48 protein-coding genes, 1 tRNA gene and 1 pseudogene (1 of these 50 running past the window's edge) are annotated in these 57,671 nt (G+C 56.3%); 27 read left to right on the top strand and 23 right to left on the bottom strand.

Going from position 1 to position 57,671, the window contains the following annotated elements; genetic code table 11:
- Window positions 1–35: 35 nt before the first annotated feature.
- On the bottom strand, window positions 36–569 hold the full coding sequence (locus OHL20_RS05400) for a Cif family virulence factor (RefSeq protein WP_263382181.1): 534 nt from the start codon (window positions 567–569) through the stop codon (window positions 36–38).
- Between the two features lie 156 nt (window positions 570–725).
- Entirely contained in the window at window positions 726–1,853 is a 1,128-nt protein-coding gene (locus tag OHL20_RS05405) for a DUF1080 domain-containing protein (RefSeq protein ID WP_263382182.1), read from the bottom strand.
- A gap of 303 nt (window positions 1,854–2,156) precedes the next feature.
- Between OHL20_RS05405 and OHL20_RS05410 the strand changes: the two genes are divergently transcribed.
- The 5 genes from OHL20_RS05410 (at window position 2,157) to OHL20_RS05430 (ending at window position 10,436) form a co-directional block, all read left to right on the top strand.
- The gene (locus OHL20_RS05410) at window positions 2,157–3,263 is read left to right on the top strand and encodes a sensor histidine kinase (protein ID WP_263382183.1); all 1,107 of its coding nucleotides are present in this window, start codon (window positions 2,157–2,159) and stop codon (window positions 3,261–3,263) included.
- The gene (locus tag OHL20_RS05415) at window positions 3,244–4,029 is read left to right on the top strand and encodes a LytR/AlgR family response regulator transcription factor (protein WP_263382184.1); all 786 of its coding nucleotides are present in this window, start codon (window positions 3,244–3,246) and stop codon (window positions 4,027–4,029) included. The genes OHL20_RS05410 and OHL20_RS05415 overlap by 20 nt, the downstream gene beginning before the upstream one ends.
- A gap of 356 nt (window positions 4,030–4,385) precedes the next feature.
- Entirely contained in the window at window positions 4,386–5,141 is a 756-nt protein-coding gene (locus OHL20_RS05420) for a carbohydrate-binding family 9-like protein (protein ID WP_263382185.1), read from the top strand.
- Between the two features lie 1,689 nt (window positions 5,142–6,830).
- The gene (locus tag OHL20_RS05425) at window positions 6,831–9,047 is read left to right on the top strand and encodes a DUF1800 domain-containing protein (RefSeq protein WP_263382186.1); all 2,217 of its coding nucleotides are present in this window, start codon (window positions 6,831–6,833) and stop codon (window positions 9,045–9,047) included.
- A 96-nt stretch (window positions 9,048–9,143) separates the two neighbouring features.
- On the top strand, window positions 9,144–10,436 hold the full coding sequence (locus tag OHL20_RS05430; RefSeq protein WP_263382187.1) for a DUF1501 domain-containing protein: 1,293 nt from the start codon (window positions 9,144–9,146) through the stop codon (window positions 10,434–10,436).
- A gap of 689 nt (window positions 10,437–11,125) precedes the next feature.
- Here OHL20_RS05430 and OHL20_RS05435 read toward each other — a convergent pair.
- From OHL20_RS05435 to OHL20_RS05455, 4 genes and pseudogenes are all read right to left on the bottom strand, one after another.
- The gene (locus OHL20_RS05435) at window positions 11,126–11,359 is read right to left on the bottom strand and encodes a hypothetical protein (RefSeq protein WP_263382188.1); all 234 of its coding nucleotides are present in this window, start codon (window positions 11,357–11,359) and stop codon (window positions 11,126–11,128) included.
- A gap of 406 nt (window positions 11,360–11,765) precedes the next feature.
- Window positions 11,766–12,275, bottom strand: coding sequence for a hypothetical protein (locus OHL20_RS05440; protein WP_263382189.1), 510 nt, complete (start codon window positions 12,273–12,275; stop codon window positions 11,766–11,768).
- A 204-nt stretch (window positions 12,276–12,479) separates the two neighbouring features.
- Window positions 12,480–16,126, bottom strand: a pseudogene (locus tag OHL20_RS25430) (TonB-dependent receptor domain-containing protein).
- Window positions 16,127–17,854: 1,728 nt separating this feature from the next.
- On the bottom strand, window positions 17,855–18,295 hold the full coding sequence (locus tag OHL20_RS05455) for a hypothetical protein (protein WP_263382191.1): 441 nt from the start codon (window positions 18,293–18,295) through the stop codon (window positions 17,855–17,857).
- A gap of 560 nt (window positions 18,296–18,855) precedes the next feature.
- Here OHL20_RS05455 and OHL20_RS25170 point away from each other — a divergent pair.
- Window positions 18,856–19,335, top strand: a complete 480-nt coding sequence (locus OHL20_RS25170; protein ID WP_396271671.1) for a hypothetical protein — start codon at window positions 18,856–18,858, stop codon at window positions 19,333–19,335.
- A 136-nt stretch (window positions 19,336–19,471) separates the two neighbouring features.
- On the opposite strand, the gene OHL20_RS05460 is transcribed toward OHL20_RS25170, so the two are convergent.
- Window positions 19,472–20,443: a GlxA family transcriptional regulator gene (locus OHL20_RS05460; RefSeq protein WP_263382192.1), complete on the bottom strand. Its 972-nt coding sequence runs from the start codon at window positions 20,441–20,443 to the stop codon at window positions 19,472–19,474.
- A 132-nt stretch (window positions 20,444–20,575) separates the two neighbouring features.
- Between OHL20_RS05460 and OHL20_RS05465 the strand changes: the two genes are divergently transcribed.
- Entirely contained in the window at window positions 20,576–21,136 is a 561-nt protein-coding gene (locus tag OHL20_RS05465) for a carbonic anhydrase (RefSeq protein ID WP_263382193.1), read from the top strand.
- Window positions 21,137–21,389: 253 nt separating this feature from the next.
- On the opposite strand, the gene OHL20_RS05470 is transcribed toward OHL20_RS05465, so the two are convergent.
- A complete protein-coding gene (locus tag OHL20_RS05470; RefSeq protein ID WP_263382194.1) occupies window positions 21,390–22,007 on the bottom strand; it encodes a TetR/AcrR family transcriptional regulator in 618 nt (205 codons plus the stop codon).
- 261 nt (window positions 22,008–22,268) lie between these two features.
- On the opposite strand from OHL20_RS05470, the gene OHL20_RS05475 reads away from it, so the two are divergent.
- The 6 genes from OHL20_RS05475 to OHL20_RS25175 all read left to right on the top strand — a co-directional run bounded on the left by OHL20_RS05475 (window position 22,269) and on the right by OHL20_RS25175 (window position 34,157).
- A complete protein-coding gene (locus OHL20_RS05475; protein ID WP_263382195.1) occupies window positions 22,269–23,234 on the top strand; it encodes a hypothetical protein in 966 nt (321 codons plus the stop codon).
- 58 nt (window positions 23,235–23,292) lie between these two features.
- Entirely contained in the window at window positions 23,293–24,576 is a 1,284-nt protein-coding gene (locus tag OHL20_RS05480; protein ID WP_263382196.1) for an efflux RND transporter periplasmic adaptor subunit, read from the top strand.
- Window positions 24,573–28,022: an efflux RND transporter permease subunit gene (locus tag OHL20_RS05485; protein ID WP_263382197.1), complete on the top strand. Its 3,450-nt coding sequence runs from the start codon at window positions 24,573–24,575 to the stop codon at window positions 28,020–28,022. Before OHL20_RS05480 ends, OHL20_RS05485 begins: the two co-directional genes overlap by 4 nt.
- Window positions 28,019–31,147, top strand: a complete 3,129-nt coding sequence (locus OHL20_RS05490) for an efflux RND transporter permease subunit (protein WP_263382198.1) — start codon at window positions 28,019–28,021, stop codon at window positions 31,145–31,147. The genes OHL20_RS05485 and OHL20_RS05490 overlap by 4 nt, the downstream gene beginning before the upstream one ends.
- 9 nt (window positions 31,148–31,156) lie before the next feature.
- Entirely contained in the window at window positions 31,157–32,662 is a 1,506-nt protein-coding gene (locus tag OHL20_RS05495) for an efflux transporter outer membrane subunit (RefSeq protein ID WP_263382199.1), read from the top strand.
- Window positions 32,663–33,716: 1,054 nt separating this feature from the next.
- Entirely contained in the window at window positions 33,717–34,157 is a 441-nt protein-coding gene (locus OHL20_RS25175) for an MOSC domain-containing protein (protein ID WP_396271675.1), read from the top strand.
- Here OHL20_RS25175 and OHL20_RS05500 read toward each other — a convergent pair.
- Window positions 34,149–34,286, bottom strand: coding sequence for a hypothetical protein (locus OHL20_RS05500; RefSeq protein ID WP_263382200.1), 138 nt, complete (start codon window positions 34,284–34,286; stop codon window positions 34,149–34,151). The genes OHL20_RS25175 and OHL20_RS05500 overlap by 9 nt on opposite strands.
- Before the next feature lie 326 nt (window positions 34,287–34,612).
- On the opposite strand from OHL20_RS05500, the gene OHL20_RS05505 reads away from it, so the two are divergent.
- Window positions 34,613–34,978, top strand: a complete 366-nt coding sequence (locus OHL20_RS05505; RefSeq protein ID WP_263382201.1) for a P-loop NTPase fold protein — start codon at window positions 34,613–34,615, stop codon at window positions 34,976–34,978.
- Window positions 34,979–35,015: 37 nt separating this feature from the next.
- On the opposite strand, the gene OHL20_RS05510 is transcribed toward OHL20_RS05505, so the two are convergent.
- Entirely contained in the window at window positions 35,016–35,972 is a 957-nt protein-coding gene (locus tag OHL20_RS05510) for a DUF4007 family protein (protein WP_263382202.1), read from the bottom strand.
- 1 nt (window position 35,973) lies between these two features.
- A complete protein-coding gene (locus tag OHL20_RS25180; RefSeq protein ID WP_396271678.1) occupies window positions 35,974–36,393 on the bottom strand; it encodes a ribbon-helix-helix domain-containing protein in 420 nt (139 codons plus the stop codon).
- Between OHL20_RS25180 and OHL20_RS05515 the strand changes: the two genes are divergently transcribed.
- A complete protein-coding gene (locus OHL20_RS05515; protein WP_263382203.1) occupies window positions 36,315–37,796 on the top strand; it encodes a DNA phosphorothioation-associated putative methyltransferase in 1,482 nt (493 codons plus the stop codon). The two genes, OHL20_RS25180 and OHL20_RS05515, sit on opposite strands and share 79 nt — an antisense overlap.
- Before the next feature lie 262 nt (window positions 37,797–38,058).
- Here OHL20_RS05515 and OHL20_RS05520 read toward each other — a convergent pair whose 3' ends face one another.
- From OHL20_RS05520 to OHL20_RS05540, 5 genes are all read right to left on the bottom strand, one after another.
- Window positions 38,059–38,499 (bottom strand): DUF4113 domain-containing protein, encoded by a 441-nt coding sequence (locus OHL20_RS05520; protein WP_263382204.1) that lies wholly within the window; start codon window positions 38,497–38,499, stop codon window positions 38,059–38,061.
- Between the two features lie 12 nt (window positions 38,500–38,511).
- Entirely contained in the window at window positions 38,512–38,841 is a 330-nt protein-coding gene (locus OHL20_RS05525; protein WP_263382205.1) for a hypothetical protein, read from the bottom strand.
- Between the two features lie 60 nt (window positions 38,842–38,901).
- A complete protein-coding gene (locus tag OHL20_RS05530) occupies window positions 38,902–39,918 on the bottom strand; it encodes a tyrosine-type recombinase/integrase (protein ID WP_263384953.1) in 1,017 nt (338 codons plus the stop codon).
- Between the two features lie 48 nt (window positions 39,919–39,966).
- Window positions 39,967–40,161 (bottom strand): Arm DNA-binding domain-containing protein, encoded by a 195-nt coding sequence (locus OHL20_RS05535; RefSeq protein WP_263382206.1) that lies wholly within the window; start codon window positions 40,159–40,161, stop codon window positions 39,967–39,969.
- Window positions 40,162–40,346: 185 nt separating this feature from the next.
- Window positions 40,347–40,439 (bottom strand) — tRNA-Ser (locus OHL20_RS05540).
- 167 nt (window positions 40,440–40,606) lie between these two features.
- On the opposite strand from OHL20_RS05540, the gene OHL20_RS05545 reads away from it, so the two are divergent.
- A complete protein-coding gene (locus OHL20_RS05545) occupies window positions 40,607–41,920 on the top strand; it encodes an APC family permease (protein WP_263382207.1) in 1,314 nt (437 codons plus the stop codon).
- A gap of 312 nt (window positions 41,921–42,232) precedes the next feature.
- Here the strand turns inward: OHL20_RS05545 and OHL20_RS05550 are convergent, their stop codons facing one another.
- Window positions 42,233–42,790 (bottom strand): inorganic diphosphatase, encoded by a 558-nt coding sequence (locus OHL20_RS05550; RefSeq protein ID WP_263382208.1) that lies wholly within the window; start codon window positions 42,788–42,790, stop codon window positions 42,233–42,235.
- Between the two features lie 162 nt (window positions 42,791–42,952).
- Between OHL20_RS05550 and purS the strand changes: the two genes are divergently transcribed.
- From purS to hemG, 5 genes are all read left to right on the top strand, one after another.
- Complete coding sequence (gene purS, locus OHL20_RS05555; RefSeq protein WP_263382209.1) at window positions 42,953–43,198, top strand: phosphoribosylformylglycinamidine synthase subunit PurS; 246 nt, start codon at window positions 42,953–42,955, stop codon at window positions 43,196–43,198.
- Window positions 43,199–43,361: 163 nt separating this feature from the next.
- Window positions 43,362–43,982, top strand: coding sequence for a hypothetical protein (locus tag OHL20_RS05560; RefSeq protein WP_263382210.1), 621 nt, complete (start codon window positions 43,362–43,364; stop codon window positions 43,980–43,982).
- Window positions 43,983–44,084: 102 nt separating this feature from the next.
- Window positions 44,085–45,173: a uroporphyrinogen decarboxylase gene (gene hemE, locus OHL20_RS05565; protein ID WP_263382211.1), complete on the top strand. Its 1,089-nt coding sequence runs from the start codon at window positions 44,085–44,087 to the stop codon at window positions 45,171–45,173.
- Window positions 45,170–46,243, top strand: coding sequence for a ferrochelatase (locus OHL20_RS05570; RefSeq protein WP_263382212.1), 1,074 nt, complete (start codon window positions 45,170–45,172; stop codon window positions 46,241–46,243). The genes hemE and OHL20_RS05570 overlap by 4 nt, the downstream gene beginning before the upstream one ends.
- Window positions 46,240–47,604 carry a protoporphyrinogen oxidase gene (hemG, locus tag OHL20_RS05575; RefSeq protein WP_263382213.1) on the top strand — a complete coding sequence of 455 codons (1,365 nt, stop codon included), beginning with the start codon at window positions 46,240–46,242 and terminating at the stop codon, window positions 47,602–47,604. Before OHL20_RS05570 ends, hemG begins: the two co-directional genes overlap by 4 nt.
- Before the next feature lie 4 nt (window positions 47,605–47,608).
- On the opposite strand, the gene OHL20_RS05580 is transcribed toward hemG, so the two are convergent.
- Window positions 47,609–48,097 carry a 2'-5' RNA ligase family protein gene (locus OHL20_RS05580; protein WP_263382214.1) on the bottom strand — a complete coding sequence of 163 codons (489 nt, stop codon included), beginning with the start codon at window positions 48,095–48,097 and terminating at the stop codon, window positions 47,609–47,611.
- A gap of 5 nt (window positions 48,098–48,102) precedes the next feature.
- Window positions 48,103–48,642 (bottom strand): hypothetical protein, encoded by a 540-nt coding sequence (locus OHL20_RS05585; protein WP_263382215.1) that lies wholly within the window; start codon window positions 48,640–48,642, stop codon window positions 48,103–48,105.
- A 119-nt stretch (window positions 48,643–48,761) separates the two neighbouring features.
- Here OHL20_RS05585 and OHL20_RS05590 point away from each other — a divergent pair, with 119 nt between their 5' ends.
- Window positions 48,762–49,166, top strand: coding sequence for a response regulator (locus OHL20_RS05590; RefSeq protein ID WP_263382216.1), 405 nt, complete (start codon window positions 48,762–48,764; stop codon window positions 49,164–49,166).
- 2 nt (window positions 49,167–49,168) lie between these two features.
- Here OHL20_RS05590 and OHL20_RS05595 read toward each other — a convergent pair whose 3' ends face one another.
- From OHL20_RS05595 to OHL20_RS05610, 4 genes are all read right to left on the bottom strand, one after another.
- Window positions 49,169–50,428 carry a DUF2264 domain-containing protein gene (locus tag OHL20_RS05595; protein ID WP_263382217.1) on the bottom strand — a complete coding sequence of 420 codons (1,260 nt, stop codon included), beginning with the start codon at window positions 50,426–50,428 and terminating at the stop codon, window positions 49,169–49,171.
- 77 nt (window positions 50,429–50,505) lie between these two features.
- Window positions 50,506–50,937: an organic hydroperoxide resistance protein gene (locus OHL20_RS05600; protein ID WP_263382218.1), complete on the bottom strand. Its 432-nt coding sequence runs from the start codon at window positions 50,935–50,937 to the stop codon at window positions 50,506–50,508.
- Between the two features lie 54 nt (window positions 50,938–50,991).
- Complete coding sequence (locus tag OHL20_RS05605; RefSeq protein ID WP_263382219.1) at window positions 50,992–51,519, bottom strand: DUF2059 domain-containing protein; 528 nt, start codon at window positions 51,517–51,519, stop codon at window positions 50,992–50,994.
- Window positions 51,520–51,548: 29 nt separating this feature from the next.
- On the bottom strand, window positions 51,549–53,957 hold the full coding sequence (locus OHL20_RS05610) for an OPT family oligopeptide transporter (RefSeq protein WP_263382220.1): 2,409 nt from the start codon (window positions 53,955–53,957) through the stop codon (window positions 51,549–51,551).
- A gap of 677 nt (window positions 53,958–54,634) precedes the next feature.
- Between OHL20_RS05610 and OHL20_RS05615 the strand changes: the two genes are divergently transcribed.
- The 5 genes from OHL20_RS05615 to OHL20_RS05635 all read left to right on the top strand — a co-directional run.
- Window positions 54,635–55,318 carry a ComF family protein gene (locus OHL20_RS05615; RefSeq protein WP_263382221.1) on the top strand — a complete coding sequence of 228 codons (684 nt, stop codon included), beginning with the start codon at window positions 54,635–54,637 and terminating at the stop codon, window positions 55,316–55,318.
- Window positions 55,319–55,427: 109 nt separating this feature from the next.
- The gene (locus OHL20_RS05620) at window positions 55,428–56,003 is read left to right on the top strand and encodes an HNH endonuclease (RefSeq protein WP_317890935.1); all 576 of its coding nucleotides are present in this window, start codon (window positions 55,428–55,430) and stop codon (window positions 56,001–56,003) included.
- 203 nt (window positions 56,004–56,206) lie between these two features.
- Window positions 56,207–57,205, top strand: coding sequence for a CsgG/HfaB family protein (locus tag OHL20_RS05625; protein ID WP_263382223.1), 999 nt, complete (start codon window positions 56,207–56,209; stop codon window positions 57,203–57,205).
- 80 nt (window positions 57,206–57,285) lie between these two features.
- On the top strand, window positions 57,286–57,552 hold the full coding sequence (locus OHL20_RS05630) for a hypothetical protein (protein ID WP_263382224.1): 267 nt from the start codon (window positions 57,286–57,288) through the stop codon (window positions 57,550–57,552).
- A 45-nt stretch (window positions 57,553–57,597) separates the two neighbouring features.
- Window positions 57,598–57,671, top strand: the 5' end (the start) of a protein-coding gene (locus tag OHL20_RS05635; RefSeq protein ID WP_263382225.1) for a DsbA family protein. The gene runs 565 nt beyond the window's last position; 74 of the gene's 639 nt are visible here — the first part of the coding sequence; the start codon lies at window positions 57,598–57,600; its stop codon lies off the right edge, out of view.

Here is a 57,671-nt window from a genome sequence, read left to right on the forward strand (position 1 = left end):
CAAGCCACCGGCGGCATATAGCTTTGGCAGAAAGGTCATGAGGTAGGCGGATTGGACGAGAACGTGATCGCCGCAATTCTCCACCCTTCGCTTCCTTTGACTAAAACCCAGGTCTCACTCCCGCGATTTGTGGGCTTTCCGTCTATCAGGAAGATGAAGTCAAAATACACAGACGCAATCGTCCCATCGCTGTTCTTCTGGAGATGCGTATGGGTAGGATTTAAGCTTGCCTTTGACGTCGACACCATCTTGGCGAATTCTGCGTAGCTTCCTACCCGAATTTTCTGCGCATCCGGTGATTTCGCCTTTGCTCGAGAGTAAGTGTCGTCGGAAAGCACATTGAGCCACATACTTCCTTGCGAAATGAAGAGACTGGATAAGCGGGATCCGTCATGACTCAGAACAGCTTCGTGGTACGCGTCGATCACGTGCTGAACGTCGACAGTATCCGACGCGATGCTGGCCGGCATTCCCTTGCTGCTCTCAGTAACTGTTTGGCACTGAGCGAAACGTAAGGCGGTGGTTAGGAGGACGCAAGCTAAAATCTTGCTCATGATAAAGCGATTCATTAGGTGTCTCCTTCACACATCTGCAACTCAGATGTGAATGTGAAACGAAAGTGTCTAATCTCAAACTACGCGCATTCAACAGGTAGCTCGAGAGTATGTGCTCAAGCGGTCCTTGTAGTTGGAGAGAGGTATAGGGCTCGCGCGAGTGGGAAAAGCCTAGGGAAGCTGCGAGATTCCGGCCGAGTCTTCCAGCTTTAGCTCCATGCCCCATCCGAAGTGCTGTACATTGCCTGGCAGGTTATCGTCGAGCGCAATTACAATTTCATTCTTTCCTTTCTTGAGAGGTAATCGGAAACTCCCGTTCCCTAAAGAGATCCGTTCGTCGGCGGCCTCCGCCGCTGGAAGGCCTTCGATGTTTCGATCTGAAAACGCCAGAGCGCCGTTCACGTACACCCAAATCTCACGCACCCAGCCGATCCGAACCGTCTTCAACTGAGCCTTATCGGAGACGAGTGTTGTTCTTGCCCATGCCAAAGAGATCACCGAGCCATCTTTTGCCGATCCAACTTCGTGCGAGAAGTTGACGAGGCCTTTCGTGTCAGCCGTCGCAGCCCTCCAGGCCTTGCCATCACGGGGCATGGAAGCATAAGGCGGCTGGACTCCCATCGGGGCATCCAGCTTTGGGTCGTGAATGGAGCGGAGCACGGACGACGATGAAATCTGCCAGCGTCGCAGGAATCCATCTCTCGGTTCGAGCGTGACTTGCGCCACGGTAGTTGATGGCTTTGTTGGCGTAATAACGAGATTTGCATACTTCGCCGGCCCACCGAAGGTCAGGCCGCCGGACAGCGATCCGCCCTCCATGCGATCCACGCTGAGTGTCGGGCTGCCGGAACGGTTTATATAAACACGCATCGTTCTGCCGAGCACCACGACTCGGAAGTGATTCCAACTTGAGACTTGAATAGGCGCTGAAGTTTGATACTCCGGAAATAAATCCCACTCGAAGGCACCATGCTCAAGGGGCATGTACTGCAGGCAATCAGAAGCACTTTCGCAATCCTTTTGTGGACGGAAGAAAAGAGCTTCGGCGTTCTCTCGATTCTGCGTGCGAAACCTCATTCCAAGTATTCCGTGGTCAGGCATGTACATATCGAATTCGATAGTCCCATCACGAAAATTCGAATCCTTCAGGTCGACTGATCCCTTACTGATCTCAAGCACGCCATCGGGCGCATGATCGCCAGATGTAAACGTGGCATTGCCATTAGAACGCCAATGATCAGCTTTCATGGGAACGGGAAGCGCTGGTTCAGCGAAGCTGCTGCGTAGAGCAAAGAGCATAAAGGCGACCAACAGTCGTCGCGAAAACAGGACTTGAAGGCGAGTGAACGAAAGAGAAGCTTGAGACCGCAGCATGCGAAGCACTCCGTTTGTACGGTTAGAAGAGAAGTCATTGACAACAGACGTCTTCAGCGCAACTTTACTTTCATTCGAGACGCAGCCGGGCATTATGTTCCCAAGCGGTCTCCAACAGTGCGGGCCGGTATGATGATCGCATGAGCAGGACGCGTGCCGATCGCACGAGATCAGAACTACAACGGGTTGCCCCTTCCTGAGCCGCGCAGTGTAAGGTGATCTGTCAGAATGGCTGGAAGAGCAATGATGAAAACTACTCTCAAGCTGTCGGCCATTTCGTTTGTTTTCTGGACCGCAGTAGCTGTGATTTTTGCTCTACCTCAGCTGGGGCAGAACCGTGCCCTGCATCATGTATTCACATCTGCGATGGCTCAGTGGTGGTCCTGGGGGATTCTGGTCCCCGGCGTCTTGGCTATCGATCGTGCTCTTCCCTTTTCGACGCAACGAATCCTACCTCGCCTCATCACGCTCTTCGCCTTGGGTCCCTTCGTATCAATCCTGTATGGCTATGTTCACGAAATTCTGAAGGCGGCGCTTGGGGCAGGCGCTTGGGGCAGGCTATCGGGAACCGAGATCGTCACCGAAGGTCTCCAGGAAATGTTCTGGAGCATGCTCGTGTACTGTCTCATCGTTGGTGTGTGGGAGGCATATCTTTACCACCAGCGATTCGTATCCGCTCAGCTGCAGATGGAGCGCTTGCAGAGGAACTTTTCAGAAGCTCGTCTCAATGCGTTGCGTACCCAGTTGGATCCTCACTTTCTCTTCAATGCGCTCAACACCGTCTCCTCCCAGGTAGAGCGTGAGCCTAAACTCGCAAGGAAGATGATCGAACATCTAGGCGATTTGCTACGACTTTCCCTGAACTCACAAGGAGTTCAGGAGATATCTCTCTCAGAAGAATTAGCTTTTCTTGACCACTATCTAGCCATTCAAAAGATCCGCTTCGGTGATGCCTTGAAGATCGAGATCAGGATCGCTCAAGACGTAAGAAATGCCTTGGTTCCCAGCCTCTTCATCCAACCTCTGGTAGAGAATGCCATACGCCACGGCATCTCCAAACGAGCTCGCGGCGGGTCAATCGTCTTGAGCGCGCAGCGCCTTAAGCAGAGGCTTATTGTCGAGGTTGTGGACGATGGCGTGGGATTGCCATCCGGCTGGTCGTTCGATACTCACAAGGGAGTAGGCCTGTCTGTGACCCGCGAGCGATTCGCCGGACTGTACCCCGGCAACACGAGTCATTTTGATATCCGGCGTAGGAGTCAAGGCGGGACAGAGGTTTCCGTCTCCTTTCCATTGCACACACGAAAGGAAAGTGATGAACACCCTAGCGCGTGATGGCATAAGAGTTCTGATCGTGGATGACGAAGCACCGGCCCGCCAGCGTATCTCCGATCTATTGCGCCGGGATTCCGAAGCCACTTCCATGATGGAAGCAGGCGATGGGAAGACCGCAGTGCAAATGATTCTCAGCGAAAGCCCAGACCTGGTGTTTCTGGACGTGCAAATGCCGGAGCTCAGCGGCTTGGGAGTAATTGACGCCGTTGGGGCTGAGAATATGCCCGCCACGGTGTTTGTAACAGCATACGATCAGCATGCGATACGAGCCTTTGAGGCGAATGCTTTGGATTACCTCCTCAAGCCCTTCAGCGATGAACGATTCGAAGCAATGATGGCCCGCGCGAAGAGACAAAGACAGGACCTCCATCTACGAGAATTCGGTCAAAAGCTTGCGCAGGTACTTAATTCGGAGGCGACGGAGACACGTCGACTGGACCGCCTGGCGATCAAAACGAATGGAGTCACCACGTTTGTGCGAGTGGAAAATATCGATTGGATCGAGGCGTCCGGAGTCTATGTCACCCTCTATGTGTCCGGGAAACCAACCCTGTATCGAGCATCATTGACCGACCTGGAGCAGAGTCTCGATCCGCGCCGCTTTATTCGCATACATCGCTCCGCAATCGTCAATATCGAAAGTATTGTCCAGATGGAGACTCTGTCACACGGGGAGTTCGAGGTCACCTTGAAAGACGGTTCTCACCCTCGCGTCAGCAGAACCTACCGCGACTCACTGGAGAAGCGATTTGGACAGAGGCTGTAGACCTCCCGTTGCACCAACACGTCCAATCAATCTCGCATACGGGCCAGCGCGAGCGGTTTTGATTGTGCGCAATGTTGCTATAGATTTTCACGATTCTTAGGCGGCACAACATCAATGCTGTTTCGACGCTCTTCTTCGCTGGTAAAGCCGTTGGCCTGTTGCCGCCGATGCGCTTTCGCTGCAGCATACGAAACTAGGCAAAATGTGACGGCCCATCCCCTCGATGAGTGACAAATCGCCAAGTCACACATCGAGAGAGTTGACCCCTTAGACGAGACTCTCCCGCCAAGTTGTGTTTTCGGCAACTTCGGTAGTGCAAAGGACCTGAAGATAAGATTATTGAACAGGCTCTACATATGCACGCCACCCTCGCCATCCTATTCATGCTCGCGACGACTCTCCATTCCCAAGCCTTCGTTGCGCCTACCTTGGAACCGCCCAAAACCTACGCCTGCCACCCCACCCGCCATCCTCCGACCATTGACGGAAAGCTCGACGACCCAGCCTGGCTTCTGGCCCCCTGGACTACAGACTTCGTCGACATCGAAGGCCCCGCCAAACCACTCCCCCGACTGCGGACCCGAGTCAAAATCCTCTACGACTCCACCAACCTTTACATCGCCGCCGAGCTCGAAGAGCCGGACGTCAAAGCCACCCTCACTCAACACGACTCCATCATCTTCCACGACAACGACTTCGAGCTGTTCCTCAAGCCTCCCCTCGCCGATCCCGGTTACTTCGAATTCGAGATCAACGCGCTCGACACCGGCTGGGATCTCTTCCTCAACAAGCCCTATCGGGAGCACGGCCACGCTGACAACTCCTGGGCCATACCCGGCCTTCAATCTGCCGTCAGCGTCCAGGGCACCCTCAATCAATCCACCGACACGGACCGCGGCTGGACGGTTGAGCTCGCCATCCCGTGGAAAGCGTTCACAACTCGCCTCCCTACCACCGGCCCGACACCAGGCTCCGACTGGCGCATCAACTTCAGCCGCGTTGAGTGGACACCAGGCAAACCCATGGAAGACAACTGGGTGTGGTCTCCGCAAGGTGTCGTCAACATGCACGTCCCCGACCGTTGGGGCCATCTTTATTTACTCCTCGACTAAACCATAGCCTCTGAGCATCGCTGTCGCTGTCGTCATGTAGTTGGTCATCTGTCGTCCGGGATCGCCGCAAACACCGTTTGTCGCAATACAGTCGAAGCCATAGCCGCAAGAGATAAACTGCCCCTATGCAAGGAGTGTTTACCTCTACCTCGGTCATACCCTTCTCACTCAAGGCTCGTTTGAGGACCTCGCACGCCTCGGCGTTGAGCCAGTCAACGGCCTGCGTCTTAACTTTTACGATCTTGATGCCGACGAGAGCAACCGACCTACTTACCTCTGTGCAGAAGGAACGATTCATCAGGGTGAAGATGGCCGTTGGCATGCCGCTGTGGACGAGAATAGCTTCCGGTCGGTCCTGGGTTCAGAAGTCAAAAGCTACTAACAAGTTGCCGCAAATGCCGTTTCGCGGGAGTCACGACTCAGCAGTTTGCCTAGTCGAAGCTGAATGGTCTTGGGATCTCTTTCTATCCAGCCCGCCACAGATCTTGATGTGATGTGCATTTTGCCACTTCTATGGACAGCATGCCAGAACCAAGACATGTGCGTTTAGTAGAAGAGTCCTGGCCATGCAAGGAGCACACCGAGCAACGTGAGTAAAGTAAAGGCCACAGGGACAAGGAAAGGAGAGCCGACCCGATACATACTCAGAGAGTTAATTCCTTCTGACGGCAGCACCAATAAGAGCACAAGCATGAGTGTCCGGCGCGGGTCTCGGATCTCCCATCGGCTTACAAGAAATGCCACTGTTGTACCGACTGCAAGCAAAGATCCGCCCAGTGCACGCAACAACTCTCGAACCAGCTTACAAGCTCTCTGATTTCCAGCGCATAGCGCGACCAGGTTCGATGGCAGTCTCGGGACAAAGACGTCGTAGAGGCCGCCCATGGCGATCAAGGCTCCAGCGCAATAAAGCATAATTCGCGCGATACCAAGCAATGGGGGCCTCCAATCGGGAGGATAACGGGAATCTGAACCGAAGCCAAGCAGGCCCGACTCGTGAGCATGCGCAGGCGATACACACCGTAGCTCCCGCGAAGTCATGGTTTTCGGCAACGTCGGTCGTTGTTGCCGAGAACGCCGTTTCGCAAGAAAAAACGTCTAAGACACCGTCCAAACGATCTTCGATCTGAACACGACCGCATCACGGTTGACTTGAGGAAGCTATGGGCAAAGGACACATCTCAGGAGGGAAGGCCTACGCAGCGAGGAAGCAAAGTACTTCCAGCGATTCCCTGCGCGGAAAGGGAAAGAATCCTTGAACTCTATAAAGAGACCGAGGAAGGTTCAAAGCGGTTGCGCGTTTTCGTCCAACTTGAGGCCCATGAAAGAAAAACATGGCTGCGGAAGACGTCTTGTGTCGAAAGACGTTTAGCAGCCCCAGCCCGAGTAATACCAGATAAATAGTGGAGCTCCCGCAAAGTCTGTGTTTTGAGCAACTTCGATTTTGTCATTGCCGAAAACACCGCTTTCTTGAACAACGGTTCTGAAGCTGCCGAAGAGACTCGAGTCTGGCGTAGGTAATTACGGGAGTGGGTGACGCTCTGATCAGTCAAAAGTTTCAGAAAATGTGTATAGTTCGCAACTAAACCGCAACCAGGCGGTTAGATAGGATAGCCGAGCACACATTTTGACAACTATTACTGACGGTGGCATATGAAGACTGGCAAGATTTCTCTCAGGCTAGAGCGCATGCACTTGAGCGTACGGCAACCAGGGTCCCTTCCGCTGCATTCTGCCTGGGCAAGCTGCCTGCTCCTGACTATAGGATGCTCCGGCGGAAGCTCGCCCAGTCCTGCTTTCCCTCAGCCGGTTAAACCAACGCCTGCAATCGCTGTGGCGGTCAGCGGTGGCAGCCAGGTGCGGATCGGATCGACTGTGCAGTTTGTAGCTGTGGTGACGAATACTTCGAATACGGCGGTCACGTGGCAGGTCAACGGTGTCGATGGCGGTGCTGCGACAATTGGCACCATCTCTGGCAGCGGGAGCTACACTCCGCCTGCCGTGCTCCCAAATCCAAATATCGTGACAATCACTGCGGTAAGTCAGGCTTTGACGAGCGCTATCGGGGCGCTGAGCGAGACAGTGCTAAACCCACTACCAGTAATAGGGTCAGTTGCAGTGATGACGACTGGAAGCAGCAGTGTGCTGGATGTACTTGGGACCGGCTTCGTTTCAGGGTCCAGTCTGCAGGTGATGGGTGTTGGGGTGCCAACAACCTTCATTTCAGGAACTGAGCTGAAAGCGACCGTGACGCTTCCGGTCGGAACGACGACTGTCGCGGTCGACGTCGTCAACCCCGATCCGGGTGGCTCTGCATCCGCGACGGCGCAGGTGCAGGCCTATCAAGCCACGGTGGCGACAGCGGCAAGGTTATTGGATCAGGCAACGTTTGGGCCGACGTTGAACGATATCCAGCATGTGCAGAACGTTGGAGTGAGTGGCTACCTTACAGAACAGTTCAACACGCCGGCTACGCTGCTCCCGACGATTGCCATACCAGCACCCACAATTTGCGTCAACACCACCACCCCCTGCGAAGAGTCAGAGTGGTGGCAGGCTGTGATCACCGGACCAGACCAGCTTCGCCAACGCGTTGCATTCGCGCTCAGTGAAATCTTTGTGGTGTCGACCGATTCAGTCAATGCGAGGGCGGTAACCACCTTTCAAAACACGCTTGCGAATGATGCATTTACCAACTACTACACCATCATGCAGGATGTTTCACTCTCCCCGGCGATGGGCGCATATCTAAATATGCTGAACAGCTACAAGCCGGGCACGGTGAACGGAGTGGTGCAGATCGCCAACGAGAACTACCCCCGAGAGCTGATGCAGTTATTTACGCTTGGCATCAATCAGCTTAATGCCGATGGAACCTTGCAGCTTGACGAAAGCAGTCAGCCGATACCGGTGTATACGGAGGCACAGGTGCAGGCCTTTGCGCGAGCCTACACCGGATGGACCTATGCAAATGTTTCAGGAATCGGTGCACCGGCAAAGTATCCCAATGTGGCGAACTACACGATGCCGATGGCCGCTCTCGAAAGTGCACATGACATATCAGCGAAGATCCTGCTGAACGGGACGACCTTGCCGTCGGGCCAGACCGCAGAGGCAGACCTTGCAGCAGCGTTGCAGAATATTTTCGCTCACCCAAATGTTGGACCTTTTGTGTGTCGCCAGCTTATTCAACACCTGGTGATGAGCAATCCCAGTCCTGCCTACGTGGGCCGAGTGGCGGCGGTTTTTGCGAATAACGGAAGCAGTGTGCGTGGTGATATGAAGGCCGTCATCACGGCGATTCTTACGGATTCTGAGGCACGCGCAGGCGACACCAATCCAATCGCCAATGCCTCTGCTGGCCATCTTCGCGAGGCGATGTTGTATATGACCAATTTGATCCGCGGATTGAACTTCACGAATAACGATGCACTTGCCGATAATGACGTCGTGGCTAATGCTTCGTATAACTCACTGGGTAATTACACGGGCGCACTCGGAGAGAAACCTTATACGTCTCCTAGCGTCTTCAACTTCTTTCCGCCGGAATATGTCATCCCTGCGACGAGCTCAAATGCCCCAGAGTTCGCGCTGGAAAATACTGCCTCTGCGGTGCTCCGGCTGAGTCTTGCCAATACCGTGGTTTACAACAAGATATCCGGATTCAATGTCGACCTGAGTGCCACGAGCGCGCTGGGATTGACTGCCTCAAAGACCGGCAACGCCGTGACGGATAGCGGCGCGCTGGTCGACTCCCTTGGCCTCATCTTCCAACATGGCCAGATGTCATCAGCCATGCGAACGGCGATCGTGAACCATGTTGCTGGTCTTACCGATATCGGGCAGCGGGTGCGGGTAGCAACGTACCTGGTGATTACGTCTTCGCAGTACAAGATTGCAAACTGATTCCGCGAAGCGGACATCAGGAAAGTGAGTTAACAGATGCGGGCAAATCGACGAAGTTTTATTCGCTGTGCATCACTGGCTGCAGCAGGAAGTGCAATGGGCCTGCGTCCGTTTGGCATGTTAAATGCCATGGCACAAGGAGCCAGCACCGACTACAAAGCACTGGTCTGCATCTTTCTTTATGGTGGTAATGATGCGAACAATATGCTGGTTCCATTTGACGCAACGGGCTACGCGAATTATGCGAAGATACGAGGCCCCCTGGCTTTACCGCAGACCGGCACCGGTTCCCTATTGCAGTTAGGAGCGCTGCCGAACTTTGCTTTGAATCCGAACCTGCCAGATATTGCCACATTGTTTAACAATAGGAATGCCGCGCTGGTAGCAAACGTAGGAACGCTAGTCGAGCCAACGACACGCGCTCAGTTTCTTGCTGGCCAAATGCTGCCATCAAATCTTTTCTCGCATCCAGATCAGCAACTGGAATGGCAAAATGCCGCTCCTACAGGCGGAACGGCAACCGGATGGGCAGGCCGCATCGCCGATACGCTGAACGCAAGCTATAACCCAAACGCCTCCATTCCGATGATCACCTCCGTCGCAGGCGATACGCTCTTCTGCAACGGAAGTAGCAGCACACCGGTGTCTGTTAGTCCGGGAAATATTAGCGGTGCTTCGTGCTCTGAAGGAACTACGGAGTGTGGTGCCCAGCTAGCCACGGCGCAGGCCCTGCTAACGTTTGACTCAGGATTAACGCTGGTGCAGGCCGATGATTCAATTACAACCAATGCATATCAGTATGCAAAAACGCTGACAGCAGCGACTCAATCAGTGAGTGCGCTCAAAACTGTTTTTCCTGCGAACAATGGCCTTGCGACTCAACTTAAACAGATTGCCCAAATTATTCAAGTGCGGGCTGCTCTCGGAGTGAATCGACAGATCTTCTTCGCAGGCATTGGTAACTTCGATACACATTCAGATCAGCTGACTCTTCAGAATGCCCTGCTGGCGCAGATCAGTCCGGCACTCGCCGCGTTCTATCAGGCGACACAGGAGCTAAGCGTCGCCAACAACGTGACGAGCTTCACAATGTCCGACTTTAGCCGAACATTTCAGCCGAATTCAAATACAGGAACTGACCACGCGTGGGGCTCTCACCATATTGTGATTGGTGGAGCGGTGAAGGGTGGCCAGATGTATGGAACCTTCCCTCAACTTGTCCTGAATGGTCCTGACGATTCAGGCACAAATGGCAGATGGGTGCCGACTACCGGCTCGATGCAGTATGCCGCCACACTTGCGCAGTGGTTTGGCGTAACGGCAGCTCAACTGCCCAATATCTTTCCAAATATTGGAAGCTTCAGTCAAGAGACTCTTGGATTCATATAAGGAGGAGTTCCATCTCCGTCTAAGAGTTCTATGATCGTTTCTTCAACCTTGGCTTCTCCTGCTCGTGCCGAGCCCAGTCAGGGCAAGGAAGACTCGATGTGACTGGCTCTGGCGGTAACAAATGGGGCCGACCTCACTGCACGACAGGACACTGAGCCCGTTAAGCATGTTGAGGCCGGGAGCGTGCTTGTCGGAAGTATTCAGTCCCTGTTGTCTGAGCGTGAGACCGGTTCCCATTATGTAAAGATGAGCCGAGCAGAAGATAAGGAGCGACGTTTCCTGCTTGCTTCTAAGCTCAAGGTATACAAGTCGCTGTTGGTTGGGACTGCTCGCGATAGGAAGTGGGCCTCACTAAGGCAGAAGAAGAGCGGTGAACCAAGAAACTGGACCCTGTCGACAGCGCGGAGGCCTGAGCTTGCCGCCTCCACGCGGGAGAGTGTAGTCGCGCTGTTTGGTAAGCTGTGACCTCGGATCTTGAGGATAGGAACCATCGATGCATCCGTAATTGGTTCTCGGCTAAGCTTATGCTCAGAATCGTAAGGTCTGTGTCATAGCTGCGGCGTCGGGGCACGCTCAGGATCATTCCGATCGTGCCTCGTCAAAAAAGCCTCTCACTTTCACTACTTGGCACGCTTAAAGCATCTGCGACTGAAGAAACTGGCATTCTGACCTCCATGTTCGACGCCGACTCACTTCGAATGCGGCGCAGATTCCAAGATCACTAAGATCGGTAAATCGGCCACGCTTTCTGCCTGCGTTACAGGACCGTCTTCAGTACCGCCACCGACTCCGGCAGTGATCGCGACAGCAATGAACATCAACCTGACCATGCCATGAATGTTCTCACCGCCTAAAAGTTTAAAAAGTTCGCCACCGCTCTCGAAGTCGGTCTTTTTGGCAACGTCGGGATCGTAGTTGCTCAAAACACCGTCTTGCGCGAAGTCACTCCAAAGACGATTCCCCCTCCGAGCTCCGATTCCAACGTTCAGGAGGGTGGCGCAACATCTGGATGATCTACGTAGATCGGGTCGAGGAGTTTCGAGTAGACACACATGAACACGGCACCCACTCCAGCGGCGTATGCTGCAGCCTCCGACGGAGATTCCTTTCGAACCAGGGCCGCCGATCGATCCAGTGCCAGCATCAGTCCATTCAGAACAGTGCTCAACTGCTTAGCGAGTTCTTAGTTTGCGATCATACGAACGATCTTAATCTAAGGATTTGTGTGAAGGGACGTCCAGCGAAGCGCTATCTCTTGGAAAGTCGGGTTTTTGGCAATCTCGGACATCGTCGCTCAAAACGCCGTTTTCAGGGAATGAGAAGCCTCGCTTAGCCCGTTTGTTCTGACTCACGCCGACGCTCGTTCGCCTTAGAGATCAACTGGTTTGTACCTAATGTGGATGCGAAAGTCGCGCATGCGCCAGCGACTTGCAAGATCAAGTCGCTGGTTCTGAATGAAGAATTGCCAGCCAAGACAAAGAAGATCGTTGAATGGATCAGGTAAAGTCCTGCGCAGACGTATGGGTAGAATCGCTGTAGTCTGCCCCGCATCGAGAATCGAGCAATCAAAGTTGTGGCAAGGTATCCGGTCAGTGCGTATTCCATCAAAATAACGAGGGTCAGCCCAATGACCTTCAGCAGCGTCAGGTCGTTATGCCAAGGGGGCGTCTCATGACCAAACTGTAGGAACGCCGTGGCAACGAAGATGATGCATGTTCCCAGAGCTGAAGCCACTATCTCCAGAACCCAAATCAAAAGTTTCAACAAAATCTGGCTCGATAACCGAATCTGTTTCGCTTGACGACCGGTTGGCGTATGCGGAACTGCCCATTCAATCATGGCCTGAGTGTACTTTCATCAAAGTCAGCTTTTCGGCAATCTCGACGTTTCACCACGTCCGGTGGGCCGTAGTTGCTGAAAACGCCGTTTACTGAGAGGTGCGGCAGGATCGCCGAGAATGCGAGCGCTACTCTTCCCAGGTCCGGCGATGGATTAGAGGCTAACTCAGGGCGAGATCGTCGCACTGGTGAATGCCAGCATCAGTTACCAGCTGATCTTGGCTGAGAGCTGCATTTGCCGAGGCAGATTGCTTTGCCCCGTACCGGCACCCTTTTGAATCAAACCGAAGGTTGAATCGTTAGTATTGCTATCCGGACTTACCGACCACAATGGATGGTTCAATACATTGAAGGCTTCGAGGCGTATCTGTAGGCTCAGCCTTTCGTAAAGTGCGAAATTCTTCGAAAGGTTCGTGTCGAACTGGTGACTGCGCGGAAGACGAATCCCGGTGTACGTAGTATTCATCGTCTCTCCATAGCTGGGCACCTGCAGAAAGTTGGCCTGACTGCACGTGCCATCATAATCAACCGGCACTTGCACTAGGGGGTACGCGCCCGAACTGTTCTCCTGATACTTCTCGACACATGGAGAGACGAGGCGAATAAAGCCATTGTCCTTCTGGATGTGTGGGTGAATATAAGGACTACTCAGCAAGTTCGTGCCGCTTGGGATGCCCCACGGTGTACCGGTTTGGTAGACATACAAACTACCTATCTCCCATCCGCCGATCGCACCATCAACAATTCGGTTCGTACCGCCTAGAAACGAACGCCCTCGGCCAATCGGTAAAAGATAGACTCCCGAAATAGTGATGCGGTGGGTTCTATCGTTACCATCCAAACTTCTTGAGAGCACGCGATACGTCGTATCGGCAAACCCTCCTGCATCCATCTGCTTGGACCAGGTCCACGTACCGTGCATCGTAAGAGACTTGTTCCATTTATGGGCCGCAGTAACCTGAAGCGAGTTATACCAAGTGCGCGAATCATTAAGCTGATACTCCGTTATGTCCCCAAACTGTGGAAAGGAACGAGTGAAATTCAGCTGACTGATCGTTGTTGAATCATAGTAGTTCGATCCTTGGAATCCATTGATCCCTTCGAAGGGATTGACAGGATTATTATTCGTGCAGACCTCGTATCTTCCACCCAATGCTGGATTGCAGGGAGCATACGCGGCGGCACTCTGGTGATTGATGTTGTCACTGCTATCGCCATTGTTCAGGCGGCTTCCAACGTAGGCGATGCTGATCGTGTCGTTTCTGCGAAACTGCTGCTCTATCCCAACAGAGTATGTCCAGAAGTTGGGAATCTTGTAGTGCGGGTTCAGAAAAAACGGACTCTGTCCTAATTGTTCCAGCATGCCGAGCGAAGACCCGGTAGGTTGAATCACTGAGGGATAGAGGTGACTGATGGGATTAACAAGATTGGGATACGAAGTGCTTGGTCGTGTTGGGTCACTCGCCTGGTAGTTTGTCGTGGCGCTGAAGCCATAGGTCGACGGCGCCGCTTGCTGACTCCGAAACGATTCTCCGAAACCTCCACGAAGAACCATTCGGTCATTGAGGGCGTAGGCGAAACCCACGCGCGGCTGAACACTCCCCTTCGTGAGTGCGAATGGTGCACGGGGATTGCCGTTGACCCCGAGGTACGTAATGCCGCCAAGCAGCGGCCCGTGACCAGGAACAGAGACCTGGGAATCGATTGGGTTCGTAGCAGTGGTATTGAATGCGTAATTCGCAAAATTATTCCGCTCGGTTTGGGCTGGATCAAAATCCCAACGCACTCCAAGGTTGAGAGTGAGCCTCCTCGTCACCTTCCAATCGTCCTGAACGAACGGAGCCCAGTAGTGCGAGGAGAAGAACGTTTTCACATTGATGGAGTTACTGCCTGAGGTGAGATTACCGAGCAACAATGAAGCGATGGAATTACCGCTGGCAACGTCATACGGGCCACAGCAGTTGGTCTGGGTCCACTGACGATCAACAGAGAGATTGTTGCCGCCGCCTACAATGTTATTTCCTGATTGCTGGAAACGTGCGTCAAGCCCTGCATGAATAGTCTGCTTATTCTTTACCCAGGTTACCGACGGAAACAGGAGGAGAGAGTTGCTGACCGTTTGTGAATTATTGTTTGTGCCAAGGGAGGCGAATTCACTAACCTGAATGTAGGGAAACTCGGCTGCGGCTGCGGAGCCCATACTAGCCACATCTGCTGAAGATAGCCCCAGTGTTGTGGGATCAAAGCGCGGCCCACCAAACGAGTAGTCAGCTCTGATGGATACGTTGCTGCGAAAGTCCAACAACAGGTTGGGGCTAACAGTGTGAGTCTCTTCAAGAGTGAAGGTATGACTACGTTCCCCGTGAGGCAGTTGACCGTTATCCGCCGCATTATTAAAGCCGACATAGCTTCGACTTTCGACTCGCTCCCAATATCCGTAGTGGAAGCTGAAACGATCTTTAGATGAGATGTTCTCATCCCATTTTCCGAGCACATTGCGGTAACGGTCGGTATCAGCAGCAGCAACCGTATAGTTGTTTGCGAAAGGATTGGAGCCGGCTGCTGTTTGTGTGTTGGGCGCGGGATAATAAGAAAGTATTTTTTGACAACAGTATTTATTCGTGAGGTCGGGATAATGTTTGCGGCGGGTGTTGGATTAATACCATCGGAAGGACCGAACGGAACGCGGACGTAAGTTCCGTTACCGTTTTGAGCTACGTTTTCCGGATCTAGCAGGCTGATAGGAGCATAGGCCGAGCCGGTGTAGTAGACCAGATTAGAGAAGTCACCCTTCAGCCAGGATGGACTTGGGACGGAGTCGGTAACAGTATTCGGTTCAACTTCATTCCAATTTTCATATTGCATTGTAAAAAAGGATTTATCACGGCCGTTGTACACCTTCGGTATAACAATCGGCCCATCCAACTCGAAGCCATACTGGTCCAGCTTATGCTTTTGCGTTCCGAACTGCGACGTGTCTGTCCCGGGCAGCGCGGTAGCGATTTTGTAATTGTTCTGCCATAAGTTGGCGTCGAGAAATGTACGGCGGGCGTACTCATAAACATCGCCGTGGATTCGGTTCGTGCCCGACTTGAGGATAACGTCCTCGACACCGCCCGAGTTACGGCCAAAACGCGAGTCATAGGCGTTCGTCACGATCTTGAACTCCTGCACTGAATCGACAGGCGGCACATACGCAATGCGCGCGTTGCCCGTGTTGTTTGTCGAAGACGCCTCGTTGGATACCCCATCCAACATTAACTCGACGTTCCCCGCTCCGCCGCCGTTGATAGCGGTGTTCGCCTGCGTATCGTCAAATGGGCGTTGATATTGAGTAGCTCCCTGGTTCCAGGTCACTCCCGCGCTCAAGATAGATAGCATCCCGGGATCACGGCCGTTAAGGGGGAGTTCAGCAACCCGGGTATTCTCCACGACCTCTCCAGCATCCCCCTTCCCAAAATCAATGAGTGGATCACTGTTGACCGTCACTGTCTCAGAGCTACTTCCGACCTTCATAGCAAAATCGACGGTTGCTGTTTGATCGACCTGTAGATTAATTCCTGTGTGTACTGCAGTTTCAAACCCTTTTGCTTCTACGGATAGTGTGTAGTTTCCCACCTTCAAATAGGGAATGGTGTAGTCCCCTGATCGTGTCGTTGCCGTCCTGGTCACTACGTTGGTGTCAACATTGAGCGCGGTGATCGTAGCCTTGGTCAGGACCGCTCCAGATGGATCCGTCACACGACCTGTAAACTGTCGCGCACTTAGTAAGCTTGCGGATAGCAGGAATAGTGCTGTTAGCGGTACACGAACATGGATCATTCTGGCCCTCACATCCAAGTTGGCGATCATGGCCACTCAGGTGCTTCCTACCTTGCTGAGTAATGCGCTTTGGTATGCCATATCCGACTTAGAAGTATGGCTCTTGATGAAACAACGATGAGTCGCCTTACCAAACTTGGATTGGGTAGCGATTGGTTTTACAGCGAGCAGCGACCTCACCTTTCCGATCGCTGGGCCCATCCCTGCAAGGTGGTTTCGACCGCGGCGCGTTGACGTCGATATTCACAGGATTGAAGCGGCTACGCTGTGGCCCAGAATCCTCACCTCCCACAAGAATCGGACTTTCAGGAGACCAATCGGAGCGCAGGTCTGAGAAAGCGCCAAGAGCTTCTAGACGACATCGGGGCTGAATTCTTCGTTTTGCTTGTAGCGCTAAACCAGTCCATCAGCGTAAGCCGGTGATTGCGCCGATATATTGCTTACGGTCCAGCCACGCTTGCATGATGTTTACAGATCAAAAACACGCTAGGGACGAGGGGAAGACACTCCAACTGCAGGTTTGGATTTAGAGCTTTGCGTAGAATTCTCCGCGCGAGAAATGGTAGCGTTTTCATTCGATTCGCCTCCAGAGAGTTACGGTTCCTAGTTCACAAGGATTGCGTTGGTAGCGCTATTTTGAAAACGTTTTCAACGAGAAGGACCATACCTTTATGGTCAGAAGCTTGTCAACTAAAAAACTTTGAAAGGTTCGGTTGTTGCGTTTGAGGCTGTGAGAGATTATTTGTTATCGCGAAATGACATAGCGGACCTTGGCTTTCACATAGGCAGGTTCATTCAAGTGTTCTCATCCTTCCGAGCTTCCGACCAACCGAAAGGTGCCTACACTAACTGGCCTCTGTTCTGTCTAAACCAGTCCCGCGAACAGGCCCGGTCTGTTTCAATCCTTCGGAGCATGGTTTGGCTGAGAGAGGGGGCAAAGGCTTTCCTGTTTCCGCTGTCGAGAAGACCGGACGGAGCGCGAAACAGAACTTTGCGATAGAGACGCCTCACTGCCTGCTCGGGAGCGTCTGACGAGGCGATTGGATCGGCGGCAGGTGGTCGTCCGCTCTCGTTACAGGCCTTGCTCCGGGTGAGCCGGATTTCTAAGAATTTTGTTTGTTCCGCAGGAGTACCGAGAACGCGGAAATCGAGAGCCGTTTGTTCATGCGCTTCTGGGTGCTCCTCACGCCAGAGCACACGCAGCAGTTCCGGCCAGTCTTCAAGTAGAACCAGGGTGCGAGTCACCATTGCATGGTGAGCCAAGCACAGCGTAATCATCAGGTCCAGCTATGACTCGCCGGCGACACCATGACAAACGGCAAGACTTCGTTTGCGGCCTCCAGGTCTGCCACACACGCGGCAACGGTGGCCATCACGCTTAAGCACAGCCTCACGCAATCCTCCAAAATACTCTTCGTCCTGCCGCTTGAGCGTATAACAGGTCGCACAGAGCCCGACTGTAAGAATCTTGGGATTCCCGCAACGGCAAAGCATCGCACGCTAAGTTTCCCTCTTCATCCCTGCTTTAGTTCTGCAAGGATTCCAAGGTTAATATCGACAGCAATCCAGCCTTCTTTCCAGGGTTCCGTCCGATTTTCGTCAAAGCTCGTACTTCCCAGCCCTTCGCGATCAATGCCTCGATGAGCCTTCCGCCGACGGAACCAGATCCGCCTGTAACAAATGCCGCCTGCCGCGTCTCTGCCTGCTGAACCATCTCGCACCCCTTTCATGCAATCCACTGGGTAGCCAATCTGTTCCTTACTCGGCAACGGGTGGAAAGGTTACGCGCAGAACCTTGGCTGTCCGGGATACGCCGTCGGGCGATTGCGCGGCGCCTCCATCCGTTGTGAAATACGCCACTCGGCCGTAGTCTCCCGGTCCACGCCGCCAGACGCCGCTAGTTGGGCCGACCAAAACCTCGGTGAACGGATTGCCAACAGCAACGGTAAAGTCAGACCGGTTTGCATCCGCTCCCAGCGAAACCCGATCAATGGTGTTCTCCCTGTGAGTCGTCGCGTAGGCGACACCAGCTTGCTCATCGAGAACGAAATCATCCCAATAGCGGCCCCCTGCGACAAACCGCGGCTCCTCCGTCGGCTCCAGTGAAACCGTATCGACCTTTACTTTCATCATCAGATTTTGGGAGGTCGACGTGTAGTAGAGAAAGCTCGTCTTCGCGGCGTAGCGGATACCATTCACCCCGGGCTGCTCAGGTTTCTTCTATCCCGGCCGGTCCAGCATGTTGTCATGATTTAGCCAGCCTTAACGTCGGTTGAATGGCCTTCGCGGTTGAGGTTCATGTCTTTTGGCGAGACCAGTGAACTTGCCTGCTAAAACCTCAGTCTTGAACAGCTTGAGTTCTCCGCGTTAGAGACGCAACTACAAATTTGCAATGGAGCAATTCATCGATTGGTATTGTTCGGAATCAAGATTGGCCCTGAATCGGACCGTCGTCCTGCGCTTTCGTCTACACCTAGAATCGCTCGGACTCGCCGCAGGTACGACTAAGAATCGCAGCGGTCAGAAGGCTCGCCTACGAGGCGGCAGACTCCAGTCTGTTGAGTCCGGAACTTGCTGCCGGCATCAGGCGAGTTAGAGGCGTAAAGCAACTGGGCTGCCGGGCGGGCAACTGGCTGAACCGCGAGCAAGCTCGGTTACTACTTGAGAATCGAACGGAAAAGGTTTACGCAGCATCCGAGACATCGCTATTATATCTATCCTGCTCGGTTGCGGTCTGCGCCGAGCCGAGTTGTCGGGCCTTGCGACGGGAGGATATTCAGATCCGACAAGGGCACTGGGCTATCGTTGACCTTGTCGGCAAGGGCAACCACTTCCGAACCGTACCCATGCCGGTCTGGGTGAAGATCGCTGTGAACAGGTGGATGATCGCTGCATCCGTCACGACGGGTCGGGTATTCAGGGCAGTTAGTCGCCACAGAACCGCCTGGGGAACCGGCATTTCCGAGAACGTCGTCTGGTACGTGGTCCGGAGCTGTGCCGGGCGCCTGGAGCTCAACCATCTCGCCCCTCATGATCTTCGGCGCACCTGCGCAAAGCTGTGTCATGTGAATGGCGGGCGAGTTGGAGCAAATACAGTTCCTTCTGGGCCACGCCTCCGTCCTGACAACCGAGCGTTACCTCGGGTACAAGCAGAGCTTGGAATAGCCCGTAAACGACCGCTTTGGCTGCCTGTTCTCCGGAGCTGTCGATTTGCGCTAAAGCCTGTTCTCCTCAGTTGAGAATGGATGGCTGCATCGCTTCCAAGAAGCCGGCCTATCGGGACTGATCCTAGCTTGCGTTTCAAATCTACGGCAATCAGGATGAACACCCTCGTGCTAGTTCCTGTGGTTGTTTGTTGACAACAAGCGCGTCGTATCAATTCATTGAAAAACCAGCGCGGATCTCCCGAACACCGCGCCCGAGGCGATCCCGCAAGAGAGCACGGAGGGTGGCGCCATCCGCGTATCCGACTGCTGTCGCGATGGCCTCGATATCGTAGCTATCACGATGAAGAAGAGACTGGGCATGTTCCACACGCAGATCCTGGAAATAGTCAAGGGGAGACTTGCCTAGGACGGCATGGCAACGGCGCTGCAGGGTGCGAGCGCTGGTCGCAAGTGCTTTGGACGCAGCCTGCAGGGAAAAGCCATCCTTCAGATTCAACCGAGCCCAACGTTCGAAACGCAGGATCATCGGGTCTGCCTGGGCAAGGTGATTCGGGATGATGAACGGCGCCTGGGAAGAGCGCAGATCGGCAGTCAGGTAACAAGACACAGTGTCTGCCAGTTCAGGGCTCGCTTGCCGGATGATCCAGAGCGCCAAGTCGAGATGTCCCATGGCTGAGCCGGCCGTGACGCCGATCGTGCATGGAACCACCATACGAGATTCATCCAGCTGCACGTATGGAAACCGCCGTCGGAAGAACGGCGCAAGTGACCAGGTGGTGGTGGATTTCTGCAGATCAAGGAGACCTGTTTCCGCGAGAATAAACGTGCCCATACACGCGGCGCCGATCAGGGTACCCCTTGCGCTCCACTTTAGCAGTTGTGACTTAGCATCACGCATGTCCGCCCGCTCGAGCCTAGCGAAGAGCTCATCTGGTGTTCCGGCGAGCACAGCAGGGACGATGACCCAGTCCGGCCTCGAAGCTGGCTTGATGGATTGGACAGGCACCGTGAGGCCCTGCGAGGTATGAACCGTTCGTCGGACACCAACGGTCGTGACATCGAAGCGAGGGGTTCCGTCAAAGAGCTTGGCGGATAGGCGGCTCGCCGTAGAGAACGCGTCCAAGGTAACGGAGAGCCCTGTATCGAAGACCCCATCGATCGCGAGTATAAATATACGCATGGCGTAAATGACCTCAAAATTGTCGTTCGCGACAATACTATTGTAACGCAGCTGGAACTAAAGTAGCTCTATTGAAGTCTGCCTTTCACACACGGCAAGCAATCACACCAAAACTTTTCAGGAGAATTCACCATGAGCGCCTTCGACAACATGCTGGTCCGTAACAAAGAGTTTGCCGCCCACGTTTCTTCCGAAGGCACACCGATGCCTTCGCTTCCAGAGAGTCTCCCCTACGTCAAGTCGCTCATCATTACCTGCGCCGATATGCGCGTCGATCCAGCTCATGTACTCGGCGTGGACTTAGGCGAAGCAGTTGTGATGCGCAATATTGGTGGTCGCATCACTCCGGGTCTGATTGAGCAGATCGGGATGCTGGGCAGGATCGGCCAAGTCGCCGGTGAAACTCCCGGCGGCGGCGGAGAATTTCACATCGTGATCCTTCAGCACACCGATTGCGGAATCACTCGGCTTGCCGGAGATTCGGCTCTGCTGGCGAACTACTTTCAGATACCCGAAACTGAATTGGAGGCAAAGACCGTCCTCGATCCGCGCAGCGCCATTGCTATGGATGTAGCGGCGCTCAGAGCAATCACGGCCCTACCTGCTTCGTGGATCATTTCCGGTGTCAACTATGACGTCACCACTGGTCTGGCAGAGGTCGTTGTCCCACCTGCGCCTCTGCGCACCGCTTAAGGTTATGCGCACGCAAGAGACGTTGACCGCTCTTGCGTGCGCATAGGTAATCAGAAACGCTCTCTTGGTTAGCAAGACCGATGCCCGAGGTACTTCGACGTGCTGAACGGCCTCACCGGAGCGGGTCACGATCCATGTCTCGTCCAGTAGGAAGACACGATCTCACCGTCGTGCATCTCGATAGAATTATGGACTGCTGAGCGAGGCTCGTGGAGAGGCAGGTCTCAGGAAACAGTGCAGTGCAACGAATGTCCTAAAGCTTTCGTGCGCGCTTCGTCTTCTGAGTTCCGCCGGAAGGTTTTGGTGTTGGCGAATTGTTTCTATGTCCAAGTAAAGCATCGAAGATAGTTTCGAACACCTGGTCCGCAACTGCTGATGAGATCAAGCCTGGATTGAACTGTTGTTCTAGGATGACCGCACCGGGAATCCCTCGCAGGATGGCTAGAGCGATGATATCTCTTTCTTTCGTTTCGACCGTAGATACACCTCTACCGGACAAGATGGCCCGCCCCATGTCCTCATAGATAAGTTTATAAAGATCTCGCACCCGCTGCAGAGAAGCTTTGTTGCGCAATGCCAGCAGTTTGAACTCCAACATGAGAATTGGCCAGTTTTCATTTCGTAGCGCCCCAAGGAAGAGCTTCTTAACGATAGCCAGGCGCTGCTCGAGATCTTTCCCTTCCGCAGAATGAAGAAACTCATCCCGCCGCTCTTGTGCCTTCCTTTCAATGAGCGCAAAAAAAATATCTTCCTTGCTTCGAAAGTGAGCGTAGACCGCGCCTTTTGTGCGACCGGCTTCTGCGGCAATCGCCTCTATCTGGGCTCGCTCATATCCATCCCGAACGAACACTCTCTCCGAGGCATCAAGCACACTGCGGAGCGTGGCCTCCGTCTTTACCTGATGTTTGTTAAGAAGAGTTCCCGGCCTTGTGTTTTTCATCCCTACCTACTTTACAGCGAGCTATTTGGACTTGAAAAACAAGGAACGTTAATCTTGAACGGCCTGCTACATAACCTCTCAAGGTGGCCTGTGTGGTGTACCGTTTCGGCCGCTTCACTTTATCGGAACAAAATGCATCCGTGCGCGTATCAACTTATTCTAATACCTAGTCCGATCCACAAGGAGAGTCTGATGTTTTATTTCTCAAAGGTCTTCCATGTCGCACTGTTCGCCGCTTGCTCGATCTGCGTTTACGCGCAGGATCCTCAGCAAATCCCTGCTCAGACAGTGCATCTATCTGATCGGGCGATCGACGTGGTCCATGTGGCCGGTCTCATGGAGGTCAGGCCCGACATTAAAGGAAGTCTCCTAATCACCCCGGATACTATCGTCTTCTCGAATGGGACAGTCCGAGCCACCATTCCAAGAAGCCGAATTCTGAACGTCTTCGTCGGCGATCAACGAACCGAGCCCTGGGGTACCACCGGCAAGGTTGTTCGCAAGGTTATCCCTTATGGGGGCGGAGCAGCGCTTGGGGCTATCACCAACGGCCAAGTTGATCTGCTCACCGTCGAGTCTCTCGATGAGCACGATGGTTATCATGGAGTCGTTTTCGCAGTGCCTTTCCAAAAAGCCAACGCGATCCGGGAGCAGCTGACCGCGTCTCTTGTTCCTCTAGTAAAGCATCCGACACCCTCTTGTTCTGAGGGTGCGTCAACCCCAAAGTCTGTTCTGCTTGCCCCGATTTTAGTCAGCGGGATAGAGCTACCGAGTGAGTATCGCATTCTGCTCTATGAGCAACTCTTCAAGCAGCTAAAGTCACACAATTCGAGCGACAGCTTTCTGCGGACAGGCGATCTCTCCTCCGGTCCCGGCTGTACAGAACTGACACTACGCGTAACCGTTACTGCTTTTAAGAAAGGCAATCGTGCCGTGCGAGCATCGACTGGTCCACTGGGAATGTTCCTCGGCACAACTTCTCTCGCCTTCGATATCAATCTCCGCGATATAAATGAAAAAACCATCTTCGATGTACAGATGAAGAAGAGTGATCGGAGTGACTCCGACAGCCTTGGGCTCGCTGATAGCATCGCGAAGTCAGTCGCAAAGCGAATGGACAAAGAGATGCAGAAGCACGAAGCTAAGTCGGCCGTCTGAACGGATCAGAATTCTTGCCTGACAATGAGCAGTATCAGAATCACCACGAGGAAGAACGATGGAACACAGCGATACCACGACGAGCGAGTTTGATTCCTCACAGCCGCAACTATCCGACCCCGGCCAGTCGCGAACAACTACTCCGGTGCCAAGCACTCGGAGACGTCGTATCGTGACATGGCTACTGGTGCTGATCGTACTTGTCGTCGTGAGCGCCGCCGTGGTCAGCGGCGTCAGGAAAGGGAAAGCCGATGCTGCAAACAAGGTCGAACCTCCTCAGGTCGCCACCATCAAGACAGCTACGGCACGCCTCGGTCCGATCGGCTATTACGTCCAGGCCCTTGGCACCGTAACCCCGCTGGCTACTGTCAATCTTTACAGCCAGGTCAGTGGCCGCGTCATGGCGGTCAACTATGTCGAAGGGCAGATGGTGCATCGTGGCGATTCGCTAATCGAAGTCGACCCTCGCCCATACGAAGCGCAGTTGAAAGAAGCACAGGGCACGCTGCAGCGTGATCGAGGCGTGCTGGCGCAGGCAGAGATGGATCTTGTGCGCTACAAGGATGCGTCTGATCAGCAGGCGATCTCCCGGCAGACGTACGAGGACCAGGTCCAATTAGTCGAGCAGAGCCGCGGCACAGTTCAGAACGATGTCGGACAGGTTGAGTACGCCCAGGTCCAATTGAGCTATTGCCACCTGTCCTCTCCTATCAATGGACGTGTGGGACTTCGCCTGGTCGATCCCGGCAATGTCATATTTTCCGGCGGTTCAAACCCACTGGTCGTCGTCACTCAACTGGAGCCGATCACGGTCGTCTTCAATGTAGCGGAAGACGATCTGGATCAGGTGCGAAGCCAGATTCTGCATCGTAGTGCGCTCGCGGTCGATGTCTTTGATCGTTCGCAGCAGACAAAGATCGCATCTGGCAAATTGCTTACATTCGACAACCAGATTGACACGACGACTGGCACGGTACGTTTCAGGGGCCAGTTTGCCAATACCGATCTGCGACTCTATCCGAATCAATTTGTGAACGCCCGGTTGCTGGTCAAGACACTGCAGAACGCTGTGCTTGTTCCGACCGCCGCTGTACAGCGCAATGGCACACAGGCCTTCGTTTACATCGTCTCCGGCAATACCGTGAAGATTCGGAACATTGTGGAACTGACAAATGAAAATCAGGTTGCGGCCGTGACCGGGCTCAACCCTGGTGAAGTTGTGCCTACCACCGGCTTCGACAAGTTGCAAGACGGGTCTGCAGTCAAAGTTGAAAGCGCTCCTGCGCGGGAACAAGCAGCTAACCTAGAGGCTCAGGGCGGTCAGTCCGGGGGCAGCCGATGAACCCCTCAAGGATCTTCATCCTTCGGCCGATCGCCACAATTCTCCTCATGGCGGCGATCCTTATCATCGGTCTCGTTGCGTATACAACCTTACCGATCTCTGCGCTTCCCGAGGCTGACTATCCGACAATCCAGGTACTGACCTTCTACCCAGGTGCCAGCCCGCAGGTAATGAGTTCCGCCGTGACGGCTCCGCTTGAGCGCCAGTTCGGCCAGGTCGCCGGACTCACGCAGATGACCTCGACTAGTTCCGACGGAAGTTCGGTCATTGTGCTGCAGTTTGCACTCGATCTCAATATCGATGTAGCAGAGCAGGAAGTGCAGGCCGCGATCAACGCCGCACAGGGATATCTGCCCACCGATCTTCCCGTGCCGCCGGTGTATAGCAAATCCAACCCCGCCGACGCGCCGATCCTTACCCTTGCACTTACCTCGAAGACCTTGCCGCTCTCAAAGGTCGAAGACCTGGTTGACTCGCGGCTCGCTCCCAAGATTTCGCAGTTAAGTGGCGTCGGCCTGGTCACAATCAGCGGCGGTCAAAAACCCGCTGTACGCATACAGGCTAATCCTGTAGCGCTGTCATCATACGGCATTAATCTTGAAGATCTCCGCAGTGCGCTCACCAGCACCACCGCCAATACGGCGAAGGGCAGCTTCGATGGGCCAGCACAAAACTTCCAGATCAACGCCAACGATCAATTGCTCTCGGGCGATGGCTATCGCGATGTCGTTGTAGCTTACAAGAACGGCGCGCCGGTGATGTTAACGGATGTCGCAAAGATCCAGGACGGGATCGAAAACTCGAAGCTCGCCGGTTGGATGAATCAGACGCCAGCAGTCATCCTCAACATTCAGCGTCAACCTGGTGCCAACACGATTGCCGTCGTTGATTCGGTTGAGAAGCTCCTTCCAAAACTTCAGGCTGGTCTCCCAACTTCGATCAAGCTGACGATCCTTACGGACCGGAGCAACACGATTCGCGCCTCAGTCTCGGACGTGGAATTTGAACTGATACTCACGGTCGGATTAGTCGTGCTGGTTATCTTTGTCTTCCTGCGCAGCATGAAGGCAACACTCATCCCAGCCGTCGCCGTTCCACTATCGCTGGTTGGAAGCTTCTCGGTGATGCATCTGCTCGGCTACAGCCTCAACAATCTCACGCTGATGGCCTTCACGATCTCGACCGGGTTCGTCGTGGACGACGCGATCGTGATGATCGAAAACATCTCGCGCTACCTTGAGGAGGGCATGGAACCGATGGAAGCAGCGCTCAAGGGCGCAGAGCAGATCGGCTTCACCATCATCTCGCTAACTGTCTCACTCATCGCAGTACTTATCCCCCTCCTCTTTATGGGAGACGTCGTAGGGCGTCTATTTCGCGAGTTTGCCGTTACCCTAAGCGTAACAATTTTGATCTCGGCAGTCGTCTCACTCACGCTGACACCGATGATGAGCGCTCGTCTTCTTAAGCACACGCCGGAGGATCAGCAGAACCATTTTTACCAATGGACCGAAGATCGGTTCAAGGGCATTATTGCCGCCTACGGTCGCACTCTGAAATGGGTGCTGCAATATGAAACCGTCACACTTCTGGTCGCAGCCGCACTGTTGGCCCTGACGATCTTCCAATATATCGAGATCCCCAAGGGATTTTTTCCGGCGCAAGATACAGGCATAATTCAGGGCATCACCCAGGCTCCTGAATCCATCTCGTTCCCGGCCATGTCGCACAAGCAACAGCAGCTGGCAGAGGTCATCCTCAAAGACCCGGCAGTCTCAAGTCTCTCTTCGTTCATCGGAGCCGACGGTGTCAACACCACCCTGAACAGTGGACGCATTCAGATCAATCTCAAGCCGGTTGCCGAACGTCATCTCACGGCGACTCAGGTAATTGACCGCCTGCAAAAACATCTCGATCAGGTTCCTGGGATACATCTTTACCTGCAGCCTGTACAGGACCTCACGGTGGATGATCGTGTGAGCCGGACGCAGTATCAGTACGCTCTCGAAGACGCAGATGCCACGGAGCTCGATGCAATGACTGCGAAGATGATGACGGAGCTACGCAAGCTGCCGCAGATCACCGAAGTCGCGACGGACCAACAGAACAACGGTCTTAGCGTGCAGCTGAATTATGACCGACCCACGGCTTCGCGGCTCAATATTACGCCCGATCAGATCGATTCCACCCTTTATGACGCATTCGGGCAGCGGCAGATCAGCACCCTCTACACGCAGTCGAATCAATACCACGTCATCCTTGAAACCCTTCCAGACTTCCAGAAAAGCCCGCAGAAGCTCAAGGATATTTACATTCAGGGCTCCAGCAAGTCCAACTCAGGTTCGACCGCACAAAGCACCTCCGGCCGCACGTCTTCTTCCTCGAATGGCACTGTGAGCACGCTCAGCCCTTCTTCGAATACAGGGCTGAGTTTATCTTCACCGATCAGCACCCTTGTCAATAACACGACCAGCACGACGGGAAACAGTACCGCTGTCTCTTCCGGCAGCACGGGCCTGGGGACTGCCAGCTCAAGCTCCAATACGCTCTCTTCCTCGACTCCAACTACGGCCCTTTCCTCATCAAGTCAAAGCTCGTCGAGCAATCAATCTGCCAGCGGGACCTCCGGTTCCGGGTCTTCCTCCAATTCGTCCGCCTCGCTGGCAACCCCCGTTCCGCTCTCGGCGATCAGCAGCTTTACAACAACGGCTTCGCCGCTGACGATCAGCCATCAGGGACAGTTTCCAGTGGTCACCATCTCGTTCAATGTCGCTTCGGGATACTCACTCAGTCAGGCAGTAGATGCTGTCGAGAAGACCAAAGACAGGTTGAAGATGCCAGCCAGTGTCGACGGGAGCCTGCAAGGAACGGCTGCTGCCTACAAGACCATCGGTGGCAATGAAGCATGGCTCATTCTGGCTGCCCTGGTAGCCGTTTACATCGTGTTGGGCGTGCTGTACGAGAGCTTTATTCATCCCATCACGATTCTCTCCACACTGCCATCCGCAGGTGTCGGTGCGCTGCTCGCACTTCGGCTCTTTCATCAAGACCTCGATGTGATCGCCATTATCGGCATCATCCTGCTCATCGGCATTGTGAAAAAGAACGGCATCATGATCGTCGACTTTGCGCTCGACGCCGAACGCAATCGCGGCATGAGCCCTGAGGAGGCAATCTTCGAGGCTTCGCTGCTGCGCTTTAGGCCCATTCTTATGACGACACTTTGCGCCCTCTTCGCGGGTATTCCCCTGGCCTTCGGCTCGGGCATTGGTTCGGAGCTGCGACGCCCTCTTGGTATCGCCATGGTGGGCGGCCTGCTGGTCAGTCAGGTTCTTACCCTGTACACCACACCCGTCATCTACGTCTTCTTCGACCGGCTTGCGCAACGTTTCGCTCGCACGCCGAAACATACGTTCACGAATCCCCATCCGGCGGAGCAACCATGAATCTCTCAGCTATCTTCATCAGGCGGCCGGTCGCCACAATTCTGATGGTCATCGCGATTACTCTTGCCGGAGCCATCGCCTTCAAGGCCCTGCCGGTCGCGTCACTCCCGCAAGTAGACTTTGCGACCATCACCGTGGCAGCTACTCTTCCCGGCGCCAGCCCCGAGGTGATGGCTTCGTCAGTAGCGACACCCCTTGAGCGTCAGTTCGGCCATATCGCCGGCGTCACACAGATGACCTCCTCAAGCACTCTCGGCACCACAGGGATCACACTGCAGTTTGACTACAGCCGTGATGTCGATGGCGCAGCGCGCGACGTGCAGGCTGCCATCAATGCCGCCCGCACCTACCTGCCTTCGAATCTCCCCTCGAACCCGACCTACAGGAAAGTCAACTCTTCCGCTTTCCCTGCCGCCGTACTTTACATGACCTCGCCCATTCATACCAAGGGCGAATTGTTCGACACCGCCGCCTCCATCGTTCAGCAAAAGCTCTCCCAGCTTTCTGGCGTCGGGCAGGTCCAGGTCGTCGGAGGTTCGCTGCCCGCGGTCCGAATTGATCTCAATCCGCAGCAGCTCAACAGCTATGGCATTGGCACTACCGATGTCGCGCGGACTCTATCACTGCAGAACTCGAATCGTCCCAAGGGTCAAATCAGCGACGACTTCATCACGGCCGATATCAACGCCAACGATCAGATCATGAAGGCTAAGGACTACGCCCCGCTCGTCATTGGTACTAACACCAGCACGGGCGCAATCGTACATCTGAGCGATGTAGCGCAACTCTCTGACTCCACCCAGACCACACGTTCCGCAGGCTATGCGAACAGCCAACCTTGCGTGGTCCTCCTCGTCTATAGGCTTCCCAACGCGAACGTTATCAAGGTCGTGGACAGTATCAAGAAGGCGCTTCCGGGTATCAGCGCGTCCATCCCCGTCGCCGACAAACTCGAGATCGCCATCGACACCACGACTACCATCCGCGCCTCCGTCAAGGATGTTGAGACCACCATGGTTCTCTCCATCATCCTTGTCGTGGCAGTGGTCTTCATCTTTCTTCGCAGCCCCCAAGCCACGCTCATTCCAGCAGTGGCTGTCACGACATCGCTCATCGGCACCTTCGCGGGAATGTACCTTCTTGGCTATAGTGTCAACAATTTATCTCTCATGGCGCTCACCGTCTCTACCGGCTTTGTCGTGGATGACGCCATCGTCGTCATGGAGAACATTACACGCTTCATCGAAATGGGCTACTCCCCGTGGGAGGCATCGCTTAAGGGTGCACAAGAGGTCAGCTTCACCGTGCTCTCGATGAGTCTCTCTCTCATTGCCGTCTTCGTGCCTCTCCTATTCATGGGTGGTCTCATAGGGCGCCTCTTTCATGAGTTCTCGATGACTCTCTGCATCTCGATCGCGGTGTCGATGGTCATCTCTCTTACCGTGACTCCAATGATGTGTGTCTATCTATTGAAGCCGGCGGGCCCGGAGCAGCATGGCCGCTTCTATCGCATCAGCGAGGGCGCATTCACCGCGCTCCTTAGCGGGTATCGACGATCGCTTACCTGGACACTCAAGCATCCGATCTTGGTCATCCTCAGCCTCGTTGCGACGCTTGCCCTCAATGTGCTTCTACTGATCTACGTCCCCAAGGGACTCTTCCCAATGCAGGACACTAGCCTCATCTTCGGCGGTCTCCAAGGCTCCCAGGACTCATCATTTCCCTCCATGCGAGACTCCTTACTGGATGTGCAGCGCATCATCGGTGCTGACCCGGCCGTGCGTACCGTAGCGGGCTTTACAGGTGGTGGCGGGGGTGCCAGCAACAGCGCATTCGTCTTCCTCTCGCTCAAGCCCAAGAATCAGCGCGATGCCACTGCAGGCCAGGTCGTCGATCGACTTCGCCCCAAACTCGCCGCACTGACGGGAGCTTCAACATTTCTACAGGCCGCACAGGATATTGGCGTTGGCGGGCGTCAGAGTAACGCTCAGTACCAGTACCAGCTCTCAGGCGATACAGTCGACGATCTCGGCACCTGGGGCCCATTGCTGTACAAGCAGATGCTGAAGATGCCGCAGCTCAAAGATGTCACCACCGATCAGCAGAACGGTGGCCTCCAGATGCTGTTGAACTATGATCGCGCTACGGCCTCGCGCTTCGGCATTACGCCGCAACTGATCGATCAGTCACTCTTCTACGAGTTCGGTGAAGCCCCGGTGTCGACCATCTACACCTCGCTGAACCAGTACTACGTCGTTATGGAGGCTGCGCCGCAATTCTACCGCGATCCAACCACTCTCAACTCCACCTACATCCACTCGTCGGGACCGAAGTCCGTACCGCTGCAGGCCTTCACGAAAGCCCACGCAGCAACGTCTCCGCTCGCAGTAAATCACTCATCGTTCTTCCCCTCGGTGACGATCTCCTTCAATCTCGCCCCTAGCACCTCACTTGGCCAGGCGACCACGGACATCAACCAGATGCAGCAGCGAATCGGAACACCGCCTTCAGTGCGCAGCCAGTTCGCCGGAACAGCCCAGGCATTCCTAGCATCCTTGTCGACCGAGCCGATGTTGGTCATTGCAGCGCTGCTCTCCATCTACATCGTCCTCGGCGTGCTGTACGAGAGCTTCATTCATCCCATCACCATTCTCACCACGCTGCCGTCCGCAGGCGTAGGCGCGATCTTCGCACTGCTAATCTTTCATAGCGAATTCGATGTTATCTCCGTCATCGGTATCTTCCTGCTGATAGGCATCGTCAAGAAGAACGCGATTCTAATGATTGACTTCGCCCTTCTCGCAGAACGGGAACAGGGTATGAGCACCGAAGACTCGATCTTCGAAGCCGCCATGCTGCGCTTCCGGCCCATTCTGATGACCACCCTTGCGGCATTCTTCGGAGCGCTCCCGCTTGCCCTTGGTACCGGCACCGGTTCGGAGTTGCGCCGGCCTCTGGGTATCGCGATCTGCGGCGGACTCCTCTTCAGTCAAGTGCTGACGCTCTACACAACGCCCGTTATCTACCTCTACTTCGATCGTTTCAGCCAGTGGATGAGGCGTCGGCGCGGCATCAGGAACCCAGGCATCCCAAACCCTATAATTGCTAACCATCCAGCCAGTTAGGAAGCCAGTATGAGAGTCAAAAAGACACACAGACAAGATGTTCAAACACTCCCCTCCATGGCCATGCTGGCGATCGCGGCATGGATGCTGCTTCTTGAGGGATGTGTCGTCGGCCCACGCTATGTGGCCCCCGTCACCCAGGCGTCCCCAGCCTACAAAGAAACCTTGCCACAGCTATCGTCCGACGGCACTCCGTGGATTCCCGCCACACCCCAGGACACGACCCTGAGGGGCAACTGGTGGGAGCTTTATCAGGAGCCGGAACTCAATGCGTTGGAAGAAAAGCTCAACACCTCGAACCAAAATATTGCGCAGTCCTTTCAGAACTTCATGGCCGCCCGTGCCCAGGTCAAACAGGCGCGCGCTTCCTACTATCCAACTGTGAGCGTGGGCCCATCCTATACACGAGGCCGCACCTCCGGCGGCGAGGCAACGCAGATCGCCGGCATCAATCCAAATAGCAATGACTTCAGCTTGCCTTTCGATGTTTCATGGGAGCCGGACGTATGGGGCCGCATCCGCAACACCGTTCGCGAGTACGCCAACGCCGCCCAGGTAAGCGCCGCCGACCTCGCGAATGAACGTCTCAGCCAGCAGGCCAATCTGGCCGAATACTACTTCGAACTACGAGGTCAGGACGCCCTCATCGCCCTTTACGGAAGAACCGTCGCAGCCTATCGCGAGAATCTGAAACTGACCCAGGTACGCAGTCGAACTGGTGTGGATACAGAGCAATCGGTCGCCGAAGCGGAACTGAACCTCAAGAGCGCCATAGCCTCGACCACGAATCTCCGAATCGCCCGTGCGCAGTACGAACACGCGATCGCCCTTCTCACAGGCCAGGCTGCGTCCTCCTTTTCGATGCCCACACGTTCGCTCGAGACGGCCATTCCGGCGATTCCGCTCGGCGTCCCTTCGCAGATTCTGCAACGCCGGCCCGACATCGCAGCCGCCGAAAGGAGCATGGCCCAGGCCAACGCCCTCATCGGCGTCGAGACGGCGGCCTATTATCCAACCTTCAACATCGGTGGCGACGTCGGCTTGCAGAGCGCCACGATTGGCAAGCTGTTTACCTGGCCAAGCCGCTTCTTTTCAGTTGGCCCCTCGGCGTCTGAAACACTCTTTGATGGCGGCCTCCGTCGAGGGCTCCTCAATCAGTACAAGGCGCAGTATGAGGCCAATGCCGCCTCATATCGGCAGACCGTGCTTACTGCCTTTCAACAAGCCGAAGACTACCTCGCAGCCGCACGACTCCTGGGTCAACAGAGGAAAGAGCAGCAGGACGCCGTCGTGGCCGCACAGCGTTACTACGCCCTCTCCAACGTTCGCTACAAGACCGGCGTCGACACGTACCTCAATGTCTTCACCGCGGAGACAAGTCTCCTCAGCAATCAGCAGACAGGCATCAATATCTACGTCCAGCAACTCACTAGCACAGTGCAGCTGATCGAGGCACTCGGCGGCGGTTGGGACAACTCGCAACTTCCGTCAGAAAAGGCAGTCGCAGCAAAATAATCGAATAGCCAAACAGAAATGCTATGGACCTTGACCGCAGCAACCTGATCCGTGCCAAAATCGTCACCCATCCTCAACGAGTGACAAATCACCAATGCGCTCACGAGCGAAGAAAGATGCGAGTTCCTAAGAGATTGGAGACCGCCAGTACCGTGGGTACCGCCCACACTGTGCCCTAGAAGAGTGTCAACGGCGGCAGAGGCGCTTCCGCAACCGGGTCAAGGAGATGAGGGCCGTTACCATTGAGCTTCGCGATCTTCCACGCTTTCATCCCCTCTGCAGGATAGTTTCGTACGAGATCGACTGGTAGCTGCCCAGGACAGGAAACCCAACCAGCAGGCAATCGCAAGACGCAGAAGAGTTCGCACGGGTACTGTCGACTTATTGCATCCTTATGGATCTAAAGGCCTGCGGATGACACCTGCTAATCGGCTTCTTGGCAACGTCAGGAACAGCGGGCCCGACCTGTCGCGGAGAGCGGAGGGTGTGCGGAACGAACCCAATGTGATCTGCGCTGAAAAGCGATGGTACGGTTTACCGACTATGCTACGAATTCTGAATGGAAAGCCGGAAACGATGGCTGCCAGCGAGACTATACAGACTCTAGAGGCTTCGCTAAGCCGTTCATTTTGTTTGTTTTATGTTGATTCGAGGTTAGTTGCAAAGATATGGCGGTGGACGCAGTCCCGAGCGAACCCGTCTCTGGTTGCATCTCCCTGCTAACAGGGATTTTTACAGGGAATGACGCAAGAAAGAGGACTTCCTTGGGGCACCTTGGATCGTATCTCTCTATTGAGCAGCGGTTTAGTGACGTGAAGGCATTTGACGGAACAGGGAATGGATATCGGCGAACAGGGATTCACCTTCCCGTTGGTCAGATCTGTTCGGGCTACGCAGTTCTACAATTGCTCAGCAATGAGAATCACGGTGGCTTCTCTCTGGAGGTATCCCGTCAAGAGTATGGGCGGTGAGGAATTGCCTTCCGCGCTCTAACGAGTCACGGCATCTTGGGAGATCGGGAATACGCGTTTGAGAGCACCGGTGCCCAGCGAGGATGCTCCGAGTCAGTGGGAGTGAACGACGGGACCTGCTCCGCTACCGTGCATCCACGGGAGATACTGGAGTCATAGTTGTGAGCCCAGCGGGTTCGGTTCTCTCGGTACACGATACAAACCTTCTCCATGACTTACCCACTCTGCATACCTTGACTTTGACCCGGTCCTCGCTTCCACAGACAGACTGCCGTCCACTTGCTTTGATCTCAACGCAGACGATTCAGCACCTCTCGTCCGAGCTGGGCCACTTTCTTGCTGCACGTCGTTTTCGGGCAAACTTTTATCTTGATGCGCCTGCACCGTTTGCAGAAGACCGACTGGTAGGCAAAACGATCCGCCTGGGCTCGGATGCGGTCATTCGGCTCACCGAGCGGGATCCTCGTTGTCGTTTTATCACTCTCAACCCTGACAGTACCGAACCGTTCCCAGAGCTAATGTAGGTTCTCGACCGGCACCACCAAGGTCGCGCGGGCATCTATGCCGCGGTCGTCGAGACTGGAGTCGTTCGGCAGGGAGACGTTTGTCGCATTCTTTGCGCGGCCGCACGCTGAGCGGAGTACAGCTCTCATTTGCTTACGGCCTCCGAGACCAGTTCCGTTTTCTACACCGGGGGTTCAAATCCCCATTTGCCTCCATCCATGCCTATCCTAGCTCGATGAGCGCACTGCCCTGTCCGCAGACTGATATTCTCGGCATGACGTTCTTGTGGCCTGAAGGCGATGCGCGATCTCGAATTGATAGTTGCATCCCCCAGATAGACCTTCCGAGCCGCGAAGTTTTCTCTTGCTCCGCCGCTCTTAGCTGGATACAGTTCCTCCACATGGCATCTCCGGCTCCCAGCATCGGCGAACCCTTCGTCCCGCCGAGCTTGCCCCCTTGAGAAGGGATCAAAGCTGTGACGGCATCCGATCCGCTTCCTCCCATCCCGGTAGCTGATTCCATCGCGTCAGCAGACTCCACAGATTTTCAGGGTGCCGAGCGCAACGCTGTCGGCGACCACGCTACTGACGTTGACAGCTTGGGCTTCTCCCCATACGTCGAGGCCATTGCCGCCTTCCTCACTTCGCCTGCCACCGAACCGCCACTCACCATCTCCATCGAGGGAGAATGGGGCAGCGGCAAATCTTCTTTCATGCTGCAGCTGGAAAAAACCATCGCCGGCCCCTCACGCCGCGCCGTCTTCTTCAAGGAGTTGCCGACCGCGCTCTCAATAGCGGCGTTCGTGAGACCATCACGTTCAAGGTTGATCGAACGGGCGTAACGAGGGGCAACAGATATCAGTTCGCTTAGTTGATGCATTAGACCCCCGTCACAGCAGAATGCGTGTCCGCGTAATGAGTTCTCAACCATTGGAGGGAATCGATGATTCCTTCTTTGCGATATACCTGCTTCAATCCCGCTCCTTCTGTGTAGCTAAGGGCTCCACTGGTAGCGAAACTTAGTTGCTCAAGCCGTTCAATAAGGCTGTTCTCATCGAGCTTGAATACCGTCCCAGGACTATTCTGCGAGTATGCAATTTCACTAAACGCCAAGCTGGTTGCCGCAGAGCCAGTGCTCTCCCAGAACTGCATGAGACAGAACGCAAAGACATGATCACTCAACGTGCTCTTAGGGCCGCGACGAATCTTCAGCAGACTTGTTCCAGACATCTCCTCCAGAAGGTTTAGTTCCGTTAAAGGGCAATCGAGAGAGTCCTCAATTGCGCTTGTACGGTTTCCCCGTCCGCTAAGATACGTCCGTACAAATACCTCAATGTCACGCTTGAGGGTGCTTTCGCTAGGCACCGGCAGATTGATACGCCGGATCTCATCCTCAACACTCTGTAGAAGACCTTCACGTGTGAACTCGTTAGAGGGAAAGCGATTGAACGCCCATTGCCAAGTGGTGCTGCGTTCTGCATTCGAGATCAATAGCCAATGAAGCAGCCAGAGGGTATTTGGATCTTCTAAAAACGGATCGACACCAAAGGAATCATCACCATTACCAAACAGAAATTGCCCGAAGGCGGAAACCTGCATTGCGGTGCCTCGGCTCTTGGGCTCCTCTTGCAGAATCCCTGCTGCCAAACCCCAATGGCGAATCGAACGAACCATGTTTTTTCCGACACCAAGAGTGACGATTGCATCGTCTTTTCCAAAAACGCGCGGATCTGCCTTGACAGCATCGACGGCTTTCTTGAGCCAGGTGTACCGAAACACGAAAGTCTCATGGCCGGAGAACGAAAATGAATGCCCTGCTAGATCGAATGAACCCATCTCACATCCCTAACGGCAGCTGGAGCTGCCCTGCTTCCAGATCGTTCAGAAGCCGTTCGACTGCTACCCTCACAATCACTGATTTGTGCACCATCCGTTTTTTAGACACCGCAGCAAGCGCACTGCTGAGATCATCCGCTAGGTAAACCGTAAAAGGTTTACCCGTCCTTTTCACGGGCGGAATCGGGACAAGCTTTCGGGCTTTTCGGGTTGCCAAGATGCGCTCCGTAACAACATGTAATGACACGCATGTACACAGTATCCTTTTTAGGGATGTGGATGCAAAGATATCCCAAAACGAACCAGCGCAGGCATCAACCCCAGCGAGATGCGGAAACCACCTTGGATCAGCACCAAACGACACCCATAGCCCGCTACAGGACCGCAATGAAGCGGTATTCGCTTTCTCGCCCACTGGCACTCGCCGTCGCGCACCAAGTGATTTCGGCAGAGCGGAGTGTCTTCGATTATGGCTGTGGCAGAGGTGCTGACGTAAGCCTGCTACGGAAGGCTGGAATCAGGGCGGCTGGGTGGGACCCTTATTTCCATCCTGAGGAGCCAATCACTTCAGCGGATTGCGTCAGTTTGGGATACGTGCTCAACGTTATTGAAGACCCAAGTGAACGAGAGGTTACGCTAAAGAAGGCTTTTGAGCTGGCTGGAACGGTGCTAATAGTCGCGGTCCGAGTAGACCAAGCTCTCGACGATGCCGCTGAGTTTGCAGATGGCGTCCTCACGAAGGTTGGGTCGTTTCAAAAGCTCTACACCCAAAGCGAATTCAAGGAATACCTTCGAGCGATTCTGGGGCGGACACCCCAAATGTCGAGCCTCGGAATCGCATACGTCTTCAAGAACGAAGCAGTAGAAGCACAATACCTTGCTCAACTCTCTCTTTATCGTCCCCAGAGCTTCCGCGAAGAGGTACGAGCGGCGTTTTCGAAAGATAGAATCGCACAGCGGTACTTGGCCCTCACTCGTTCGCTGGGCCGGACGCCGTTACCCTCAGAGTTCAAGGCTTTCCCCAAGTTGCTTGACCGGTTCGGTTCGGTCCAACGAATCGAACGCATCGCATCTAGCTTGCTGGACTCAAATGTGCTGGCCTCTGCGCAAGAAGAGCGGAGGGTCAACATTCTGACCTACATGGCGATGTTGCGTTTGCAGGGGCTTACGCCACCGCCAATCAGAAGCCTTACAGACGAGGTTCAGGCCGATATCAAAATGCTGTGGCCGAGCTACAAAGCCTCAATACAAGCGGGGATGGATTTTCTCTTCGATCTCGGACGGCCAGGACGAATCCAGCAGGAATGCAAGCAATCGCCTGTCGGAAAGAAGTTGCCCGACGCCCTTTACATCCACCGATCCGCAGAAGATCAGCTATCTCCGTTGTTGCGGTTGATGATCCTCACGGCGCGACAGATCGTTGGCGAAGTCGAATACGATCTCGTGAAGATTGCTTTGGACGGGAAAAAGCTCTCTTTCCTTGCCTATAAGGAGTTTGAGGAAGTGCCTCATCCAACGCTCAACTACAGCGTGAAAATCTACCTCCCAACCGCCTCATACGACATTCGGAGCTACGTTGCATCTCTAAATCCTCCCATCCTGCATCGCAAGGAAACCTTCCTGGACCCTCTTCATCCTCGCTACGCGGATTTTGCGAGACTTTCTGCAAAAGAAGAAGCGTTGGGACTTCTTTCACGGACGGATATTGGTACTCGCAGGGGCTGGGAAGACCTTCTGAAGTCCAAAGGACTGCGTATCGACGGTGTAGACCTTATATCCGAAGGCGATGGTAGTCTCGGGGAACCCAATCTGGAGACAGCATGAACGTTGTTCAGCTTCAACGGTGGTCGGGTGAGCGACCTGCGCGGAAATTCGATTGGGAGACGGTATCCATTCAAGATGCCATGAGGCTTGAGGGGCCGTTTCGATGTCCTGAGTGCCGTCAGCCGGTTAGGCTTCACAAAGCTTCGCGTGACGGATCTAATCCTGCTCATGCTGAGCATAGAGTTGGCAGCACTACGTGTTCGCTTGCTTACCGCTTTGAGAATACAGCACCCGTATAAACTGATATACGTTTATCGCCTTATCATTTTGATCGCACTTTCGGCAGTTCATCCCATCGTGTCGTCCATCGAGGCGAGCGATGCTCTGCCCTGAGCTTCCAGGCTGCGTCCTTGGGACCGGCACCGAGGATGCGGACGGTATCGCGCCCGAGGGTGGAGTTGAGCTTGTCCATGGCTCTCCAGGCCCGTTCCCTCTTCTCACGATCCATCTCGCCCCATAAGGCTGGTTGCCGGATGGTTTCGGGCAGCAGCTCCGTAATCATCACGCCGCACTTCGAGTAGCGGAAGCCGTCGCGCCAGAGCCGTTCGCCCAGGCGCACGGCCAGGGCGACCACTTCCCCGGTGTCGTTGGTCGTCTCGGAGAACCGTGCCGATGCTCCATTCGAATAGAACGGGTCGTTGTTGAAGGTATTCGTGTGCATGAAGACGAAGATGTTTTCGGCGGCGACCTTGTACCGGCGCATCTTCTCCGCTGCTCAGGTGGCGTAGCTCGCGATGGCCTCGCGCATCTCCTGCCAGGACGTAACCGGAGCCCCGAAGCTGCGCGTAACGGCGATTCCCTTCCTGGTCGGCTCCGTCAGTTCGAGTGGCAGGCAGGAGATCCCGCGCAGCTCAAAGACCGTGCGGCCACCCGTCACAGTCATCAGCGCCCGCGCATTGTCCGGGTCGGGCGCGGCGAGGTAGCGGCCGTTGCCTCTGCGATTTTTTACCAGTTCAAATGGATAAACTGGTAAACGTTTATCAGGATAACCAGCAATCCAAAGTGTCGTCGATCCTTGTAGCCAAGCATCGACAAGTGACGCCAACACTCAGCCGCTCCAATAATCCCGCGGAAGAGCACCAAGGGTTAGCCGGCTTATTCTCCTTTATTTATCCGATCTCGCCGCAATCAAAAGTTTTTCGTTCAACGGGCCGCTCAAACCTCTAAATGGAAGCACTCTTGCCCCACGCTGCGTCTGATCGAGAAAGTCAGCCCAGTCCTGCATCATCTTGGAGCGAGGCTCAAGGTAGAGCGCATGATTATAGGCAGCACTCACTGCGTTGCGAGGAGCGTGCGCAAGCTGCAATTCGATGTGTTCATGACCGTAGCCGCGTTCGTGCAGGATGGTGGACGCCAGCCCTCTAAAGCCATGGCCTGTCATCTTCCCCTTGTAACCCATCCGCTCGAGAGCCTTAAGAATGGTGTTGTTGCTCATCGGTTTAGCTACGTTTCGGTCTCCGGGGAACAGCCAGTCGCTCCCTCCCGTCAACTCACGCAAGGTGTCAAGAATTTCGAGAGCTTGCCTTGCGAGTGGCACGACATGCGGTGTTCTCATCTTCATGCGATCGGCTGGAATGTTCCACCGGGCAGCTTCCAGGTCAAACTCTGACCAGGTTGCGCCGATTAGCTCACTGGTACGAACGAACGTCAGCGCGATCAGCTTGATCGCGAAGCGAGTGACGTGGGTTCCCGGATAAACCTCGATCTGCCTGAGGAGGTTCGGGAGTTCCTTAGCCTCTATTCGGGCGTAATTACTTTTCAGCGAGGCTTTGAGGATGTCCCGAGGGCGAACGTCAGTTGCAGGGTTGCGCTTGGCGTAACCATGGGCGATGGCATAGCGAAAGATCTGCCCGGTCGTCTCAAGGGCTCGCTTTGCAACATCCCGAGCGCCCCGTGCCTCAACTGCCCTGACCATTGCGACAATGTCAGGCGCCTCGATCTCCGTCATCTGGAGCAAACCCAAACTCGGCAAGATGTTCGCCGCTAGCCGCCTGCGCGTAGAGTCCACATGTCGAGGGCTCTTATCATCTTGCCAGTGTTCCACCCACTTCACCGAGACACTCGCGAAAGAGTTTTCACTCGAGATCTGCTCCGCGGACTTGCTGATCTTTCGTGCCGCCATGGGGTCCACGCCGGTCTCCAACAGTTTGCGACCTTCTGCGTGACGCTCTCAGGCCAACGCGAGCGTCACGGCGGGGTACTTTCCGAGCGCCATCAGCTTCTCTTTACCGTCGAAGTTGTAAGCCCAACGCCAAAGTTTGCCGCCGGATGGCGTGACCCAAAGATAGAGACTATGGCTATCGCTGACGCGATAAGCCTTTTCTGCCGCCTTGGCTTTACGCACTTCGGTATCGGTCAATCCCATTGAAAACCTCTAAAAGCGCGTTTTGAAAAGTACCCCCCGGAGGAAATCCACATACCCCCCAAAGTACCCCCGCAAGCGCTTGGCTTCCATCGTACGCTGTAGGACGGTAAAAACACTAAACCCCAGCGTTTGCTGGGGTTTGATGAGTTTCTTTGGATGTCTTTGGAAGACATAAAACAAGGTCATGGCGGAGAGTGGGGGATTCGAACCCCCGATAGAACTTTTGGTCCTATAACGGTTTAGCAAACCGCCGCCTTCAGCCACTCGGCCAACTCTCCGGCTGTTCTGTCCGGCTGCTGATTACGAATGCCGGGAACTTGCTGATTATAGCTTGGGGCAAGGTCATGAAGGCAAATCAGATAGATTTGTCTCTATAAATACATCTGTCTCATGAGCGAAGGAGCGAGGGTTGGAGCTTTCTGTCAGCACGACAGCCAGGCGCAAGATGCGCTTGTTACCCCTGATTGGCGCGACCTATTTCATGGTCTCTGGCGGGCCTTATGGGCTTGAGGACATCATTGGCAAGGCTGGTTACGGACGAGCGCTGCTGCTGCTGTTGCTCATCCCGCTGGTGTGGAGCTTTCCTACCTCGCTGATGGTCGGTGAACTGGCTTCGGCGCTTCCTGAAGAGGGTGGTTATTATCGGTGGGTTCGGCGAGGTTTGGGACGGTTCTGGGGGTTTCAGGAGGCCTGGCTCTCGCTTGCAGCCAGTGTGTTCGACATGGCGATCTATCCGGTCACGTTTGTGCTCTATCTTGGGCGAATTGCGCCCGCGTGGACGGAAGGGTATCGCGGGACGCTTTGGGCGCTTGCGGTGGTTATTGCTTGCGCGGTTTGGAACCTTTACGGGGCGAAGGCTGTTGGTGAAGGTTCGGTCGGGATGTTCTGCGTGTTGTTGGCTCCATTTGCTGTACTCGTCGCGGTTAGTTTGTGGCGAGCACTTACGGGAGTGCATGTTTCCGGCGTCGCTTCTGTGCCGATCGAGCGTGACATGGCTGGAGCTGTTTCGGTTGCGCTCTGGAACTACATGGGTTGGGATAATGCGTCGACCGTGGCTCAGGAGGTCGAGGAACCGCAGCGGAACTATCCTCGGGCGATGCTGATTGCGGCTTTGCTGGTCGCTGTCACGTATATTCTGCCGCTTGCTGCTGTGGCGTTAGCTGGGATTTCTGCGGACCGCTTTTCTACTGGAGCCTGGACTGACGCTGCGCGGACGCTCGCTGGACCTTGGCTTGCGCTTGCGGTGGTGCTTGGCGGCGCAATCAGTGGGTTTGGGATGTTCAATGCGCTTACGTTGAGCTATACGCGCGTTCCTTTTGCTCTTGCGGAGGAGGGTTTGCTGCCGCAGATCTTGACTCGGCGGACGTCGCGAGGAGTTCCGTGGCTGAGTGTTCTGGTTTGCAGCGCAGCCTGGGCGATGGCTTTGCGGTTCAGCTTTGAACGGTTGATCTCGATTGACCTGGTGCTTTACGGCGCTGCGCTGCTGCTCGAGTTTGTAGCGCTTGTGGTTTTGCGGGTTCGTGAGCCTGAACTTGTGCGGCCGTTTCGGGTTCCTGGAGGTGTTTCAGGAGCGGTCGTTTGCGGGATTGGACCGGCTTTTTTGATTGCGTTTGCGATGTGGGCTGCCCGGGGAGAGCGGGTTGCGGGATTGCCTGCGCTGGTCTTTGCGGGGCTGGTGGCTGCTTCCGGGCCGGTTGCTTTTGGACTGGCGCGCCTCGGTCAGCGACGGCGGGAGCGGGCGCTGGCTGGTGCTTCCTGAGAGGTACCGCCACCCCCCGTACTTGAAGTACGAAAGTCTTCAAAACAAGGGACTTAGAGGTGGACTAAGTACTCCCTCAAGTACCTCCAGAGTCTCAAAGTCTTGAGGCTGCTGGAGTTGACTCGGCGTGAGGTGCACTTTGTTTGAGGAGGCGGGGAGTTAATTACGTGATTAATATGGAGTGTGCCCGCAAGGCAGAGCCAAGGGCAACCGCAAGCTCTTCGACTTCGCCCAGGATGACAGGGTTGGGCAACGGGAACGAGCCGATGCTGGTGGCATCGGCTCGTTCGTTGTGAGATTTATGGGCCCGAACTACTCGATTGGGATTGGCTTTGGTTCGGGGTTGATCTTGTTGTCGATGAAGCGCTGCTGAGCTTCGACGACCTTGTTGCGGGCGAAGGAGGCGTCGCGCCAGCCTTTTACTTCGACGCGCTTGCCTTCAAGATCTTTGTAGATGGCGAAGAAGTGAGTGATCTCCTTGAGCATGTGGGGGTAGATCTCGGAGAAGTTCCAGACATCTTTGTAGCGGGGATTGCCCTTGCCGACGCAGAGGACCTTCTCATCGCCTAAGCCCTGATCGAGCATTTCGAGGAGACCAATGGGGCGGACTTCCATAACGCAGCCGGGAAAGCTGGGTGTATCGACGAGCACGAGGACATCGAGTGGGTCGCCGTCATCACCGAGCGTGCTGGGGATGAAGCCGTAGTCGCCGGGGTAGTGGACGGGCGAGTAGAGGTTGCGGTCGAGCCGGAAGACGTGGAGGTCCTTGTCGTACTCGTACTTGCTGATGCCCTCGCTGGGAATCTCGATCACACAGTTGACTACTTCGGGCGACTTTGGCCCAACGGGCAACTCAAGGTAATTCGGCATAAGGTCTGTAATCTCTCGTAACTAAAGATTGTTGGAGCTGGCGGGACCTGTCGATCCCGTGTTGCCATGCTGGTCCTCGTGGAACGCCATACAGTCCGTGGACGACTGGGGAGACGACGTATCGCGGGAAGAACAGGCCGCACACGTTTATAATCGGACACAATGAAGGCCCATGTCTATGTCACGCTCAAACGGACTGTTCTCGATGCCCAAGGCAAGACCGTCTCTGACGCTCTCCGTCGCATGGAATACAAAGGGGTTGCCGATGTTCGGCAAGGCAAGTACTTCCTGCTTACGCTCGAGGATGAACTCTCCGAAGAGGCGCACGAAAAAGAGATCGAGCGGATTGCACGCGAGGTTTTAACGAACCCTGTAATTGAAGAATTTACCTTCCGACTCGAGAAGTAACGACTGACGTCTGACCCTGTTGTACTGTCGTATACCTTCTGCCTTATGTAGCCTTCTGGTTGATCGTTGATGGATACGCTCTCTGGTGCTGTGTGCCGGGAACGCTCAATCGTGCAGGCGCAGTGCGCTTGTGGACATTCATTCATCACGATCGGGGATAATCATGCCGTTCCTTCGTAATACCTCATTGCTGTTCCTTTTCCTGGGATTGATGCTGTTCGAAGCGCCGCAAGTGCAAGGGCAATCCAGAATAACCGCCGACAAGGCAGCAGGACTGGATGCATTTGGCGGCTTTACCGGGCTCGATAACGATTACTATGGCCCGGACAAGAACTATGGCGTTACATTGGGCGGGGACTACACCCACTACATCAAGCGATTTCGTGGCCTGATCGTGCCCGCGTTTGAGGTTCGTGGAACCGTGACGCCGGGGGGAACAGTCGGCGAGCGAACACTGGAAGGCGGCCTGAAACTGGGAACGACCTTCCGCAGGCTGCAGCCTTACGGCGATTTCATGATCGGCAACGGGGTCATTACGTTTCCCCTGCCCGCCGTGGTGGAGCCGGGAGTGACGTATCGCACGCGAGATAGCTCTTTCCTTTACATCTATGGGGGTGGGCTGACGTACGATTTGGGACCGAGGCTGTCGCTTCTCGTGGACTATCAACGTCAGTACTGGGATCTTGGTAAGTCGGGAAGAACCACGCCGGACCGCTTCTACCCGCAGGCAGTGACTCTTGGCGTGCTGTATCGCATTCCTTTCAAAGCATATAAGACCCGATAGCCTGCCCGCCTCGGTGGTCTGAATTTGGACCGCGTGAAACGGGATTCATCCTGCCGTACTGTGGCTGCAGCATGGTGCTACGCTCGGTGTGTGGATACTTTTTTGTTGAATGCGAACGCACAGGCTGCGTCGGCGGTTGAGGTCGAGAGCGGCTCAAGCAGGTTTATCCGTGCGTGTCTGCGGCAGCCTGTGGACCGCACGCCAGTATGGTTCCTGCGGCAGGCGGGGCGGTATATGCCGGAGTATATGGCGGTGCGGAAGCATCATTCCCTGCTGGACATTTGCAGAACGCCTGAGATCGCTGCCGAAGTGACGATTACCGCGGCGGAGCGGCTGGGCGTTGATGCCGCGATCATCTTTGCCGATCTGCTGCTGCCGTTCACACCGATGGGGCTGGACTTCGAGTTTGTGGCCGGTGAAGGGCCGCAGGTGCATACGCCGGTACGGTCTCTTGAACAGGTTGAGGCGCTGCGAACGGATCGGGCGGATGAGCTTGGCTATGTGGCGCGGGCGATCGAGAAGGTATCGGCTCACTTCGCGGGACCGCGTGCCGATGGGGATACGCTAGGGATCATTGGCTTCTGCGGCGCGCCCTTTACGCTGGCGAGCTACATGATCGAAGGCGGCTCGTCGCGGAACTACATCGATACGAAAAAGATGATGTACTCGGGCGGCAGGGCATGGCCGCTGCTGATGGAAAAGTTGATTACGGTGTTGGTGGCGTTTGCGACACAGCAGGTGGAGGCTGGCGCCGATGTGATCCAGATATTTGATAGCTGGGCGGGTGCGCTGAGTGTTACGGACTATCGCGAATACTGCCTGCCAGCAACGACGGAGCTGGTGCAGCGGGTGCGGGCGCTTGGGGTGCCGGTAATCTACTTTGGCGTGGATACGGCTTCGATGCTGCCGGCGATGCGGGAGACGGGTGCGGATGTGCTGGGGTTGGACTGGCGGATTCCGCTGAGTGAGGGCTGGAAGGCTGTTGGGCCAGGATGCGGGGTTCAGGGAAATCTGGACCCAATTACCTTGTTTGCTCCGCAGGATGTGCTGAAGGCACGGGTGGATGAGGTGCTGCGTGAGGCGGCTGGGCGATCTGGGCACATCTTCAACCTTGGGCATGGAATTGTGCCGGGAACGCCGGTTGAGAATGTGATCGAAGTGGTGAAGTGGGTGAAGGAGTTCGCGCTATGAGTTCGCTCGTACAAACGGAGACGCCGGTCCTTCTGCTGGCTCATGGAACGCCGGATGTGCTGGGGGAGATGGCCGAGTACCTGAGCAAGGTGACGGGCGGGCGGCAGCTTCCGCAGAGTGTGGTGGAGGAGTTGCAGCATCGGTATGGTGAGATCGGCCTGGGGGAGACGCCGGGTGTGGAGCCTCCGCCGCTGACGAAGTGGACCCTGGCGCAGGGTCGGCTGCTGGGCGAGGCGCTGGGCGCGAAGGTGTACGTGGGGATGCGGAACTGGCACCCGTACATCGCCGACACGATCCAGCAGATGCGGGCAGATGGAGTGACAAAGTTCAAGGCGATCTGCCTGGCTCCGCAGAACTCGCGGACGAGTGTGGGACTGTATCGGCGGGCGATGCTTGAAGCTTCGCTCGATATGGAGAGCGAGTTTGTGGCTGGTTGGGCGGACAATCCTACGCTGGCGCTGGCGTTTGCGGATCGACTTTGGCCGCGGTGGGCGGAGGCGTGTGCGTCTACCGGGACGCGGGTACCGGTGCTGTTTACGGCGCATGCGGTTCCCTGCCGGACGATCATGTCGGGACAGGTGAGTACGGCGGCCAGCCCTTCGCAGCGACCGGGCGGGCCGGTGCCTGCGGATGGGATCCAGTACTACGGGGAGAGGACGGCTCCCGATCCTTACCCGGTGGAGTGCAAGCGGACGGCGATCCATGTGGCAGAGGCGCTGCGTCCGGTGGGGATGACGGATCGGGACTGGTACTTCGCGTTCCAGAGCCAGGGGATTGCCGGTGCTCCGTGGATTGGGCCGACGGTGGAGGATACGCTGAAGGCGCTGGCGGCGGAGGGGCACAAGGGCGTGGTGATGCAGCCGATCGGATTCCTGTGCGATCACGTGGAGATTTTGTACGACATCGATATTGCGTTCAGGGAGACGGCGCGGGAGTTGGGGCTGCAGCTTTGGCGTGCGGAGAGTCTGAACGACTCGCCGGTTCTGATTCGTGCGCTGGAGCAGGTGGCTACGGGCGCGTTTGCCGCGGATGTGGATGAGCGAGTGGTTCCGGAGTCTGTGACGGCTTGAAGCGCGTCGCCATTGTGGGTGGTGGGATCGCCGGGGTGACGGCTGCTTATGCGCTGGCCTCGTCGGGCGAGCCGGTCGAGGCTGTGCTGTTCGAGGCTTCGGGACGGCTGGGTGGGATCGTTGAGACGGTGCGGGAGCGGGGGTTCGTCATCGAGTGCGGGCCGGATGGTTGGGTGACGGAGAAGCCGTGGGCGCAGGAGCTGGCCGAGGAGCTAGGGCTTGGCGGCGAAGTGATCTCGTCCAACGACGCTACGCGGAAGACGTACATCCTGAAGAATGGCGCGCTGGTAGCGATGCCGGACGGTATGCGGATGATGGTGCCGGGCGACCTTGGGACCGTGGACGCCTCCTCCCTGTTCAGCGATACGGCGAAGCGGGCGTTCCACGAGGAACTGACGCGGACTGCGGAGTTGATGGCTTCGGCTCCGGAGAATGACGAGAGCGTGGCTTCATTTGTGCGACGTCACTTTGGGGATGAGGTGCTGGACACGGTGGGTGCTCCGCTGCTGAGCGGGGTGTTCGGCGGGGATGTTGAGACGCTGAGCGTGCGGGCTGTGATGGGGCCGTTCGTGGCGATGGAGCGGCAGTACGGGTCGCTGATTCGGGCTACGCGAGTGAGGGCTACAGCGGGAACGAGGCCGGTGTTTACGACGCTGCGGAGTGGGGTTGGGGCGCTGGTGGAGGGGATGGTAGCGGCGATTCCCTGCTCGTGGGTGCGGTTGGGGACGGCGGTAAGCTCCCTTACTCGGACGGGAGATGGCTGGAGCGTAGGGACTGCTGCGGGTGATGAGGAGTTCGATGTGGTGCTGCTGGCTGCGCCGGTAGATGTTGCGGGAGCGCTGTTGCGCGGGAGCGATGAACAGGCGGCTGAGTTGATGCGGATGGAGGCCAGTTCGGCGGTTGTGGTGGCGTTTGGATTTTTGGAAAGCTTTGTGTTGCCGGGTGGGTTTGGGTTCCTGGTGCCTCCAGGTGGCGCGGGCGACTCCCTGCTGGCGGCTACGTTTGTCGATCAGAAGTTCGATGGACGGGTACCGGAGGGTGGGCGGCTGCTGCGGGCCTTCTTCGGGGGGGCAGTTGGGGCTCGGCTGTTGGGGGCCTCGGATGAGGCGGTTACAGTGCTTGCTCGCGAGCAGTTGGAGAGGATTCTTGGGCCGCTGCCTGGGGCTGCTGTGACCGTGGTTCGGCGATGGCCGCGATCGTTGCCGCAGTACGCCGTGGGGCATCTGGAGCGAATGGCAGAGTTGGACGAACTTGTGCGCGGGATGGGCCGGATTTGGCTGCTGGGGAATGGGTATCGCGGGGTTGGGTTGCCGGATCTTATTCGGGATGCGCGGTCGGCGGTACGGGAGTGTCTCGGCTAGCTTCTTAGGAGAATGGGAAGGTTTGGGCTGACTCCCACGGGCCATTGCGGTAGCGCCAGAGGCTTAGGCCAGTGGCTTCGATCTGGCAAGAGGTGAAGGTGGCTTGAAGTTGTTGCAGGAGGAGCTTTGCGGCCTCGGCTGTGACTTTGTTCTGGACGACGATGTGGGGCTTGAATCGCTGGCGGTCCTGTGGGATCAGGTCGTCGGCGAAGGCAACGGCTAAGCGGCTGTGGAGTGCGAGGAGGGCCGAGCTCTCCAAGGTGTAAGCCAAACCTTTGCCGAGCGACCTGAGGCCTGTGACGTCTATCGGGAAGCTTGCGAGTGTGGATGCGCTAGCGAGTTCTTCGAGGACGTAACCCTTTTCCGGCAGGTTGTGGAAGAGGGTTACGTGGGCGTCGATGTAGTTGCGGTCGGATGGAAAGTGTTGCTGGCGCAGGTGATTGAAGTGCTCCTGGGAGGCCGGATCGAGTTGCAGGGAAAGGATGTAGCTCACGGCGACTAATCGGGGAACTGCCAGCTTACGAGAGTCTTGGCGAGGGTGGCGTGTCCTGTTGAAGGACCGCTTGTGGCCTTGGCCATGTCGGGGAAGGCAGCTTCTACCTCCGGGGTCTTGGCCCAGACCGGTACATCTTTAATGATGTAGCTGTAGATGACCTGAGTTTCGGGGAAGCCGCCTTTGGCGACGACGGGCGGCGTGAAGCTTTCGATGCCGGTGATTTCGCGGTGACCGTAGCAGAAGCGCGGGACGGCGCGAGCTCCCGTGGTGGTGGCAGTGTAGCGGCTGACGTGGATGCTGGGTTCCTGCGCGACGGTGAGGAGTTGCGCCTTGACGAGGGAGTTCATCTGCTTCGTCTTGTCGGGATCGCTGGTCTCGTAGGGGAAGCGCGGAGCATCCGGCATGAGGCACTCGGAGTGCTCAAGGTAGTGAGCGTTGAGCGCCTGGATGAAGTTATCGGGAGTGGCCGCTGTCTTCGAATGACAGCCTGCGAGCAAAAGCGCTACAAAGGCTACGGAAAGGGTTGCGCGTACATGGACCATGGTCTCTCCTGCTGGGCAATGGATGCCTGTGCTGTTATCTTCTCCTAATCTTGGATGCAGCCGAGCGTAGGCAAAGGGCGAAGCGTGCAAGGATGTGCCATTTGTGGATAATGGAGGGCATGATCCGGCCTTGTTTTCTTGTTATCGACCGTGAGTTCCCCGGCAGCATCTCGACCCGCAAACTGGTGATCGAGACTGCAAAGTTCAACGTGCTGACTGCATATAGCGGTGTGGAGGCGCGCGAGATGTTTGAGCGGTTTCCGGCCATCAACGGGGCGGTGCTGGACGCCGGGATCGAGGACGTACCGTGTGCGAGTCTCGTTCACGAGTTCAAGATCAAACGACCGTCCATGCCGGTGATCATGATTGGGGCGCCCGGGAGCATGGATTGTCCTGAGGCTGACTATCGGCTGGAATCGTTTCTGCCTTCGAAGCTGCTGGATATTCTCAGAAGCCTGATGCCGAAGGAGACAGAGATCATTGAGCAGCGCAATGAAGATCTGAGCCGGGAGCAGTTGAGCTAGAGCTAGGCTGAGGAAGCGTGGTCGGCCTTGACGTCGTTGCCGCCCCAGATCTTTTGTGCGGTCCATGGCTGGCCGGGTGCGGACCAGAAGCGATCTGTGGCGGGCAGGCCAAGCGGCAGCCAGGCGGCGGCGCAGAGATAGCAGCTCCCTGTGGAGATGTACGGTTCGCCGATCGATGGTTGATGGCCGGCGAAGCCGATGGTGAGCCAGCCCTTGCCGTCGAAGGTGCCGGGCATCTCGATCATGCGGCGCATGACAGCGGTGAGAGCGGAGCGGACCTGCTCGGGCGTGAGTTCCTCGGGTAGCTGGCGGCGGAGGGAGACCTCTGCGAGGTGGTGGAAGGCACCAAAACGGTAGGCGAGCGAACGCCCAATAGCTGGAAAAGTCGCCTCGGGGCTGATGAGACGTTCCTGAATGACAGCGTAGCGCTGTGCCCGGGCGAGGATTGCAGGGCGAAGTGGCTCCCATGTTTGCGACTGTTTCGCCACGGCATCGAGGATCGTAAGGAGCATGGGCTGGATGACGAAGCTGTTGTAGTAGTCCCAGTGGAAGTGGGGGCCGTCCCCGTAGGTGCCATCCCCGACAAACCACTGCTCGTGCTGCTGGATGGCGTAGTCGATGCGCATACGATCCCAGTCTTCCCCGAGGGTGCAAAGACAGGCCTCGATCATTGCAGAGAAGAGGAGCCAATTGGAGCGGCCGGGAAGGATTTTACGGGTGACGATAAGGGCTGCGACGAGGTTGCGTTGTGTGGGTGGATCGAGACGCTTCCAGAGCTGGGTCGGGGCGCGGACGATGGCGAGGGCAAGAAAGGCTGTGTCGACAAGAGATTGCCCGGTCGCGCCAAAGTTGAGGTAGTCAGGCGATGAAGGATTGGTGCCATGCTGGATGCCGGCTCGAGCCTGTTCTCTGTAGTGCGTTTGGAGGGTCGCCTCAGCGCCAGTGAGGCCTTCGAGTTCGAGCCATGGTGCAAGCCCGCAGAGAAGACGGGCGAACGCTTCCAGATGAGAGCACTGGCGACGTGATTCAGCGTTGCCGCCGGGGGCAAGCTCGACGGGCATAGTGGCGCGGAGTTGCTGGCTGGCGATGGCAGCGAGGACAGGGGTGGTGATGCGCTCAAGCGTGTGGAGCCAATAGGCGCGGTCGTCTCTGGAGGTCGGAGCGACTGTAGGCAGTGCCTGGACGAAGGGGGAGGCTGCAGCTCCGGCGGCTGTTGCGAGAGCGGCTTTGAGGAGAGCACGACGAGGTACGTTGGGGTTCATGGATGGCCTGCAGGCATGAAGATCCCGCTGAGCCACTATAGCTTCAGCGGGACGCCTTGCGTGTAGCTCTGCGTCAGCTAGACCACGGACAGGGTGACGTCGATATTGCCGCGGGTTGCGTTTGAGTATGGGCAGACCTCGTGAGCTTCGTGGACCAGGGCCTCTGCCTTGGCGTGATCGATGCCGGGCAGGGTGACCTTGAGGTCGACGTCGACGCTGAAGCCTTTGGCTCCGCCGACTCGTGGACCGAAGGCTACGGACGCGGCGATGGAGGCGTCGGGCGGGAGTTGAATCTCCTGCGTTGCGGCGACGTGCTTGATGGCTCCGATGAAGCAGGCTGCGTAGCCGGCTGCGAAGAGCTGCTCGGGGTTGGTACCGTCCCCATTGCCGCCCATGGCTTTGGGCAGGTTGAGCTTGACGTCGAGTTTGCCGTCGTCGGACCTGGCGATACCATCACGACCGCCGGTAGCGGTGGCGTGTGCGGTGTATACGATCTTGTCGAGTGCCATTGGGTTCCCTTTCGAAGTGCTGAAGGGTTGGATGCCGTGTGCTGGATGGCTACACTATTTGGCTGATGATTTGGCCTCGTGCGCGGCGGTCAGCTGTTTCATGAAGTCGGTCATAAGCTGTCGCATTTGCGGCTGAAGCTGTTGCGCGTGGGCGTTGACGATCAGGCCAGATTTCGTGAGGAGTTCCGGGGTCTTCTCGAGCATGGTTTGCCCGACGGCAGATTTGTAGAAGGTCAGGATGCCGTCGATCTCCGGTTCGGTGTATTCGGAGGCATAGAGGTTGACGTACTCCGGCCTGATCTTCTCCCAATCCAGTGCTTCGCTGACGAGAGCAACGGACTTCGCTGTGTAGTCATCCACCATCTTCTTGTCGGCGTCGGTCATCGGCTGATCGCCGAAGATGCCTTTTGCCATCTGCTGCCCCTGGGTGGTGCTCTGGGCGATCATCTGTTTCATGGTGCGGTCCATCTTCATGACTACAAACAGCTCTTCGATCTTGGCTCGCTTGCTGGACTCGTCGGCATGGGCTACAGAGGTTGCGACCAGGAGAATGGCGATGAGGGTGAGGATCTGGCGTTTCATGGATATCCTTTTTGGGAACTTATTCAAGGCTATGAACCACTCTCGAGTGGTTTGCGGGCGAAGTAGTAGAGGCTGAAGGCGAGGGCGGCGAACATGAGGACGCTGACGTAGTCGTGGTGGAAGGGATTGTGGGCGGAGAAGCGGGGGATGCTGCGGTCGGTGGCCGCTTCGTACAGCTTGACGCAGACGCCTAGCAGGCCGACGATGCCACCTGCGGCGATGAGGCCTGAGGCGTAGAGGCTGCCGGGGCTGATCTCGCTTTCAAGGTCGTGGACGGGGTTGACGCTGGTAGGGACGGGCAGGCCGGTTGCTGGATCGAGGTGGTCGGGGTTGGTCTCATCGAAGTGCGGGTTGGCGGTGAGCCAGGAGGGGCGGTCGGCGTGCCAGAGAGCGACTGAGGCGTTGTACTCTGCGGCGGACTGGCGCGCAGCGTGGTGGAGCATGGCGCGATCGACCATCCAGCGCATGACGCCGCCTACGAAGATGGCGAGGGTAGTGGCGATAGAGAGGTAGGCTCCGACGGCGAAGGTGAGGGAGCGGATGCCTAGTAGTTCAATGGCAATCACTAAGAAGACGCCGAGCAGGACGAGACCCCAGGGGAGTTTGCGGGTGAGGATTCCGTTGATGACGGTGGCCATGAGGCGGCCTTGTGGGGCGGCGGCCTTCTCGCTGCCGATGCCCTGGATCCATTGAATTTCGATCTCGCTTGTGGCTGGGTTGTAGAGGTATTTGCCATCTTCGAGGGTGGCGGAGCCGATGGCGTTGAGGAGGATGAGTTGTTTGGTGTTGGCTACTTCTTCTTTGCCTTGAGCGTTGGTGGAGCTGGCGGGAGAGCCCGCCTTCTTCGTGAGGGTAATGTGGTCGCGGGTGAAGGGGCCTATATTCTGGACGCCGTCGGGGAGTTGGTTCAGCGAGAAGGCGATTGGTCTGGGCAGGCGTTGGAACTCTTCGAGGCCGGTGTTCATGGCGTTGAGAGTGGCACCGATCGAGAAGACGCTGATGATGACGCCGAGCATGACGGCCATCTGCTGCTTCCAAGGGGTGGCTCCGATGAGGTAGCCGGTCTTGAGATCCTGACTGGTGTCCCCGGCGTTTGAGGCGGCGATGCAGACGATGCCGCCGATGGTGATGGCAAGGGCTCCGAAGGCGGGGGCGGTCCAGCCACGGACCAGGAAGATGGCGGAGGTAGCCATGAGGGTAGCGATGGTCATGCCAGAGACGGGGGATGCAGAGCTTCCGACTATGCCAACGATGCGGGCGCTGACGGTGACGAAGAGGAAGCCGAAGACGACAACGAGGAGCGCGGCGGCGACGTTGGCAAGCAGGCCGACTTGGGCTCCGGGTACGGGATGGAACTGGAGGAAGGCGACCATCAGGACGACAAGGAGGACTGAACCACCGAGGACTACGGACATGGGGAGGTCATGCTCGGTACGCGAATTCCCTGCACGCGCGGGAGCTGAACCACCCGAGCGGGTCGTGCGCATGGACTTCAGCCCTTCGGCGAGGGCGGCGATGATGGTGGGAAGGGTGCGGCAGAGGGTAATAAGACCTGCGGTGGCGACGGCTCCGGCGCCCATGGGGCGGACATAGGTCTTCCAAAGATCAGAGGGGGCCATGTCCTTGATGAGGATGGTGCCGGGGTAGAGCGGCGTGCTGAGGTGGGAGGCGAAGAAGTAGATAGCAGGCATGAGGACGAGCCAGGAGAAGACTCCGCCGGCGAGCATGACGGCGGCGACGCGGATGCCGATGATGTAGCCGACGCCGAGGTACTCAGGCGTGACATCGGCGCGGATGGCGGAGCCTTTGAGGATGTCGGCGGTGCCTTTGCCGAAGTCAGGTTCGTAGTTGGGCGTGCTTGGAAAGAGGCCGAAGAGGTTGTCGTTCTGGAAAAGGGTGTAGAGCGCGCCGAGGCCGAGGCCGAAGAAGACGCGGGAGGCGAAGGAGCCTCCGCGCTCGCCGGCCATCAGGACGTCGGCGCAGGCAGTGCCTTCCGGGTAGACGAGGGTATCGTGCTCTTCGACGATGAGCTGGCGGCGGAGCGGAATCATGAAGAGAACGCCGAGCCAGCCGCCGAAGAGGGCAAGGGCGAAGATGCGGGTGCTCTCGAGATCGAAGCCGAGAAAGATGAGAGCGGGGAGGGTGAAGATGACGCCTGCGGCGATGGACTGGCCGGCATTGCCGGTGGTCTGGACTATGTTGTTTTCGAGGATGCTGCCGCGACCAAAGGCTCGCAGGATGGAGATCGAGAGGACTGAGATCGGGATACTGGCGGCTACGGTGAGGCCAGCGCGAAGGCCGACGTAGACCGTGACCGCTCCGAAGAGAACGCCAAAGAAGGCACCAAGGATGAGGGCCCGTGGGGTGAATTCGGGGCGCGATTCAGTTGCGGGGACGAACGGTTTGAAGGCAGGCTTCGATACGGGTGTTGATGCCATGTTCTTGAGGGTCTCCGCGGTGCAGGATGCTTCTTTGGCTTGGATGGGAGTGTACCAGCGTGGTCTGGTATGGGTGATGCGATTCGCGGAGTTGGCATCAGAGACGAGTTAAGGTGATGAAGAAGGGCATGCGACGCTACGAGTAAAGCCGTGGCATCCTGCTGGGCCATCAGATCGTTTCGCACCAGAATCTTCAGAAATGGCTGAGTAAGGCATGCTTCGCTTGCATTGATTCGTACGAATGGAAGCAGGTGCGCTGGATCATGTTGGCTTCTGCGCTGTCTGGGCTTATACTGCGCTCATGGCGCGGTCCGACCGACCTGGAGCGCCGGCGAGTGAGGTGTGTCTTCAGCGATAGCCTGAACGGCAGTACGCTCGATGTTCCTGGCGGGTCTCCACCTGGCGATTTGGTGGGGAGTTGGTCCGGTGGTCCTCCTGGTGGGGAGGCGTCCGAACGCGCCGTTTGGCGAAGTATGTTTTTCAGGGGATCCGCAGCTACGGTGGGCGCGGCGCGGGCTGTCCTGGACGATCTAGTTACAACACTGTTTCCTGCAGATTGTAGAGCGTGTGATCGGCCGTTAGTGCGTGCCGGCCTTGCTCCTGTCTGCGACGATTGCCTCTTACGCATCAACCTTCAAACATTGACTCTTTGCTGGCGGTGCGGCGAGGCGCTCGGAATGGAGAGTGACCGCTTTGCGGGGCAGTTTGCCGCTGCGGATGTACTTTGTACGACCTGCCGATTTGTACCTCCCTCGTTCGAGCGAGCCACGGCATTCGGTGTGTATAAGGACGAACTGCGAACACTGGTCCACCTGCTTAAATATGAGCGCGTACGGGCTGCGGCGAAACCGCTTGGCAAGATGCTGGCGCGCGCGATTGACATGCTGGAACTTACGGGCGATGTGGCGATGATTGCGGTGCCGCTGTACCCGACCAAGGAGCGTCAGCGAGGCTACAACCAGGCGATGCTGCTGGCAGATGCTGCGGCAAGATTGACCGGCAGGACGAACGTTCGACTCCGGGCAGCCCATGGATTGTTGCGACGAGTGCGCGATACGGAAAGCCAGTTTGCGCTGAGTTCCAAGGGCCGCCGGACCAACCTCCGGGGTGCCTTTGCAGTGCCTGACGCCTCTGCGATTTCGGGTCGAACGGTGCTCCTGATCGATGACATCTACACGACCGGAGCGACCGCCCGAGAGTGTGCGCGTGTCCTGGTGCGAGCCGGAGCGGCGAAGGTTTTTGTTGCGACATTAGCGAGGGCGCAGACAGAGCGGGTGGAGCGCTGGGATGCAGGTTTTGAAACGGCAAAGCTTGAAGTAAGCGGGAACGGTCTGGCACAGACCGGGCGGATTGCAACGTAGCGAGAAGCGACATAGGCGAATGCGGAGGACTTCAGGAATGCAATCGGCGAAGATGCGGAAGCACAGGGCGAGTCAAAAGAGTCATACGACGCACGCTAACGGACGAGTGATGACAGATCTCGATGTGCGCGTTGGAGTGTTCCGCCAACCGGCGATGCAGACTCCCGTCCTGGTACTGAATGCAAGTTATGAGCCGATTAACATCTGCGGAGCGAGACGAGCCCTGGTGCTGGTTCTGAAGGGCGTCGCGCGAACGGAAGAGGAGCAGGGCGCAATTCTGCATGCGGCCAGGATGCATGTGGCTATGCCGAGCGTGATCCGTTTGCTGGACTACCGGCGTATTCCGCATCAGACGCGGGCGCTAAGCCGGAAGAATATCCTGCTACGCGACCGGAACTGCTGCCAATATTGCAGCGTCGTGCTGACCGCGGGCGAGCTGACGCTCGACCATGTGATCCCGCGATCCCGAGGTGGCTTGTCGACCTGGGAAAATCTCGTTGCGTGCTGCCATGATTGCAACCGGCGGAAAGGCAACCAGATGTTGCACGAATTGACAGAGATGAAGCTGCAGCGCGAGCCTCGTCCATTCAGTTTGCACACCTCGCGGCACATCATGCGAATGATTGGCAGTGCGGATCCAAGCTGGCGACGGTATCTTTACTTCGAGTCTGAGCCTGCAGCATAAGTTGGGCGGAAAATCGGCAGGTTACCGGATTTCACTTGCAGTCCGGGCAAAGTTGCTTGACCATAGTCCTGCCTCAGGACATGGATATTCGCGCCACGGCGCAGGACTCGAACTGACGAAACGTTTCATCAGCAAGCGTCACCATGTTCTCGAAGCATCGGGCTATGTTTGGATCTGAAGGTTGGTGCTCAGGAGAAGGTGACATGCAGGTGAAGAAGGTTTTGGTGGGCGTGATATTTCTAACGATGGCGGCAGTGGCAATCGGACAGGCTCCAGCTGCTCCTCCAGCACAGAGGCACAAGGTGGCGGTCCTGGACTTCGGGTATGCGAGCGTGATGACGTCAACGCAGGCAGTCTTCGGAACGCAGCAGAATATTGGCAAGGGCATCTCGGACATGCTGGTCGATCGCCTGACGAACGATGGGACGTACCGCGTTATTGAGCGCAATGCGATCCAAAAGGTGTTGAGCGAGCAGAACTTCTCGAACAGTGATCGCGTCGATGCGAGTTCTGCGGCGAAGATCGGCAAGATCCTCGGTGTCGATGCAATTATTACGGGTGATATCACTCAGTTTGGTCGCGACGATAAGAACATGAACCTCGGCGGTGCGGGCGGCGGCTGGACCGGCTATGCGCTTGGCAAGGTTGGCAACACGAAATCGAAGGCTGTGGTGGCGATTACAGCGCGGCTGATCGATGCCAATACCGGTGAGGTGCTGGCTTCGACGACGAGTAAGGGTGAATCAAAGCGCTCGGGCGGCTTCCTCGACGGCGGCGGTGGGAACTGGCACAGCGGCGGCAGTGGTGGCGCGAGCATGGGCAGCAGCAACTTTGCGGAGACGATTATTGGCGAGGCGACTGTCTCGGCTGTGACGCAGCTTGCGTCCGGACTTGAGGCCGGGTCGGAGAAGTTTGCCGTAGCTGAGGCTATCCCGGTGACCGGAATGGTGGCGGATGTAGCAGGAAATGACATCATCATCAATGTTGGCATGACGGCCGGTGTGCGCGTTGGCGACCGGTTGATGGTGACGCATCCGGTCAGGACGGTAAAGGATCCTTCTACAGGCAAGGTGATTCGCACCATTGAGAACACCGTGGGAGAGCTGACGATTACGAGTTCGGATGCGACCTCGGCTGTCGGGACCTTCAAGGGATCACCTAGTCCCAAGGTTGGTGATTCGGTCAAATCTCCGTCCAAGTGAGCGGTTTAAGCTGAATCAGCCGTCCTTTGGGGCGGCTGATTTCTTTTGAGTGTGTTACTTTCGCCTCAGGAGAGACTCGTATGGCCCGGAGCGAAAACTATCAGTGCGATGTGTGCGGCAATCAGAAGGGTGACAGCGAGCTCTGGTGGATGGCGTGGGTGGACTGCTTCGAAGGCATCAGCCCGGGCGACGACCAGCCGCTGATTAAATTGACGCGTTGGCAGCAGCGGCAGGCTCATGAAGAGGGCACGAAGCATCTCTGTGGTGCTCGTTGTGCAGGAACCTTCCTCGATCGTTGGATGACGACCCAGCATGAGCATCCCGAAGCTCACTGCGAGACGCTTTAGGTACTTTCCTTCCCGCAGGCAGTCCATCTGACGTGAGGTGCTGTGATGAAGTTCTTTTCAGGTGTTCTCCTGCTTGTTTTCGCAAGTCTTCCTGCTGTGAGCCAGTTCTCTCTTCCACC

This window comes from Granulicella arctica (genome assembly GCF_025685605.1).
GTDB classification, from domain to species: domain Bacteria; phylum Acidobacteriota; class Terriglobia; order Terriglobales; family Acidobacteriaceae; genus Edaphobacter; species Edaphobacter arcticus.

Coding starts and splice junctions, on each gene's coding strand:
- OHL20_RS05510 (WP_263382202.1), bottom strand. CDS start 35,972: ATGGGTTCATTCGATCTAGCAGGGCATTCATTTTCGTTCTCCGGCCAT.
- OHL20_RS05400 (WP_263382181.1), bottom strand. CDS start 569: ATGAATCGCTTTATCATGAGCAAGATTTTAGCTTGCGTCCTCCTAACC.
- OHL20_RS05430 (WP_263382187.1), top strand. CDS start 9,144: ATGGGCCTGCGTCCGTTTGGCATGTTAAATGCCATGGCACAAGGAGCC.
- OHL20_RS05560 (WP_263382210.1), top strand. CDS start 43,362: ATGCCGTTCCTTCGTAATACCTCATTGCTGTTCCTTTTCCTGGGATTG.
- OHL20_RS05625 (WP_263382223.1), top strand. CDS start 56,207: ATGCAGGTGAAGAAGGTTTTGGTGGGCGTGATATTTCTAACGATGGCG.
- OHL20_RS05600 (WP_263382218.1), bottom strand. CDS start 50,937: ATGGCACTCGACAAGATCGTATACACCGCACACGCCACCGCTACCGGC.
- OHL20_RS05545 (WP_263382207.1), top strand. CDS start 40,607: ATGCGCTTGTTACCCCTGATTGGCGCGACCTATTTCATGGTCTCTGGC.
- OHL20_RS05405 (WP_263382182.1), bottom strand. CDS start 1,853: ATGCTCTTTGCTCTACGCAGCAGCTTCGCTGAACCAGCGCTTCCCGTT.
- OHL20_RS05490 (WP_263382198.1), top strand. CDS start 28,019: ATGAATCTCTCAGCTATCTTCATCAGGCGGCCGGTCGCCACAATTCTG.
- OHL20_RS05615 (WP_263382221.1), top strand. CDS start 54,635: ATGGAGAGTGACCGCTTTGCGGGGCAGTTTGCCGCTGCGGATGTACTT.
- OHL20_RS05535 (WP_263382206.1), bottom strand. CDS start 40,161: ATGGGATTGACCGATACCGAAGTGCGTAAAGCCAAGGCGGCAGAAAAG.
- OHL20_RS05530 (WP_263384953.1), bottom strand. CDS start 39,918: ATGGCGGCACGAAAGATCAGCAAGTCCGCGGAGCAGATCTCGAGTGAA.
- OHL20_RS05595 (WP_263382217.1), bottom strand. CDS start 50,428: ATGAACCCCAACGTACCTCGTCGTGCTCTCCTCAAAGCCGCTCTCGCA.
- purS (WP_263382209.1), top strand. CDS start 42,953: ATGAAGGCCCATGTCTATGTCACGCTCAAACGGACTGTTCTCGATGCC.
- OHL20_RS05415 (WP_263382184.1), top strand. CDS start 3,244: ATGAACACCCTAGCGCGTGATGGCATAAGAGTTCTGATCGTGGATGAC.
- OHL20_RS05495 (WP_263382199.1), top strand. CDS start 31,157: ATGAGAGTCAAAAAGACACACAGACAAGATGTTCAAACACTCCCCTCC.
- OHL20_RS05500 (WP_263382200.1), bottom strand. CDS start 34,286: ATGAGAGCTGTACTCCGCTCAGCGTGCGGCCGCGCAAAGAATGCGACA.
- OHL20_RS05460 (WP_263382192.1), bottom strand. CDS start 20,443: ATGCGTATATTTATACTCGCGATCGATGGGGTCTTCGATACAGGGCTC.
- OHL20_RS25175 (WP_396271675.1), top strand. CDS start 33,717: ATGCTCCGAGTCAGTGGGAGTGAACGACGGGACCTGCTCCGCTACCGT.
- OHL20_RS05420 (WP_263382185.1), top strand. CDS start 4,386: ATGCACGCCACCCTCGCCATCCTATTCATGCTCGCGACGACTCTCCAT.
- OHL20_RS05590 (WP_263382216.1), top strand. CDS start 48,762: ATGATCCGGCCTTGTTTTCTTGTTATCGACCGTGAGTTCCCCGGCAGC.
- OHL20_RS05620 (WP_317890935.1), top strand. CDS start 55,428: ATGACAGATCTCGATGTGCGCGTTGGAGTGTTCCGCCAACCGGCGATG.
- OHL20_RS05425 (WP_263382186.1), top strand. CDS start 6,831: ATGCACTTGAGCGTACGGCAACCAGGGTCCCTTCCGCTGCATTCTGCC.
- OHL20_RS05480 (WP_263382196.1), top strand. CDS start 23,293: ATGGAACACAGCGATACCACGACGAGCGAGTTTGATTCCTCACAGCCG.
- OHL20_RS05465 (WP_263382193.1), top strand. CDS start 20,576: ATGAGCGCCTTCGACAACATGCTGGTCCGTAACAAAGAGTTTGCCGCC.
- OHL20_RS05410 (WP_263382183.1), top strand. CDS start 2,157: ATGGCTGGAAGAGCAATGATGAAAACTACTCTCAAGCTGTCGGCCATT.
- OHL20_RS05605 (WP_263382219.1), bottom strand. CDS start 51,519: ATGAAACGCCAGATCCTCACCCTCATCGCCATTCTCCTGGTCGCAACC.
- OHL20_RS05520 (WP_263382204.1), bottom strand. CDS start 38,499: ATGCGCCGGTACAAGGTCGCCGCCGAAAACATCTTCGTCTTCATGCAC.
- OHL20_RS05585 (WP_263382215.1), bottom strand. CDS start 48,642: ATGGTCCATGTACGCGCAACCCTTTCCGTAGCCTTTGTAGCGCTTTTG.
- OHL20_RS05570 (WP_263382212.1), top strand. CDS start 45,170: ATGAGTTCGCTCGTACAAACGGAGACGCCGGTCCTTCTGCTGGCTCAT.
- OHL20_RS05610 (WP_263382220.1), bottom strand. CDS start 53,957: ATGGCATCAACACCCGTATCGAAGCCTGCCTTCAAACCGTTCGTCCCC.
- OHL20_RS05550 (WP_263382208.1), bottom strand. CDS start 42,790: ATGCCGAATTACCTTGAGTTGCCCGTTGGGCCAAAGTCGCCCGAAGTA.
- OHL20_RS05440 (WP_263382189.1), bottom strand. CDS start 12,275: ATGATTGAATGGGCAGTTCCGCATACGCCAACCGGTCGTCAAGCGAAA.
- OHL20_RS05630 (WP_263382224.1), top strand. CDS start 57,286: ATGGCCCGGAGCGAAAACTATCAGTGCGATGTGTGCGGCAATCAGAAG.
- OHL20_RS05485 (WP_263382197.1), top strand. CDS start 24,573: ATGAACCCCTCAAGGATCTTCATCCTTCGGCCGATCGCCACAATTCTC.
- OHL20_RS05475 (WP_263382195.1), top strand. CDS start 22,269: ATGTTTTATTTCTCAAAGGTCTTCCATGTCGCACTGTTCGCCGCTTGC.